Annotated in this window: 54 protein-coding genes and 1 pseudogene (1 of these 55 only partly in view); 29 read left to right on the top strand and 26 right to left on the bottom strand. The window is 66.5% G+C overall.

Annotated features, from left to right (window positions below; all coding sequences use genetic code 11):
• A protein-coding gene (ligD, locus tag AC07NC_RS12610) for a DNA ligase D (protein ID WP_494569756.1) crosses the window boundary here: on the top strand, positions 1–2,180 show its 3' portion. The gene continues 376 nt to the left of window position 1, outside the view; 2,180 of the gene's 2,556 nt are visible here — the last part of the coding sequence; its start codon lies off the left edge, out of view; its stop codon occupies positions 2,178–2,180.
• Positions 2,181–2,189: 9 nt separating this feature from the next.
• On the opposite strand, the gene ku is transcribed toward ligD, so the two are convergent.
• The 5 genes from ku to AC07NC_RS12585 form a co-directional block, all read right to left on the bottom strand.
• Positions 2,190–3,047: a non-homologous end joining protein Ku gene (gene ku, locus AC07NC_RS12605; protein ID WP_008261522.1), complete on the bottom strand. Its 858-nt coding sequence runs from the start codon at positions 3,045–3,047 to the stop codon at positions 2,190–2,192.
• Between the two features lie 85 nt (positions 3,048–3,132).
• Complete coding sequence (locus tag AC07NC_RS12600) at positions 3,133–3,504, bottom strand: hypothetical protein (protein WP_154725736.1); 372 nt, start codon at positions 3,502–3,504, stop codon at positions 3,133–3,135.
• 3 nt (positions 3,505–3,507) lie between these two features.
• Entirely contained in the window at positions 3,508–4,335 is an 828-nt protein-coding gene (locus AC07NC_RS12595; protein WP_492072688.1) for a TIGR02587 family membrane protein, read from the bottom strand.
• A gap of 7 nt (positions 4,336–4,342) precedes the next feature.
• Entirely contained in the window at positions 4,343–6,490 is a 2,148-nt protein-coding gene (locus AC07NC_RS12590; RefSeq protein WP_494569755.1) for an amylo-alpha-1,6-glucosidase, read from the bottom strand.
• A gap of 149 nt (positions 6,491–6,639) precedes the next feature.
• Positions 6,640–7,755, bottom strand: a complete 1,116-nt coding sequence (locus AC07NC_RS12585; RefSeq protein WP_494569754.1) for a glycosyltransferase family 4 protein — start codon at positions 7,753–7,755, stop codon at positions 6,640–6,642.
• 349 nt (positions 7,756–8,104) lie between these two features.
• On the opposite strand from AC07NC_RS12585, the gene AC07NC_RS12580 reads away from it, so the two are divergent.
• Positions 8,105–10,735, top strand: a complete 2,631-nt coding sequence (locus AC07NC_RS12580; RefSeq protein ID WP_494569753.1) for a PAS domain-containing protein — start codon at positions 8,105–8,107, stop codon at positions 10,733–10,735.
• Between the two features lie 30 nt (positions 10,736–10,765).
• On the opposite strand, the gene AC07NC_RS12575 is transcribed toward AC07NC_RS12580, so the two are convergent.
• The 3 genes from AC07NC_RS12575 to AC07NC_RS12565 form a co-directional block, all read right to left on the bottom strand.
• Positions 10,766–12,361 (bottom strand): methyl-accepting chemotaxis protein, encoded by a 1,596-nt coding sequence (locus AC07NC_RS12575; RefSeq protein ID WP_494569752.1) that lies wholly within the window; start codon positions 12,359–12,361, stop codon positions 10,766–10,768.
• A 110-nt stretch (positions 12,362–12,471) separates the two neighbouring features.
• Positions 12,472–12,960: a MarR family winged helix-turn-helix transcriptional regulator gene (locus tag AC07NC_RS12570; RefSeq protein ID WP_494569751.1), complete on the bottom strand. Its 489-nt coding sequence runs from the start codon at positions 12,958–12,960 to the stop codon at positions 12,472–12,474.
• Between the two features lie 162 nt (positions 12,961–13,122).
• The gene (locus AC07NC_RS12565) at positions 13,123–14,325 is read right to left on the bottom strand and encodes a sensor histidine kinase (protein WP_494569750.1); all 1,203 of its coding nucleotides are present in this window, start codon (positions 14,323–14,325) and stop codon (positions 13,123–13,125) included.
• Positions 14,326–14,728: 403 nt separating this feature from the next.
• Here AC07NC_RS12565 and AC07NC_RS12560 point away from each other — a divergent pair, with 403 nt between their 5' ends.
• From AC07NC_RS12560 to AC07NC_RS12525, 8 genes are all read left to right on the top strand, one after another.
• On the top strand, positions 14,729–16,234 hold the full coding sequence (locus AC07NC_RS12560) for a CoA-acylating methylmalonate-semialdehyde dehydrogenase (RefSeq protein ID WP_494569749.1): 1,506 nt from the start codon (positions 14,729–14,731) through the stop codon (positions 16,232–16,234).
• A 142-nt stretch (positions 16,235–16,376) separates the two neighbouring features.
• Positions 16,377–17,516, top strand: coding sequence for an isobutyryl-CoA dehydrogenase (locus AC07NC_RS12555; RefSeq protein WP_494569748.1), 1,140 nt, complete (start codon positions 16,377–16,379; stop codon positions 17,514–17,516).
• A gap of 57 nt (positions 17,517–17,573) precedes the next feature.
• Positions 17,574–17,843, top strand: a complete 270-nt coding sequence (locus AC07NC_RS12550; RefSeq protein ID WP_035306346.1) for a type II toxin-antitoxin system Phd/YefM family antitoxin — start codon at positions 17,574–17,576, stop codon at positions 17,841–17,843.
• Positions 17,824–18,252, top strand: coding sequence for a PIN domain-containing protein (locus AC07NC_RS12545; protein ID WP_426026531.1), 429 nt, complete (start codon positions 17,824–17,826; stop codon positions 18,250–18,252). The genes AC07NC_RS12550 and AC07NC_RS12545 overlap by 20 nt, the downstream gene beginning before the upstream one ends.
• Positions 18,249–19,307 carry an enoyl-CoA hydratase/isomerase family protein gene (locus AC07NC_RS12540; protein ID WP_494569747.1) on the top strand — a complete coding sequence of 353 codons (1,059 nt, stop codon included), beginning with the start codon at positions 18,249–18,251 and terminating at the stop codon, positions 19,305–19,307. The genes AC07NC_RS12545 and AC07NC_RS12540 overlap by 4 nt, the downstream gene beginning before the upstream one ends.
• A 25-nt stretch (positions 19,308–19,332) precedes the next feature.
• Positions 19,333–20,235, top strand: coding sequence for a 3-hydroxyisobutyrate dehydrogenase (gene mmsB / locus AC07NC_RS12535; protein WP_494569746.1), 903 nt, complete (start codon positions 19,333–19,335; stop codon positions 20,233–20,235).
• Between the two features lie 94 nt (positions 20,236–20,329).
• A complete protein-coding gene (locus tag AC07NC_RS12530; protein ID WP_008264121.1) occupies positions 20,330–21,286 on the top strand; it encodes a flavin reductase family protein in 957 nt (318 codons plus the stop codon).
• A 74-nt stretch (positions 21,287–21,360) separates the two neighbouring features.
• A complete protein-coding gene (locus tag AC07NC_RS12525) occupies positions 21,361–22,545 on the top strand; it encodes an acetyl-CoA C-acyltransferase (protein ID WP_494569745.1) in 1,185 nt (394 codons plus the stop codon).
• Positions 22,546–22,725: 180 nt separating this feature from the next.
• Here the strand turns inward: AC07NC_RS12525 and AC07NC_RS12520 are convergent, their stop codons facing one another.
• From AC07NC_RS12520 to AC07NC_RS12510, 3 genes are all read right to left on the bottom strand, one after another.
• Complete coding sequence (locus tag AC07NC_RS12520; protein WP_008261883.1) at positions 22,726–23,313, bottom strand: hypothetical protein; 588 nt, start codon at positions 23,311–23,313, stop codon at positions 22,726–22,728.
• A gap of 66 nt (positions 23,314–23,379) precedes the next feature.
• Complete coding sequence (locus AC07NC_RS12515) at positions 23,380–23,787, bottom strand: CBS domain-containing protein (RefSeq protein ID WP_494569744.1); 408 nt, start codon at positions 23,785–23,787, stop codon at positions 23,380–23,382.
• 89 nt (positions 23,788–23,876) lie between these two features.
• On the bottom strand, positions 23,877–25,703 hold the full coding sequence (locus AC07NC_RS12510) for a vWA domain-containing protein (protein ID WP_494569743.1): 1,827 nt from the start codon (positions 25,701–25,703) through the stop codon (positions 23,877–23,879).
• A gap of 138 nt (positions 25,704–25,841) precedes the next feature.
• Here AC07NC_RS12510 and AC07NC_RS12505 point away from each other — a divergent pair, with 138 nt between their 5' ends.
• Both AC07NC_RS12505 and AC07NC_RS12500 read left to right on the top strand, forming a co-directional pair.
• Positions 25,842–26,654: an isocitrate lyase/PEP mutase family protein gene (locus AC07NC_RS12505; protein WP_494569742.1), complete on the top strand. Its 813-nt coding sequence runs from the start codon at positions 25,842–25,844 to the stop codon at positions 26,652–26,654.
• Positions 26,655–26,713: 59 nt separating this feature from the next.
• Positions 26,714–28,576, top strand: coding sequence for a monovalent cation:proton antiporter-2 (CPA2) family protein (locus AC07NC_RS12500; RefSeq protein WP_035310636.1), 1,863 nt, complete (start codon positions 26,714–26,716; stop codon positions 28,574–28,576).
• 4 nt (positions 28,577–28,580) lie between these two features.
• Here AC07NC_RS12500 and AC07NC_RS12495 read toward each other — a convergent pair whose 3' ends face one another.
• Complete coding sequence (locus tag AC07NC_RS12495) at positions 28,581–29,195, bottom strand: DUF4168 domain-containing protein (RefSeq protein ID WP_494569741.1); 615 nt, start codon at positions 29,193–29,195, stop codon at positions 28,581–28,583.
• 218 nt (positions 29,196–29,413) lie between these two features.
• Here AC07NC_RS12495 and AC07NC_RS12490 point away from each other — a divergent pair, with 218 nt between their 5' ends.
• From AC07NC_RS12490 to AC07NC_RS12480, 3 genes are read left to right on the top strand one after another with little or no spacing between them, the layout of a single operon-like run.
• Complete coding sequence (locus AC07NC_RS12490; protein ID WP_494569740.1) at positions 29,414–30,430, top strand: phospholipase C/P1 nuclease family protein; 1,017 nt, start codon at positions 29,414–29,416, stop codon at positions 30,428–30,430.
• Positions 30,430–31,899, top strand: a complete 1,470-nt coding sequence (locus tag AC07NC_RS12485) for a tetratricopeptide repeat-containing sulfotransferase family protein (RefSeq protein ID WP_494569739.1) — start codon at positions 30,430–30,432, stop codon at positions 31,897–31,899. The genes AC07NC_RS12490 and AC07NC_RS12485 overlap by 1 nt, the downstream gene beginning before the upstream one ends.
• A gap of 10 nt (positions 31,900–31,909) precedes the next feature.
• Positions 31,910–32,734: an RNA methyltransferase gene (locus tag AC07NC_RS12480; protein ID WP_494569738.1), complete on the top strand. Its 825-nt coding sequence runs from the start codon at positions 31,910–31,912 to the stop codon at positions 32,732–32,734.
• A 59-nt stretch (positions 32,735–32,793) separates the two neighbouring features.
• On the opposite strand, the gene AC07NC_RS12475 is transcribed toward AC07NC_RS12480, so the two are convergent.
• On the bottom strand, positions 32,794–33,630 hold the full coding sequence (locus AC07NC_RS12475; RefSeq protein WP_494569737.1) for a hypothetical protein: 837 nt from the start codon (positions 33,628–33,630) through the stop codon (positions 32,794–32,796).
• 377 nt (positions 33,631–34,007) lie between these two features.
• On the opposite strand from AC07NC_RS12475, the gene AC07NC_RS12470 reads away from it, so the two are divergent.
• The gene (locus AC07NC_RS12470) at positions 34,008–34,559 is read left to right on the top strand and encodes an OmpA family protein (RefSeq protein WP_008263328.1); all 552 of its coding nucleotides are present in this window, start codon (positions 34,008–34,010) and stop codon (positions 34,557–34,559) included.
• Positions 34,560–34,619: 60 nt separating this feature from the next.
• On the opposite strand, the gene AC07NC_RS12465 is transcribed toward AC07NC_RS12470, so the two are convergent.
• Positions 34,620–35,321: an NAD-dependent deacylase gene (locus AC07NC_RS12465; RefSeq protein WP_494569736.1), complete on the bottom strand. Its 702-nt coding sequence runs from the start codon at positions 35,319–35,321 to the stop codon at positions 34,620–34,622.
• Between the two features lie 195 nt (positions 35,322–35,516).
• Complete coding sequence (locus AC07NC_RS12460; RefSeq protein ID WP_494569735.1) at positions 35,517–36,392, bottom strand: LysR family transcriptional regulator; 876 nt, start codon at positions 36,390–36,392, stop codon at positions 35,517–35,519.
• 165 nt (positions 36,393–36,557) lie between these two features.
• Here AC07NC_RS12460 and AC07NC_RS12455 point away from each other — a divergent pair, with 165 nt between their 5' ends.
• The 8 genes from AC07NC_RS12455 (at position 36,558) to AC07NC_RS12420 (ending at position 42,317) form a co-directional block, all read left to right on the top strand.
• The gene (locus AC07NC_RS12455) at positions 36,558–37,664 is read left to right on the top strand and encodes an S-(hydroxymethyl)glutathione dehydrogenase/class III alcohol dehydrogenase (protein ID WP_494569734.1); all 1,107 of its coding nucleotides are present in this window, start codon (positions 36,558–36,560) and stop codon (positions 37,662–37,664) included.
• Between the two features lie 10 nt (positions 37,665–37,674).
• Positions 37,675–38,091: a fosfomycin resistance glutathione transferase gene (locus AC07NC_RS12450; RefSeq protein WP_494569733.1), complete on the top strand. Its 417-nt coding sequence runs from the start codon at positions 37,675–37,677 to the stop codon at positions 38,089–38,091.
• A 53-nt stretch (positions 38,092–38,144) separates the two neighbouring features.
• Positions 38,145–38,531: a VOC family protein gene (locus AC07NC_RS12445; RefSeq protein ID WP_494569732.1), complete on the top strand. Its 387-nt coding sequence runs from the start codon at positions 38,145–38,147 to the stop codon at positions 38,529–38,531.
• The gene (gene fghA, locus AC07NC_RS12440; protein ID WP_494569731.1) at positions 38,531–39,364 is read left to right on the top strand and encodes an S-formylglutathione hydrolase; all 834 of its coding nucleotides are present in this window, start codon (positions 38,531–38,533) and stop codon (positions 39,362–39,364) included. Before AC07NC_RS12445 ends, fghA begins: the two co-directional genes overlap by 1 nt.
• Positions 39,365–39,366: 2 nt before the next feature.
• Complete coding sequence (locus AC07NC_RS12435; protein ID WP_494569730.1) at positions 39,367–40,341, top strand: DUF4350 domain-containing protein; 975 nt, start codon at positions 39,367–39,369, stop codon at positions 40,339–40,341.
• Positions 40,342–40,356: 15 nt separating this feature from the next.
• Complete coding sequence (locus AC07NC_RS12430; RefSeq protein WP_287930381.1) at positions 40,357–40,581, top strand: hypothetical protein; 225 nt, start codon at positions 40,357–40,359, stop codon at positions 40,579–40,581.
• Positions 40,582–40,688: 107 nt separating this feature from the next.
• A complete protein-coding gene (locus AC07NC_RS12425) occupies positions 40,689–41,300 on the top strand; it encodes a superoxide dismutase (RefSeq protein ID WP_008263343.1) in 612 nt (203 codons plus the stop codon).
• Positions 41,301–41,381: 81 nt separating this feature from the next.
• A complete protein-coding gene (locus tag AC07NC_RS12420; protein WP_494569729.1) occupies positions 41,382–42,317 on the top strand; it encodes an MBL fold metallo-hydrolase in 936 nt (311 codons plus the stop codon).
• Between the two features lie 21 nt (positions 42,318–42,338).
• Here AC07NC_RS12420 and AC07NC_RS12415 read toward each other — a convergent pair whose 3' ends face one another.
• Positions 42,339–42,545 (bottom strand): hypothetical protein, encoded by a 207-nt coding sequence (locus AC07NC_RS12415; RefSeq protein ID WP_494569728.1) that lies wholly within the window; start codon positions 42,543–42,545, stop codon positions 42,339–42,341.
• Positions 42,546–42,797: 252 nt separating this feature from the next.
• Here AC07NC_RS12415 and rpsD point away from each other — a divergent pair, with 252 nt between their 5' ends.
• Positions 42,798–43,415: a 30S ribosomal protein S4 gene (gene rpsD, locus AC07NC_RS12410; RefSeq protein WP_008260153.1), complete on the top strand. Its 618-nt coding sequence runs from the start codon at positions 42,798–42,800 to the stop codon at positions 43,413–43,415.
• 182 nt (positions 43,416–43,597) lie between these two features.
• Positions 43,598–43,972 carry a hypothetical protein gene (locus tag AC07NC_RS12405; RefSeq protein ID WP_008262318.1) on the top strand — a complete coding sequence of 125 codons (375 nt, stop codon included), beginning with the start codon at positions 43,598–43,600 and terminating at the stop codon, positions 43,970–43,972.
• A gap of 7 nt (positions 43,973–43,979) precedes the next feature.
• Here AC07NC_RS12405 and AC07NC_RS12400 read toward each other — a convergent pair whose 3' ends face one another.
• A complete protein-coding gene (locus tag AC07NC_RS12400) occupies positions 43,980–45,077 on the bottom strand; it encodes an NADH:flavin oxidoreductase/NADH oxidase (RefSeq protein ID WP_494569727.1) in 1,098 nt (365 codons plus the stop codon).
• Between the two features lie 275 nt (positions 45,078–45,352).
• Between AC07NC_RS12400 and AC07NC_RS12395 the strand changes: the two genes are divergently transcribed.
• Entirely contained in the window at positions 45,353–45,733 is a 381-nt protein-coding gene (locus tag AC07NC_RS12395) for a hypothetical protein (RefSeq protein ID WP_154726371.1), read from the top strand.
• On the opposite strand, the gene AC07NC_RS12390 is transcribed toward AC07NC_RS12395, so the two are convergent.
• The 6 genes and pseudogenes from AC07NC_RS12390 to AC07NC_RS12365 form a co-directional block, all read right to left on the bottom strand.
• A complete protein-coding gene (locus AC07NC_RS12390) occupies positions 45,717–46,154 on the bottom strand; it encodes an acyl-CoA thioesterase (protein WP_008258943.1) in 438 nt (145 codons plus the stop codon). The genes AC07NC_RS12395 and AC07NC_RS12390 overlap by 17 nt on opposite strands.
• Positions 46,154–46,507 (bottom strand): Grx4 family monothiol glutaredoxin, encoded by a 354-nt coding sequence (gene grxD / locus AC07NC_RS12385; RefSeq protein ID WP_008264037.1) that lies wholly within the window; start codon positions 46,505–46,507, stop codon positions 46,154–46,156. The genes AC07NC_RS12390 and grxD overlap by 1 nt, the downstream gene beginning before the upstream one ends.
• Positions 46,508–46,588: 81 nt before the next feature.
• Complete coding sequence (locus AC07NC_RS12380; protein WP_008261640.1) at positions 46,589–47,497, bottom strand: aldo-keto reductase family protein; 909 nt, start codon at positions 47,495–47,497, stop codon at positions 46,589–46,591.
• 4 nt (positions 47,498–47,501) lie between these two features.
• A complete protein-coding gene (locus AC07NC_RS12375) occupies positions 47,502–47,744 on the bottom strand; it encodes a BolA family protein (RefSeq protein WP_035308550.1) in 243 nt (80 codons plus the stop codon).
• Positions 47,745–47,800: 56 nt separating this feature from the next.
• On the bottom strand, positions 47,801–48,325 hold the full coding sequence (locus AC07NC_RS12370; protein WP_494569726.1) for a GNAT family N-acetyltransferase: 525 nt from the start codon (positions 48,323–48,325) through the stop codon (positions 47,801–47,803).
• A pseudogene (locus AC07NC_RS12365) lies at positions 48,322–48,612 on the bottom strand (JAB domain-containing protein); the annotation flags it as partial. The pseudogene AC07NC_RS12365 and the gene AC07NC_RS12370, both read right to left, overlap by 4 nt.
• A gap of 36 nt (positions 48,613–48,648) precedes the next feature.
• Here AC07NC_RS12365 and AC07NC_RS12360 point away from each other — a divergent pair.
• On the top strand, positions 48,649–50,340 hold the full coding sequence (locus AC07NC_RS12360) for a recombinase family protein (protein ID WP_494569725.1): 1,692 nt from the start codon (positions 48,649–48,651) through the stop codon (positions 50,338–50,340).
• A gap of 19 nt (positions 50,341–50,359) precedes the next feature.
• Here AC07NC_RS12360 and AC07NC_RS12355 read toward each other — a convergent pair whose 3' ends face one another.
• The 3 genes from AC07NC_RS12355 to AC07NC_RS12345 form a co-directional block, all read right to left on the bottom strand.
• Positions 50,360–51,004: a recombinase family protein gene (locus tag AC07NC_RS12355; protein WP_494569724.1), complete on the bottom strand. Its 645-nt coding sequence runs from the start codon at positions 51,002–51,004 to the stop codon at positions 50,360–50,362.
• A gap of 10 nt (positions 51,005–51,014) precedes the next feature.
• Positions 51,015–51,422, bottom strand: a complete 408-nt coding sequence (locus AC07NC_RS12350) for a hypothetical protein (RefSeq protein ID WP_494569723.1) — start codon at positions 51,420–51,422, stop codon at positions 51,015–51,017.
• Between the two features lie 435 nt (positions 51,423–51,857).
• Positions 51,858–52,640: a hypothetical protein gene (locus AC07NC_RS12345; protein WP_494569722.1), complete on the bottom strand. Its 783-nt coding sequence runs from the start codon at positions 52,638–52,640 to the stop codon at positions 51,858–51,860.
• Between the two features lie 202 nt (positions 52,641–52,842).
• Between AC07NC_RS12345 and dcm the strand changes: the two genes are divergently transcribed.
• Positions 52,843–55,317, top strand: coding sequence for a DNA (cytosine-5-)-methyltransferase (gene dcm, locus AC07NC_RS12340; RefSeq protein WP_494569721.1), 2,475 nt, complete (start codon positions 52,843–52,845; stop codon positions 55,315–55,317).
• The last annotated feature ends 45 nt before the right edge of the window (positions 55,318–55,362 follow it).

Raw genomic sequence — 55,362 nt, 5'->3', positions numbered from 1 at the left:
TGAAGATGACCCTGCACGGCGAACGTCTGAGGGGCGGCTGGGCCCTGGTGCGGCTGAAGTCGGATCGCGGCAAGCCGTCCAAACGCAACAACTGGCTGCTGATCAAGGAGAAGGACGAGGCGGCCGTGCCGGGCGAGGGCGACGCCAATATGGAGATCGACGCCTCCATCGCCACGGGCCGCAGCCTGGCGGAGATATCCGAGGGGAAGAAGGAATGGACCGCCTCTCGTCCCGTCGCGCGCAAGGGACCGGCCAAACCCAAGGCCAGATCAAGCGAGGCGACGCTGTCGAAACCGCCGGCCTTCGTGCCGATCCAGCTGTGCAAGGTCGCCGACCATCCGCCGGGCGGCGCCGGCTGGGTGCACGAGATCAAGTTCGACGGCTACCGCATCCAGGTGGCGACCGGGGGCGGGGAGGCGCGGCTCTACACCCGTCGCGGCCATGACTGGACCGACCGTTTCCCGGAACTGGCGGCGGATGCGGCGACCTGGCCCGACGGGGTGATTGACGGTGAATTGTGCGCCCTGAGCGAGGATCACACCCCCGACTTCTCCGCCCTTCAGGCGGCCATATCGGACGGCAAGACCGCCGACCTGGTCTATTTCGCCTTCGACCTGCTGCGCGAGGGTGAGGACGATCTGCGGGACCTGCCGCTGTCGCACCGCAAGGCGCGGCTGCAGGCCCATATCGACCGCGTTCCGGCTAAGGCGCGAAAGCGGCTGCGCTATGTCGATCACTTCGCCTCGACCGGGCAGGCGGTGCTGGACAGCGCCTGCCGCATGGACCTGGAAGGCGTGATCTCCAAGAAGCTGGACGCCCCCTATCGGGCGGGTCGGTCCACGACCTGGGTCAAGTCCAAATGCCGGGGCCGCGACGAGGTGGTGATCGGCGGTTGGTCGTCCGAAGGCGGGACGCGCTTCCGTTCCCTGCTGGTCGGCGTGGCGGGCGAAGGCGGGCTGCGCTACCTCGGCCGGGTCGGCACGGGCTACGCCGCCCCCTTGCTGAAGACCCTGCTGCCGGCCCTGAAGGATGCGGCGGCCGACGTCTCTCCGTTCGCGGGCAGGGGCGCACCGCGCGGCGGCAAGGAGATTCACTGGGTCCGGCCGATCCTGGTCGCCGAACTGGAACATGGCGGGATGACCGAAGGCGGTTCGTTGCGCCACGCGGCCTTCAAGGGGCTGCGCGAGGACAAGTCGGCGCGTGACGTCACGGACGATCCGCAACCGCCTGCGCCCGCCAATCCGGCCGGTCGCAAGACGACCGGCTCAGGCAGCGCGTCGGGCAAGGTGGTCGTCGCCGGCGTCACCCTGTCCCATCCCGACAAGATCCTGTGGCCGGCGCTGGATGGTCGCCCCGCCATCACCAAGGCGGATCTGGCGCGCTATTACGAAGCGGCGGCCGAGCGGATATTGCCCCATATCGCCGACCGCCCCGTCTCGATCATCCGCGCTCCGGACGGCATCGGCGGCGAGACCTTCTTTCAGCGCCACGCGATGGCGGGGTCCAATCCGCGCCTCAAGCTGATCGATGTGAAGGCGCGCCATCCCTATGTGGCCGTGACCGATGTCGGCGGCCTGGTCGCCGTGGCCCAGTCGGGCGGACTGGAACTGCACCCCTGGGGCTGTCGACCGGGCGATCCCGAGACGCCGGAGCAGGTCACCTTCGACCTCGATCCCGACGAGGGTCTGGATTTCGCGGCCGTCATCGCTGCGGCCAAGACCGTCAAGGCCCAGCTGGAAAAACGAGGCCTGCATGCCTTCGTCAAGACGACCGGGGGCAAGGGGCTGCATGTCGTCGTGCCGATCCGTTCCGACGGCCGCAGCCGCATCGAATGGGACCAGTGCAAGGCCTTCGCCAAGGCGATCGCGGAAGAGGTGCGCCGCGCCGAGCCCGACCGGTTCACCACCACCCTGGCCAAGAAGGCGCGGGGCGGGAAGATCTTCATCGACTATCTGCGCAACGGCCGCATGGCCACGGCGGTGGCCCCCTGGTCCGTGCGCGCCCGGCCCGGCGCGGGGATCGCCTTTCCCCTGTCCTGGGGCCAGGTCCGGGCGGGGCTGGACCCCAAGGCCTTCACCCTGCACGACGCGCCCGCCCTGCTGAAGAAGCCCGACCCGTGGAAGGATTTCCGCGCCGGCGAGGTCAGCCTGCGCCCGGTGCTGAAGGCGATGGGGCTGTAGGCGGCCCCGTCAGGCGGCCTTCTTGCGCGAGGCCGGCTTCTTCTTCGCCGGCGCCTTGGCGGTCTTCTTCGCCGCCGGCTTGGTCCCACCCGCAGCGCCCTTCAGGCTGTTGCGCAGGGCCTCCATCAGGTCGATCACATTGGTGTCGTCGGGCTCGGGCGCCTCGATCACGTCCTTGCCGCCCTTCTGCTTGGCCTGGATCATCTCGCGCAGGGCGTCGTCGTAGCGGTCCTTGAAGGTGGTCGGATCGAAGTCGGTCTGTTTCTGGGCGATGATCCGGCTGGCGATATCGACCATGTCCTTGTCGGGCTTCACCGCCGGGATGTCGTCGAAATAGTCGTCGGCGTCGCGCACCTCGTCATGCGCCCGCAGCGAATAGGCCACCAGTCCCTTGCCCCGCACCTCAAGCGCCAGCTGGCGCTCACGACCCCGCAGAACCAGGGTTCCGATGGCGATCTTGCCGGCGGCCTTCATGGCGTCGCGGATGACGGCGAAGGCCTCGGCCCCGACGCCCTTCTCGGGCACCACATAGAAGGGATCGTCCCAGTACAGACGATCGATCTCGTCCTCGTCCACGAAGCTGTCGATGCAGATGGTTCGGGTCGTCTCCAGCTTGACCTTGTCGAAGTCGGCGTCGTCGAACAGGACATATTCGTCCTTGGACACCTCATAGCCCTTGACCAGGTCCGAGCGTTCGATGGGGCCGGTGTCCGGGTCGGTGGCGACCATGCGGATGCGGTTGTTGGTGTCCGGATTGATCAGGTGGAAACTGACATGGGCGCTGGACGAGGTGGCGGTGTAGAGGGCGACCGGGCAGGTCACCAGCGACAGTTTCAGATGTCCCTGCCAGGTGGGGCGTGCGGCCATGGTCGTCTCCCTGCGTCGTTTCGTTGGGCCTAACGCCGCACGGTCGCTACAGTTTCCCGGCCAGGGCGGCCCGGACGCGATCTTGCTAGGGGGCGGACCAGCCCTGGACCCTGACGACGGCCGTGCGGGGGTTCGCGTCGAAACGAAAATAGGCCTTGGCCTCGCCGTGGCCGGGCACATAGTCCAACGTCGCCGTGGCGGTCTGATCGCCCAGCACCGCCTCGATTTTCACGGCTGCGGCGGTCTCGTCTCCGTCGTTCGTCACCTGGACCATGGCGACATGGCCCGCCGCCGTGGCCTCGATCTCGACGATGCGAGCCCTGAGCATGGGCGGCGCGCTGGGCTGCAAACCCTCCCAGACCATGACGCTGATGGCCGCAACCGTCACGGCTCCGCCCAGGGCGGCCATGCTCCACTGCAACACGGGTCGCTTCGGGTGGGTCGAATTCGTGTTCATGGCTCAGACCAACAGGCGGGCCGCAGCCGCGCCGATGGAGGCTGGAAAGCCCAGGACGATCATGATGTGCAGAACCCCGCCGAGCGCGTGTCCGTCCGTTCGGCCAAAGACGAACAGGACAAACAGACTGACCCCCAGGGCGACGGCGTAGCCGGGCAGGGTGAAATACAGGAAGGCCTCGACGGGGCGATCCGCTTCTTCCTGTCCCGCGAAACCGGCCTTGAAGACGATCAGGTGCAGCAGCAGGACGGACAGGGCGATCAGGCCCAGCGCATGGACGGTGGTGGTCTTGTAGGCGATCAGGATCATCTCTTCGGTCGGCGCGACATTGAGGGCGAAGAACAGGGCCCCTGCCGCCATCAGGAACAGTTCGCCGACATAGGAGGCCTGCGCCTCCTTCGTATCGCCCTTTCCGTCGCCACTGAGTTGCTTGCGGGCCAGGAGGGCGCCCATGGCGCCCGGCAGAGCCTGGAGCGTGACCATGCCCAGGGCTTCGCGCGGCGATGCGTTCCAGTCCGCCACGCCGAACAGGATCAACAGCACCGAGGCGGTGATGAAACCGACCGCCAGGGCGACGGCCGTGTCCAGCAGGTCGTTGCGCAGCCCCCGCCGGTCTGAAAATCCGGCGTAGTGGGCCAGGCCGTAAAGCAGCGGCAGTCCGGCGCCGACGAACAGCAGCAGTCGCCACCGGTCCATCGCTGTCCCCGCCTCCCACATCTCCATCGTCATCAGCAGGGGAATGCTGAACACGAGGGCCCCGGCGAACGCCCGTCCGAGGTCCCGGAGGTAGTGGCGCTCGAGACCTGGATTGATGAGGGCGGCGAGGATCATCGGACGGTCAACGCAGGGTCCGGACGGCGAGCCGGCCCTGGCGGTGGTTGGGGATGACCACGGCGCGGCCGTCGACATGTCGGATCGAAAGATCGACCAGGGCGTCGCCGACCTTCAACCCGGTGATCTTCAACCGTTCAAGCCCGGTGGGCAGGAAGGGGTCCGCAATGTCTATGGTTCCGGTCCAGGCGTCGATGGACAGGCCCAGCGAGGCCTGAAGCATCAGGAAGACTGACCCCGCCGCCCAAGCCTGGGGCAGGCAGGCGACCGGATAGGCGATGGGCGGTTCGCCCGGCTCGCGCGGGAAGCCGCAGAACAGTTCCGGCAGGCGCAGATGGAAATGGGCGGCGGCGGCGTAGATTTCGGCCAGGATCTGGGCGACCGCCTCGCGCTCTCCGTAATTGGCCATGCCGGCGGCGGCCATGGCTGTGTCGTGCGGCCAGACCGAACCGTTGTGATAGCTCATCGGATTGAACCGGGCCTGGCCCAGCTCGAGCGTGCGGATGCCCCAGCCGGTGCGGAACTCGGCCGACAACAGGCGTTTCGTCACCCGCCGCGCCCGCTCGACCGACGGCAGGCCGGTGAACAGCAGATGGCCGGCGTTCGAGGCGATGGCGCGGCACTGTTCCCCGTCGCCGTCCAGGGCGACGGCGTAGAAGCCCTCGTCCTCCATCCAGTACTTGTCCTCGACCAGGGCGCGGACCTGTTCGGCCCGGTCACGCCATCCGGGGGCGCGATCGTCGCCCAGCCGTTCGCCCAGATCGCCCAGGGCGCGCCAGGCGGCGAAGGCGTAACCCTGGACCTCCAGCAGGGCGATGGGGCCCTTGGGGAAACGGCCGTCGGCGTGGAAGATGGCGTCCTCGGAATCCTTCCAGCCCTGGTTCGACAGGCCGGTCTCGGCCCCGCGCTGATAGTCGATCAGCCCGTCGTCATTGCTGTCGCCATAGTCGCGCATCCAGTCGGCGGCGGCGATCAGGTTCGGCCACAGCGCGCGGATCAGATCCAGGTCGCCGGTGCGGCTGGCGTAGGCGCCGGCCAGGGCGATGAACAGGCAGGTCGTATCGACGCCGCCGTAATAGAGGCCGAACGGCACCTCGTGCAGGGCGCTCATCTCGCCGCCTCGCGTCTCGTGCATTATCTTGCCGGGTTGGCTGTCCTGGAACAGCGAGGTCTCGGTCGCCTGGCGCGAGGCCAGATAGGTCAGGACGCCCTTGGCCAGGGACGGGTCCAGCCACAGCATCTGCCAGGCGGCGATGATGCCGTCGCGGCCGAACGGGGTCGAGAACCAGGGCGTGCCGGCATAGGGATAGGGGCCGGTCGGCAGGTCGGTGGTCAGCAGGGCCATGTCCGCGCGCGACTGATCCAGCCAGTCATTGAACCGCGGGCTGCGCGGCCCCCGCACCGAGGCGCCGCGGCGGCGTTTGGCGCGCATGGCCAGACGGGCCTGGACGGCGTTCTCGCGCCAGCGCCGCGCGTCCGGGGTCTCGCAGGAATCGACGCCGCATTCGATGAACAGGTCCATGGACCGGCCCTTGGGCAGGCTGAACATGAACTCGGCGCGCTGATGGGTCAGGCGGGCCGGCGGCTCGGAAAAGGCCAGGCAGCTGGAGCGTTCGACCTTGTCCAGGCCGACATAGCGGAAGGTGACGCGACGCCCGTCGGTGGTCGGGGTGTGGACGGTCCCGCGTTTGGCCCGGTGCGTGCCGCGCACCTGGAAGATGTCGTGGAAATCCGCGCTGAAGTCGAAGGCCAGCGGCAGCAGGATGTCTTCGATCCCGTGATTGACCATCCGGATGCGTTCGAACATTCGCCGCCCCCACAGGAAGCGGCGCCGTTCGATGTGCAGCACCCCGGCCGGCGCCGAACGCCCGCCCATCGGGGGCAGGGGGCGGTTGGTGGTGTGGCAGGAGAAGAAGACATTGTCCTGGCTGACGCCGGAAGACAGTCGCGACGGCTTCAGCAGCCCGACCGTCATGGTCCAGCGCGACAGGACGCGGGTGTCTCCTGCGAACAGGCCGTCGGCTCCGCCCCTCATGTCGCCCCACCCGTCGGCGACCAGGAAGGTGTCGCCCTCCTTGAGCGCCATCAGCTGTTCGAGACCGGAAGCCTCGACGGAATCGCCCGCCGTCAGCTGGGTGGTGTAGGCGTCGTCCATACAGTCTCTTCCCCGTCCGTTCGTGAGGCTTGTCCCGAACCTATCCTGCCCGAATGCGGCCTTGAGGAGCCGCTTGCAGGATCAAATGGCGCAGACGGCGGAGGGTTCACCTCCGCCGCCCTGTTTCCTCGGAAATCAGTGGAGCGCTTTCAGGCGAGGGCGGCGAAGCTGCGATCTTCTCCAAGCGGCCGCAGCGGCTTCATCACGTCGTTGGAGGCGGCCTCGGCGAAGGGACGGCGCGCCAGGAGATCGCCGTAGACGTCCAGATAGCGGCGCGCCATGGCCGTGGCCGAGAAGCGCAGGTCGAACCGCGCCCGCACGGTTTCGCGGTCCAGCAGATGCGCCCGGCCGGCGGCGGCGACGGCCTGTTCCAGGGAGTCCACCAGGAAGCCGGTCGCCCCGTCCTCGATGATCTCGGGCGTCGAGCCGCAGCGGAAGGCGACGACAGGCGTACCGCAGGCCATGGCCTCGATCATCACCAGGCCGAAGGGTTCGGGCCAGTCGATGGGGAACAGAAGCGCGTCGGCTCCGCCCAGGAAGGCGGACTTCTGATGGTCGCCGATCTCGCCGATGAATTCGATCAGGGGATTGCCCTCGATCAGCGGGCGGATGGTCTCTTCCCAATACCGTTTGTCCGCGGCGTCCACCTTGGCGGCCATCTTCAGGCGTTTGCCCAGTCGGGTCGCGATCTCGATGGCGCGATCCGGCCGCTTCTCGGGCGATATGCGGCCCAGGAAGGCCAGATAGCCCTCGGACTTCGGCGAGAACAGATACTGCTCACCCGGCATGCCGTGGTGGACTGTGGCCGTCCAGTTGGCGAACTGGAGCGGTTTGCGCTGGTCGTCCGATATCGAAATCAGGCCGAACTCGTTCCACCGCGCATAGACGCCGGGCAGATCCTTCATGTCCAGACGCCCGTGCAGTGTGGTCACGGTCTTGTCTGCATAGGGCCGGAACAGCGGAAAATGGATCATGTCGGTGTGGAAGTGGATGACGTCGAACTCGTCCACCCGGTCCAGCACTTCGCCCAGCATGGACAGGTGGGCGGCGAGGTCGGATTTCAGGGACGCCGGGTCCAGGCGGATGGCCTGGTCGCGCACCGGCACCAGTCGCGCCTTGGTCTGGGCGTCGGCGCTGGCGAACAGGGTGACGTCGTGGCCCAGGTCCATCAGGGCGTCGGTCAGATGCGCCACGACGCGCTCGGTTCCGCCGTAGAGCTTCGGAGGAACGGCCTCGTAAAGCGGGGTGACCTGCGCGATCTTCATGATGTTTGCTCCGACCCGTTCAGCCGGGCCGAACACATCAATGTTCCGAGAAGGTTCCAGTTCCTTTCCTGGATGGAAATTCTTTAGAGGTTCCGGTGGCTTATGATCAGGAGGCGGTCCTGGTTATGTACGAATTCGCTCAGTTGCGCCGCCTGTCCGCGCGGCCATCCAGATCCAATCCCCATCTGCGGGTTTCGTCACCGGCAGCGCGCCTTTATAGCGGGGACGCGACGGCCTTGCGTGTCGCTGACGGGGGGCTCTGCGAAGCGTCCCCTCGGCGATGAACCGTAAAGCGGCTCGCGTGTTGATTACGCCGCCCCCAAGGTCGGGAGGCAGGAAAGGTAAGCGATTGACTGGATCAGGATCCGACGGCGCGCATCGCCCTGATCGGGGCCCTGATCGGGTCAGCCTGGACGCCGAGCGGATCGAGGCGGAGGTGCTGGGGCTCGACGACAGCACCGATCCCTTCGTCAATGCGGTCCGCGCGACCCGCATGCCCATGGTCATCACCAATCCGCGCCGGCCCGACAATCCGGTCGTGTTTGCGAACGAGGCCTTCTGCCGGCTGACCGGCTACGCCCGCGAGGAGATCCTCGGACGCAACTGCCGCTTCCTGCAGGGGCCGGAGACCGATCCCGAAGCGGTCAGCCGCATTCGCGCCGCCGTCGATGCGGCCCGGCCGATCGAGATCGACATCCGCAATCACCGCAAGGACGGCGTCCCGTTCTGGAATCGCCTCCTTATGGCGCCGGTGTTCGACGGGAACGGCGTGCTGGCCTATTTCTTCGCCAGCCAGGTCGATGTCACGATCGAGCGCGAGCGGCTCGCAGGACTTCAGACGGACAAGGCCGTGCTGAAGGCCGAACTGGATGCGCGCGAGCGCGTGGACCACGAACGCGACCGGGAACTGGATCTGGCCATGCGGGCCGGCGGGTTGGGGGCCTGGAGCGTCGATGTCCGAACCCGGACCCTGATGGCCTCCGACGCCTACAAGACCCTGATGGGCTGGCCGGTCGAGACGCCCTTCACCTACGAAGACCGCCAGAAGATGATCCATCCCGACGACCGGGAGGCGGTGCGCGCGCAGAGCGATGCGACGATCCAGGACGGCGCGGACTATCATATCACCCACCGCGTCATCACGCCCCTGGGCGGCGTGCGCTGGATGGAGGCCCGGGGGATACTGGTGTCGGACGCCGAGGGCGCTCCGCTGCGCATCTCGGGGGTCACGACCGACATCACCGATCGGGTGCGGTCCGAACGCCTGAGTTCGGCCATGGTGGAGCTGTCGGACGTCCTGCGCGATCTCGAGGATCCCGAGGACATCACCTATGCCGCCGCCGAGATTCTGGGCCGGACGCTCGAGGTCAGCCGCGCCGGCTTCGGCATCGTGGACCAGGACGACGAAACCATCACCATCGCCCGCGAATGGACCGCGCCGGGGGTCGAAACCATCGCGGGCGTCCTGAACTTCCGGGACTATGGTTCCTATGTCGAGGATCTGAAGCGCGGCGAAACCGTCGCCTTCGCCGATGCGCGTGAGGATCCGCGCACATGCGAAAACGCCGCCATGCTGGAGGGCCTCACGGCGCGCGCCGTGGTCAACATGCCCCTGACGGAACAGGGAGGCATGGTCGCCCTGGCCTATCTGAGCCACGCCTCCGTGCGCATTTGGCAGGAGGACGAGATCCGGTTCCTCCGGGACGTCGGCGAACGCACCCTGGCGGCGCGGGAGCGTCGTCGGGCCGAGCGGCATCTCGCCAGGCTGGCGGCGTCGCTGGAGCGGACGGTGGAGCAGCGCACCGCCGAACTGATGGCCAGCGAGGCCGCGCTTCGCCAGTCGCAGAAGATGGAGGCCGTCGGCCAGCTGACCGGCGGCATAGCACACGACTTCAACAACCTGCTGACCGGCGTCAGCGGCAGTCTGGAAATCGTGGCCAAGCGTCTGGCCGAGGGGCGCGGCTCCGAGGTGGGACGGTTCATCGCGGCGGCCCAGGCGGCCGCCCAGCGGGCGACGGCCCTGACCCATCGCCTCCTGGCCTTTTCACGGCGTCAGACGCTGGAGCCCAAGGCCACGGACGTCGAGACCCTGGCGCGCGGCATGGAGGATCTGATCCGACAGACCATTGGCCCGGCCATTCGGCTGGAAACCCGATATCAGGCCGGGACATGGCCGGTGCTGGTCGATCCGGGACAGCTGGAGAATGCGCTTCTCAACCTGTGCATCAACGCCCGCGACGCCATGCCCGACGGAGGGCGGCTGACCATCGAGACGGACAATTTCGTGCTGGATCGCGCGCAGGCGGGGGACTTCGGCCTGCCCAGCGGAGACTATGTCCGCCTCAGCGTCACCGATACCGGCGTCGGCATGAACGAGGAGGTCATCGCCCGGGCCTTCGATCCCTTCTTCACCACCAAGCCGATCGGTCAGGGCACGGGCCTGGGGCTGTCGATGATCTATGGCTTCGTCCAGCAGTCGGGCGGCCAGGTCCGGATTCGGTCCGCGCCGGGGCAGGGCGCCGCCATCGGCCTCTATCTGCCGCGCCACCATGGCCAGGTCGAGCTCGGTCAGACGGTCGACGAACCCGCGCCGTCGGGCGCGCCACGACGGCGCTATACCGTGCTGATCGTCGACGACGAGGCCACGATCCGCATGCTGGTGTCGGAAGGCCTGTCCGAACTCGGCTATGACTTCATCGAAGCCGAGGACGCGCGGGCGGGACTGGCGGTCCTGGGTTCGGGGCGGGTGATCGATCTCCTGATCACCGACGTCGGCTTGCCGGGCGGGATGAACGGCCGCCAGCTCGCGGACGCCGCGCGGGCGCGGCAGCCGGGGCTCAAGGTGTTGTTCATCACCGGCTATGCCGAGACGTCGGTCCTCAGCGGAGGCGATCTGGAGGCCGGCATGCGGATCCTGACCAAGCCGTTCGAACTGAAGCAACTGGCGCAGCGCGTGGAGACGATCCTCTCGGAGGACTGACCCGTGCGGGACGCGGCATGGTCGCCTGCGTCAGAATTCTTCCCATTCGTTCGCCGGGGCCGAAGTCGCCAGGGCGGCTGAACCGACCTGACGGAAGGCGCGTGCCAGAGCGCGGGGTGCGGGACGTTCCACCCGGCTTTCCGTCTGCTCCGTTCTCCGGCCGCCGTCCTGCGTGACCCGGAACCGGGTGACCAAAGACGCCAGCCTTTGCCCTTCCTGGGTCAGATTGTGGCTGGCGGCCGTCGACTCCTCGACCATGGCCGCATTCTGTTGCGTGACCTGATCCATCTGATTCACCGCCGTATTGACCTGGTGAAGGGCGGTCGACTGCTCCTGGGTGGAGGCCGTGATCTCGACCATCAGTTGGTCGATCTCCATCACGCGGCTGACGATGGAAGACAGGGCGTCGCCCGTCTCGCCGACCAGATCGACCCCGGACTTCACCTGGACCGAGGAGGCGGTGATCAGGGACTTGATCTCCTTGGCCGCGTCCGCAGAACGCTGGGCCAGGGCGCGTACTTCCGAAGCGACGACCGCAAAGCCGCGTCCGGCCTCCCCGGCGCGGGCGGCCTCGACGCCGGCGTTCAGGGCCAGAAGATTGGTCTGGAAGGCGATCTCGTCGATCACGCCGATGATCAGGCTGATCTTTTCGGCGGAGGTTTCGATCGCGCTCATGGCTTTGACGGCGCGTTCGACGATGTCCTTCGACTTTTCCGCGGCGACCCGCGAGGTCTCGACGACGGTCGCCGCCTGGGTCGCGCCCTCGGCGGTCTTCTTCACCGTGGCGGTTATCTGATCCAGGGCGGCGGCGGTTTCTTCCAGAGTGGCCGCCTGCTGCTCGGTGCGGCGAGACAGGTCGTCGGCGGCCTCGCTGATCTCTCCGGCGCCGGCCTGCATGGCTTCGGTATTGCCGGAAATTTCCGCCATGGCTGCGTCCAGTTGCGTCATGGCCGTATTGAAGTCGGCCTTCAGCCGGGCGTAGCTGCCGGGGAAATCCGCATGGATGCGTGTCGTCAGATCCCCCTCGGCCAGGGCGGTCAGGGCCTCGGCGGTGGCCTGAACGACCCGGGTCTGTTCGGCCTCGGCCAGGGCGCGTTTCTCGTCCGCCTCCCGCCGTCCGTCCTCGGCGGCCTCGAGGTAAAGCGAGATGACGAAATCCATGTCCAGCAGGGCCGCCTTGACCACGCTGGCCAGGGCGGCGCCCAGGGCGTCGCCTTTGTCCTTGCGGCCGAACAGGCTGCGCTTGCCGTCGTCCGCCTTGACGATGGCCTTGATCAGCCCCTCCAGCACCAGGGCGTAGCCGCCGATGTACCAGCGCGGCTCCAGGCCGATCCGGGCGTGGGTCCGGCCGATTCGTCGGACGCCCTCGACATAGTCAGGGGTGAAGTCCCCCGATGCGATCAGGGACCAGTGTTTGGCCTGGGCGCTCTTGGCCCCGGAGATATGGGTCTCGCTGTTGAAGAAATGCGCGACATCGGGCGTCGCGCGCACCTGATCGTAGAAGGCGTCGAGGGTCTGGGACAGGGCGGCCTCAACGACCGGACGCGTGTCGGCCAAAGCGGCGCGCGCCTCATCATCCAGCTTCAGGAACGCAAGCCGTTCCTGAAGATCCATATTTTCCGACATCTTGGTACTCCAGACCTGGGAGCACAGTCTTGCATTAACCCTAAGCCATGGTTGAACATTGTTGGGGGTTGGAACAGTTCCGCGCTGCAACAACAACCCCTGCGGGACGCTCAGGCAGCCTTTGATTTTGCGGATCGGGCGAGGGTTTCAGCTATGACTTCGAGAAGCGGGTTTACGACCCGCAGGGCTTCGGCGGCCTGGGGCGTGAGGGCTTCGGCGAGCCGGCCGTAATCCGCCCGCCGACGGTCCAGTCGTCGGCCGCCCGCCGCCGTGAGCGCCAGCATTGTCACGCGCCGATCGGTCGGGTGCGGCCTCCGGCTGACCAGATCGCCTTTGACGAGTGTGTCGACCAGGCGCGAGACCGTGCCCGCCGGCAGGCTGACCGACTCGGCCAGAGCGCATTGCCGCAACCCTCGACGTCCGGCGGCCTCGACGATCTGCAGCGCCTGAACAGCCGGTCCGGCCAGGTCGTCGTCGCTCAGAAGACGATCAAGCATCTGGTCCATCTGCTGGATCCGGGCGTCCAGACCGATCAGTGCGACTGCGTTCTCATCGACCGTAGTCAAACGTTCCGCTGTGATGATTCCACGATGGCCCATGGATTTGTTCTAATCCTGCTGATCCAACTTTCAATAGGACTGAAAGTCCCTATTGCGGCGCACGCTCTGAGATTGAATGGCGCTCCCACGAATACCGAAGATTTCTGAAAATCTGAGCGTCGGATCGTCGTGTGATCAAGCCTTGCACGGGGTTTGATACGATCAACCGCGATGTCGATTGGCCTCTAGACTGTCGCATCCGTATTCATCCGCGTTGACGAACTGAGCGCGGACTCTGTCCCAGTCGTCAGTTTCGGCGACGCCCGGGTTCAACTTGGGGCGTTTACGCCCCCCGGACGCGTCGCCTTGCGTGGAAAGATCGTGGACATTGGCGTTCAGTGTGAACGCGAAGCCCGCGCCCCCAAGCGCGCTCGGGACAAGTTCTATGACGCCGCCATGCGCCTCTACGATCGTGCGGCAGATCGAGAGGCCCAGTCCCATTCCGCCGGACTTGCTGCTGACGAGGGGGTCGAAAAGCTTGCCGGCCATGTCCGCCGGCACGCCGGGACCGTTGTCGCTGACGAGAATCTGATAGCCCTGCGACGTCTGCCGTCCTGAGATCTCCACCCTGCGCGGGACGTCGTTCGGGGGCGCCTCCATGGCGTTTCGGGCCAGATTGAGGATGACTTGCTGAAGCTGAACGCGGTCGCAGTAGGTATAGGCGGCCGGGTCGATCCGGCTGGAGATTTCCGCCTTCGTTTCGCGGGCATGGCTGACGAGAATGGGCATGATCTCTTCGATCACCTCGGCGACCTGCTCGCGCGCCTGATAGCGCTTCTCGTGGATCATCAACGCGCGAAGACGCAGGATGATGTCGGCCGCGCGTTTCACCTGGGCTCGCGCCGCCGCCATGAGTTCGGGGGCGTTCGCCGTGTTCGGACCCGGCTTTTTCACGGCCGTCTCCGCGGCGGCCAGATAGTTGATGGCCGCAGACAGGGGCTGATTGACCTCGTGCGCCACCATGGAGGCCATTTCCCCCAACGAACTCAGTCGCCAGTTGTGAATGATCTGGAGTTTCACTTCCAGAAGTGCGGTTTCCGCAGTGACGGCGGTGGTCATGTCTTGAATGAAGAGAGTCACGAACTTGCCGTTGCGGGCTGAGAACCGCGCGGCCTGGACGTCGACGAAGGCGTGAACGCCGTCATGCCGCCGCGCCCGCCACAGAGGATCCTCCCCGGCGTTTCGGGCGCGCGCATTGAGGTCTTCGACCCATGTCGGGGACTGCAGATCCGCCCTGTCGAAACCCTCGATCAGATCGCTGATGGCCGCCGCGTTCGGCGGGGTCAGAGGGCGGCCGAAGAACCGATCCGCCGTCGCGTTCGCGCAACAGACGAAACCCGCCTCATCCAGCGCGATGATCGCCATGGGCGCATCCGACAATATGCTCTCAGCAAAGGCCTCCACTGGTCGTCTCCCACCCCGTTCGCCGTTGACGCCTCGCCTCTGTGGGGAGTTTCACGTCTCTTGTGGCGAATTTGACATAATTAAGTCTACTCAAATTGACCGGGGAAAGCAAAAATAAGACCTTAGTATTAGCCTGGGCTGGTGACTTGACAGTCAATAGCACTGCGGCGGACGTGGTTGTTATTATGTACAACCTGATTTCGATTATTAATGACTGTGTCCGGATTCGAACATTTCGGGTCCCGCAGCGGTGAGGCTGGGGTGGCTCCGTCAAGGGCTTTCATTTCGTCTTTGGGGCTGCAAGAGGCCGATCCTGCCTGCTATGACGGGGGCAATAGCAATAAGCACATAGGGAATCTCAGGTATGGTGCGCGACATTCGCCACTTCATCGACGGCATGGCCTTCGATGGGGCCTCCGGCCGTTTCGGCGACGTCTTCGACCCCAATACGGGTCAGGTTCAGGCCCGCGTCCAACTGGCCACGACGGCCGAGGTCGATCGCGCCGTCCAGGCCGCTCAGAACGCCTTCGACGGCTGGGCCAGCACCAATCCCCAGCGCCGCGCCCGCGTCATGTTCGACTTCAAACGCCTGGTCGAGGCGCGGATGGACGAACTGGCCGAACTGCTCAGCAGCGAGCACGGCAAGGTCATCGCGGACTCCAGGGGCGACATCCAGCGCGGGCTGGAAGTGATCGAGTTCGCCTGCGGCATCCCTCACGCGCTGAAGGGCGAATACACCCAAGGGGCCGGCCCCGGCATCGACGTCTATTCGATGCGCCAGCCGCTGGGCGTGGTGGCGGGCATCACGCCGTTCAACTTCCCCGGCATGATCCCGATGTGGATGTTCGGGGTGGCCATCGCGGTCGGCAACACCTTCGTGCTGAAGCCGTCGGAACGGGATCCGTCCCTGCCGGTGCGTCTGGCCGAACTGATGCTGGAGGCCGGGGCGCCCAACGGCGTGCTGAACGTGGTGCATGGCGACAAGACGGCGGTCGACGCCATCCTGACCCATCCGCTGGTCCACGCCGTCAGCTTCGTCGGCTCGTCCGACATCGCCCACTATGTCTATCAGACCGGCGCCGCCAACCATAAGCGGGTCCAGGCCATGGGCGGGGCCAAGAACCACGGCATCGTCCTGCCCGACGCCGACATGGCCCAGGTGGTCAAGGACCTGACCGGCGCCGCCTTCGGCTCGGCCGGCGAACGGTGCATGGCCCTGCCGGTGGTCGTGCCGGTCGGCAAGAAGACCGCTGACGAACTGCGCGAGCGACTGGTCGCCGAAATCCCCAGCCTGAAGGTCGGCGTCTCCACCGATAGCGAGGCCCACTACGGTCCCGTCGTCACCCAGACCCACAAGGACCGCGTTCTGGGCTGGATCGAAAAAGGCGTGCAGGAAGGCGCCGAACTGGTCGTCGATGGCCGCGACTTCAGCCTGCAGGGGCACGAGAAGGGCTATTTCATCGGCCCGTCGCTGTTCGACCATGTGAAGCCCGAGATGTCGTCCTATCAGGAGGAGATCTTCGGGCCCGTGCTGCAGATCGTCCGCGCCGAGACCTTCGAGGAGGCGCTGGCCCTGCCGTCGAACCACCAGTACGGCAACGGCGTCGCCATCTTCACCCAGAACGGCCGTGCGGCCCGCGACTTCGCCGCCCGGGTCAATGTCGGCATGGTCGGCATCAATGTGCCGATCCCGGTGCCGGTCGCCTATCACACCTTCGGCGGCTGGAAGCGCTCGGCCTTCGGCGACATCAACCAGCACGGCATGGAGGGCGTCCGCTTCTGGACCAAGACCAAGACCGTGACGGCGCGGTGGCCCGACAGTGCGCTGGAGCATTCGGACAGTTCGTTCGTCATCCCGACGATGCGCTGACCTCAACTGCCGTCACCCTCGGGCTTGACCCGAGGGTCGGATTGTCCGCGGCTTGTGCGATGACGCGGACGCACAGACGCCTCCGCCTCCGATCCTCGGGTCAAGCCCGAGGATGACGGGGAGGGGCGGGGAGTGACAAGATATGGACTTCGCCCTTACCGACGACCAGCGCGCCATTCAGGACGCGGCGCGCGCCTTCGCCGACGCCGAGCTGGCGCCCCACTCCGCCCGTTGGGACGAGGAGAAACACTTCCCCGTCGATGTGATGAAACAGGCGGCCGAGATGGGCTTCTGCGGCATCTATACGGCTGAGGAACACGGCGGCATGGCGCTGGGCCGGGTCGAGGCGGCCGTGATCTTCGAGGAGCTGTCGCGCGGCGACGTGGCGACGGCGGCCTTCATCTCGATCCACAATATGGCGACCTGGATGATCGACCGGTTCGGATCGGACGCTCTGCGCGCCCGGTTCGTGCCCGATCTGGTCGGCATGGAAAAGATCGCCTCCTACTGCCTGACCGAGCCGGGCTCCGGCTCCGACGCGGCGGCGCTGCGGACCACGGCGGTGCGCGACGGCGACCACTATGTGCTGAACGGATCCAAGGCCTTCATCTCGGGTGCGGGAACCAGCGACCTCTATGTCGTCATGGTCCGCACGGGCGGGGAGGGGGCCAAGGGGATCAGCGCCCTGGTGGTCGAGGCCGGGACGTCCGGCCTGTCGTTCGGGGCCCAGGAGCGGAAAATGGGCTGGAACGCCCAGCCGACCGCCATCGTCCAGTTCGACGACTGCCGCGTGCCGGCCGCCAATCTGCTGGGCGAGGAGGGGGCGGGCTTCCGCTACGCCATGGCGGGCCTGGACGGCGGGCGGCTGAACATCGCCGCCTGTTCTCTGGGCGGCGCGCGTCTGGCGCTGGAAACGGCCCAGGATTACGTCGCCACCCGCAAACAGTTCGGTCGTCCGATCGGCGAATTCCAGGCCCTTCAGTTCCGCCTGGCGGACATGGCGACGGATCTGGAGGCGGCGCGCCTGATGGTGCTGCGCGGGGCCTGGGCCATCGACACCGACCATCCGGAAAAGACGAAGTGGTGCGCCATGGCCAAGCGGCTGGCTACCGACGCCTGTTTCCAGATCGCCGACGAGGCGCTGCAGTTGCACGGCGGCTACGGCTATCTGAAGGACTATCCGCTGGAACGGATCGTGCGCGACCTGCGGGTCCACCGCATCCTGGAGGGGACCAACGAGATCATGCGGGTGATCATCGCGCGGGAGATGGCGCGGGGATGATGGCGGTCGGCGCCACGATCTGTTATTCTGACCAGAATTCTGATCAGGATTTCGGCCATGCGTTCCATCGGGGTTCTCGAAGCCAAGACGTCGCTGTCGTCCTTGCTGGACGAGGTCCAGACCTCGGGCGAGACCATCGTCATCACCCGGCACGGGCGACCGGTGGCGCGTCTGACGCCCGAGCCGCGTCGTCGCCGACTGTCCGGCGCCGAACTGGCCGCACGGTCTCAGGCCTTTATGGCCGGGCAGGCGGCGGATGCCGATTGGGCGCGAATGAGCTGGGACGAACTGAAGGCGATCGCGCGCGATGAAGACCCTGGTCGTTGACGCCTCGGCGGCGGCGTCCTGGCTGCTGGCCAGCCAATCCACGGCTCCCGCGCGTCGTCTGTTGGCGGCGCTCGACGACTATGAACTGATCGCGCCCGATGTCTTCCAGTGGGAGGTGGCCAATCTGTTGGTGCGCCAGGCGCGACGCGACGCGGGGTTCGACCTGTCTGAAGCTTTTGTGCGGTTGGACGAGTACGAGATCGGTCTGGCGCCGGCCCTGTCCGCTCGCGAGGTGCGTCGGATCGCCCTTCTGGCCCAGGGGCGGGGTTTGAGCCTGTTCGACGCGGCCTATCTGTGGCTGACGCTCGAAAGGGACGCCGGCCTGGCGTCGCGCGACGCCGATCTGCTGAAGGCTGCAGCAGCCGCCGGGCAGGATGTTGTTGATCTCAGGGAGAAGGACCTTTCATGACCGAACCCGAAATCATCGCCCGCGTCGAAAACGGCGTCGGCCGTATCAGCCTGAACCGGCCCAAGGCGATACACGCCCTGAACCGGGCGATGTGCGAGGCGATGACCGAGGCCCTGCTGGCCTGGCGTGAGGACGCTGCGGTGCAGTCGGTGTTGATCGACCATGCCGGCGAGCGCGGCTTCTGCGCCGGGGGCGACATCCGCATGATCGCCGAGAGCGGGGCGGGGGATGCGTCCGAGGCCAAGGCCTTCTTCCTGGCGGAATACCGGCTGAACCACCTGATGTTCGACTATCCCAAGCCGATCACGGCCATTGTGGATGGGATTGTCATGGGCGGCGGCGTCGGGATTTCGGAGCCGGCGGACATCCGCATCGCCACCGACAGGACCACCTACGCCATGCCGGAGACGGGCATCGGCCTGTTCCCTGATGTCGGGGGCGGCTGGTTCCTGCCGCGCCTGCCGGGACAGACGGGGGCCTGGCTGGCGCTGACGGGCGCGCGGCTGAAGGCGGCGGATACGGTGGAGCTTGGGATCCACACCCACTTTGTGCCGGCTATCGACATCGACGGCTTCAAGGCGGCGCTGCTGGCGAACCCGGGGGACCCGCTGGAGGAGGCGAACCGCTGGGTCTGCCCGACCGAGCCGGAAGAGGCGCCCCTGAACCCCCATCGCGAGGCCATCGACCGGCTGTTCGCCTTCGACACGGTCGAGGAAATCTTCTCGGCGCTGGACGCCGAAGGCTCCGACTGGGCGTCGGCCCAGCTGGCGATCCTGAAGACCAAGTCGCCGCAGTCGCTGAAGGTCACGCTGCGCCAGTTGCGCGCCGGCGCCGCCCTGACATCCTTCACCGACAATATGGCCATGGAATACGCGCTGGGCGGTCGGGTGGTGCGGACCCATGACTTCCAAGAAGGGGTGCGGGCCGTGATCGTCGACAAGGATAATGCGCCCCAGTGGTCCCCGGCGGACCTGTCGGGCGTTACCGATGCGACGCTGGACGCGCTGTTCGCGCCGCTGCCGGACAATGAAAAATGGACGCCCCTCGACAGATAGGGACGCCGACACAGGGAGAGAGACCATGACCAAGATCGCCTTCATCGGCCTGGGCAATATGGGCGGCGGCATGGCCGCGAACCAGGCGAAGGCCGGCCATTCGGTCGCCGCCTTCGATCTGGGCGCGGCGGCGCTGGAGCGGGCGTCGGCGGCGGGCTGCGCGCCTGCGGCCTCGGTCGCCGAGGCTGTGTGCGACGCCGAGGTGGTCATCACCATGCTGCCCGCCGGCCCCCATGTGCACAAGGTCTATGCCGAGCAGATCATCGGCGCGGCGCCGTCCAGCGCCCTGCTGCTGGACTGTTCGACCATCGATGTGGAGACGGCGCGCAAGGTGGCGGGGCTGGCGCGGGACGCCGGCTACGCCTTCGCTGACGCGCCGGTGTCAGGGGGAACGGCGGCAGCCGATGCCGGAACCCTGGCCTTCATGGTCGGTTGCGACGAAGGCGATTTCGCCCGTGTCGAGGCCGCGCTGGAACCCATGAGCCGCATCACCATCCGGGCCGGCGACCACGGGGCGGGGCAGGCGGCCAAGATCTGCAACAACATGCTGCTGGGCGTCTCCATGCTGGGCACGTGCGAGGCGATCGCCCTGGCCGAGAAACTGGGTCTGGAGCCGGAGCGGTTCTTCGAGATCGCGTCCAAATCCTCGGGCCAGTGCTGGAGCGTGACCAGCTATTATCCCTGGCCCGGCCCGGTGCCGACTGCGCCGTCGAACCGCGACTATCAGGGCGGGTTCGCCACGGCCATGATGCTGAAGGATCTGAAACTGGCCCAGGAGGCGGCGGCCAAATCGGGCGCCTCCACCCCTCTGGGGGCCCAGGCCGAGGCGATGTACGCGCTGTTCGACGGTCTGGGCCACGGGGGCCGGGACTTTTCCGCCATGCTCCAGATGCTGCGCGGACGGCTGGCGGATCTGGACGCCGGATGATCCGACGCAGCCCCGAGATCGTAAGCCATGGTCTCAAGGGGCGGACTTCCTCTATGAGACGCCTCTTCCCCTCCGCACTGGACCGTCCCGCCTCATGATCGCATCGCCGCCCCGGATCGGAGGTCTGGACGTCCAGAGCTGGGGCGATCCCCAGGATCCGGTCGTCCTGCTGATCGGCGCGCCCCAGGGTCTCTCGCCCGATTGGCGGCGGTGGGTGCGGGCCCTGGTCGAGGCCGGGCGGCACGTCCTGCTGGCCGACGCTCTGGAAGCGGGCGACGAAGCGGCCGGCCTGCGCCGCCTGCTGACCGACATCTCGTCGCGGCCCGCCATCCTGTGTTCGGCCCAGACCCTGGCCGCCGTCGTCCCGGCCCTGGTCGTCACCGGCCCGGCCCTGGCCAGTTGCCTGATCGTGGCGGGCGAGGCGCCGGTCGAGGCGACCGCGCCGCTGGACGGCCTGCCGATCCTGACGCTGGATCCCGACGCCCCCGCCGATCCGGGCGAGACGGCCGACGCCGTCATCCTGGCCTTCCTGGAACGCCAGGCCCCGCGCGAGGCCCTGTATTACCAGGCCGGTTCCGATCCCCGCACCCTGCGCGACGCCCTGGGCTGTTTCGCCACCGGGGTGACGGTGGTGACGACCCTGGATGAGGCGGGGCAGCCGGTGGGCCTGACGGCCAACTCCTTCTCCTCGGTGTCGCTGGATCCGCCGCTGATCCTGTTCTGCCTGGCCCGCAGTTCGTCCAATCTGGAGCGGTTCCAGCGGGCGGCGCATTTCGCCATCAATGTGCTGCACATCGGCCAGCAGCCGATGTCGGGCGCCTTCGCCCGGTCCTCGGCGGAACGGTTCGACGGCGTCGCCTGGGAGACCTGGGACACCGGCGCGCCGATCCTGTCCGGCTCGCTGGCCAGTTTCGAATGCGCGACCCATCAGGTGGTCGAGGCCGGGGACCATCTGGTCTTCATCGGCCGGGTCACGCGCGCCCGGTTCGAGCCGCGCCGCGACCCGCTGCTCTATTTCCGGGGCCGCTACCGTCGACTTCACTTCGCCTGATTGCAGCAGGGCGCCCGGTTCACATCGGGCGGTCGGATCGCTATCTCAGAGCCCAAAGCAAGAGGAAACCCGCCATGTCCGCCGATCCCGTCGTCATCGTCTCCTACGCCCGCACGCCCATGGGCGGTTTCCAGGGCGCGCTGTCCGACGCCAAGTCCACCGACCTGGGCGCGACGGCGGTGAAGGCGGCGCTCGAGCGAGCCGGCCTGGACCCGAACAAGGTCGAGCAGATCATCATGGGCTGCGTCTTGCCCGCCGGCCTGGGCCAGGCGCCGGCGCGTCAGGCCGGGATGGGCGCGGGCCTGCCGATCTCGACCGAGGCGACCACGATCAACAAGATGTGCGGCTCGGGCATGCAGGCCGCGATGATGGCGCACGACGCCCTGCTGGCCGGATCCGCAGAGGTGATCGTGGCGGGGGGCATGGAGTCGATGACCAATGCGCCCTATCTGATGCAGAAGCACCGGGGCGGCGCCCGGATCGGCCACGACGTCATCTCCGACAGCATGTATCTGGACGGGCTGGAAGACGCCTATGAACCGGGCAAGCTGATGGGCCAGTTCGCCGAGGACACGGCCAAGGCCTATCAGTTCACCCGCGAACAGCAGGACGCCTATGCGACCGAAAGCGCCGGTCGCGCCAAACGCGCCCAGGACAGCGGCGATTTCGACGCCGAGATCACGCCGGTCGAGGTGAAGACCCGCAAGGGCGTGGTTGTGGTCGATCGCGATGAACAGCCGACCAAGTCCGACCCGTCCAAGATCCCCAATCTGAAGCCCGCCTTCGGCAAGGACGGCACGATCACCGCCGCCTCGGCCGCCTCGATCTCGGACGGCGCCGCAGCCCTGGTCATGATGCGCCAATCGACGGCCCAGGCCCTGGGCCTGACGCCGATCGCCCGCGTCGTCGCCCAGGCCGCGCACGCCCATGAACCCAGCCTGTTCACCACCGCGCCGGTCTTCGCCCTGAAGAAGGCGCTGGCGAAGGCGGGCTGGACGGCCGACGACGTCGATCTATGGGAGGTCAACGAGGCCTTCGCCATCGTGCCGATGATCGCCATGCAGGAGCTGGGCGTCCCGCATGACAAGATCAACGTCAACGGCGGCGCCTGCGCCCTGGGACACCCGCTGGGCGCCTCGGGCGCGCGGGTCCTGACGACCCTGCTGTCGGCGCTCAAGGCGCGCGGCAAGACCAGGGGCATGGCCGCCCTGTGCATCGGCGGTGGCGAGGCCACCGCCATGGGCGTCGAACTGATCTGAGGCGAAACCTGTTTTTCGATCTCGGTCACGCGCGTCAGAAGTCATCGACGTGGACGGACGACGACAGCGACAGCCGCCCTCACTCCACGCTCGGCTGCCCTACCCCTGAGCCTGTGCCGCGAGCCTGACCGCAGCAGGCCGACCCGCTGCGCGACTTGAAAGCTGCGCGGCTCCGCCTGTTCAGCGTTCAGCCAGGCTGGCGTCCGCACCCGGCATGACGCCGCTCGCCCGGGCCGGCGCCGCTTCCAGAATTTCCGTCACAGGTTGAAGCGTGTCGCGGGCCTGGCGCGCCAGGGCCAGAACGGCGGGCGGCGCGTCGTCGGGGCTCTCGGCCACGAGGTCCATCAGGCTTTCAGCCAACTGCATCAGACGCGGCGCGGCGGCGATCAGCCGGGACTGGAATTCAATGCGCTGGGGGTCGCGGTCATATTCGGCGCCGGGCACGCGCCAGCCGCCCCAGTCGGCCGTGTCAGTGACGACGACGGGATAGGTGCCGGGCTGGGGGTGGTGCAGGCAGTCCTCTTCCGCCTGCCACTTGTTGCGGGCCCGCAGCACGCGCCAGTCGCCGACCTCGGCCCCGGCGGCGTCCGCGGCGGCCATCATCAGTTCGGCGGCGGCGAACTCACGTCCCAGGCCGACGTCGTAGGTGACGCGCACCGGCTCGTCGAAACCCTTGGCCCAGACCGGCTGAACCTTCTCGATGGTGGCCCAGGCGCCCACGCACTCGACCCAGACCTTCTGACCCTTCTGGAACTGCGCGCGCGCCATTCTGATCTCCCACCGTTCAGGGTGCAGAATGGCAGGCGCCGGTTAGCGCGTGGTGAGGGGGGAGGGTTAACGCGAGATGCTCTCCAGCGTCTCGCCGGCGTATTTCTCCTTCACCCGGGTCGACAGGTCGCCCAACGAGATGACCCCGACGACGCGGCCATGCTTGTCCACCACAGGCGCGCGGCGAATCTGGCGCGACCCCATCAGGTCCAGCACGGATTTCAGGTCGTCGGTGTCCAGCACCGTCTGCGGGTCGCGGGTGATGTATTCGACCACAGGCGCGGACGGGGCGGCGCCGGCCGCCAGGGCGCGCACGACGATGTCGCGGTCGGTGATGGCGCCGATCAACTGGTCGCCGTCGGCCACGGGCACGAAGCCGAAATCCCCCTTGGCCATCCGGGCGGCGACCTCCTGAAGCGTGTCGCCGGGGCGGGCGAGGTGGACATCCTTGGTCATGACGTCGCGGATCTTCATGGCGGTCTCCTGTGGTGTAGCGTCGCCGTGAAAACCCGCCGCGCACGGCGGGGTTCCGCCGCCGTGCGCCCGCTCGGCGCCGCTCGGCCTTAAGGCGTGCGGCGTTCAGGCAGGTCCTTGGCCGCGCGCACCAACTGGACGAACTCGGCCCGGTCGCCCCAGGGATCCTCGCCGCGCGCGCCCTGGGCCTGGGCCAGCACCTGATCCCAGCCGTAGTCAGCGCTCATCCACGGGTCGTTGCGGAGCTTCTGGCCGAACGCGGCGACGGCCAGGGCCCAGCGTGTGGCCTCGGGCGGCTGGGCGCCGACGGCGCGGCTGGTCAGAGGCTGCTGGATCAGTTCCGACCGGCTGCCGCCCGGCTGTTTGTAGCGGACCTGGATGAAGCCGATCTCGCCGTTCGGATCGCCGCCGCCGACACCGATCCGGTTGTCGGGATAGCGGCGCTCGGGAACCTGGGTCGGGCCGCCGACGGGGGTGATCTCGTACAGGGCCGTGACGCTGGCCCCCGATCCGACCTCGCCTGCGTCGATGCGGTCGTTGGCGAAGTCCGCCTCGTTCAGAAGGCGGGTCTCGTAGCCGATCAGCCGCCATTCGGCGACGCGGGCGGGATTGAACTCGACCTGGATCTTGACGTCGTCGGCGATGGGGAAGGCGCCCTTGTCGAACATCGGGCCGAACAGGCGCCGCGCGTCGCGCAGATCCCCGACATAGGCCGCAACCCCATTGCCCGCCTGGGCGATGGTCTGCATCCGGGCGTCCTGGTAGTTGCCGCGTCCGAAGCCATAGACCGACAGATAGACGCCGGTTCCGCGCTTTTCGGCGACATAGTCTTCCAGCCGCTTGTTGTCGGTGACGCCGACGTTGAAGTCGCCGTCGGTGAACATCAGGATGCGGTTGACCTTGTCACGGGCGAAACTGGCCTGGGCCTGGTCATAGGCGTTGGTCATGCCGGTCGCGCCGGCCGTGCCGCCCGAGGCGCGAAGGCTGGCGACGGCGCAGCGCATTTTCAGCTTCTGGTCGCCGGGCGTGGGCTGCAGGGTCGTGCCCGCACCCTCGGCGTAATAGGTGACCGACAGGGTGTCCTGTGGCCGCAACCGGTCGATGGCCAGGTTCATCGCCTGTTTGGCCAGGTCCAGCTTGTCCGGGCTGCGCATCGAGCCCGAGACATCAACCAGGAAGGTCAGGTTCAGCGGCCGCTGCTCGCCCTGCGGGAGCTCATAACCCTGCAAGCCGATGTGGACGATCTGGCGGCCGTCTGCCCAGGGCGAAGCGGCGACCGCGGTGGTGATGGCAAAAGGCTGAGCCTGGGAGGTCGGGCGGGCGTAGCCATAGTCGAAGGCGTTGATCAGCTCCTCGACCCGCACCGCGTCCGCCGGAGGGCTGCGGCCCTCGTCGATGAAGCGGCGGACATTGGAATAGGCGGCCGTGTCCACGTCGATCGAGAAGGTGGAGACCGGCTGGTCCGCCGTCCGCTTGACCGGATTGGGCGTGGCGTCGGGATAGGTTTCGGTGTCGGACGGGGCTGGGGCGCCGGGCATGATGCGCGATCCGGTCACGACCACGGCGTTGAGCGGAGCCTGCCCCGGTGCGGCGGCGACCACCGCCGGACGCATGGGTGCTGGCGGGGCCGGCGGCGGGGGAGGAGGAGGAGGTGGCGGTGGCGGAGGCACGCCCTCGATGCGGCTCTGCGTCGGGGCCGGGATCGGCGTCGGCCGGACGGGGCTGGTCAGATGTTGCATCGGTTCGCCCGGCGGGGACAGGACGAAGCCCAAGGGCGCACAGGCGGCCGGCGTGGCCTCGCCGTCCAATGACGGGCGTTGGGGCTGGGCCAGGGCGAAGGTGGGAACCGCGAAGGGCGGCGCCGCGACGGACAGGCCCAGGGTGGCGGCGACGGCGATCCTGACGAGACGCGGCATGGCTTCCTCCGGTTGTTCTGGGCGCTACTCCGCTTGTCGCCTGAGGCGAAACTGTGGCGCCGCATTTTGACGGCGTCCGAAAATCGCCAGAACGGGCGCGGCTTCCGTGTCAGATCGCAAATCAGACAGGAGTTGCTCATGATGGATCAGACACGTCTCGCTCAGGCCTTCCGGGAACGGCACCGTTCAGGCGGATTGATCTTGCCGAACTGCTGGGACGCAGCCAGCGCGCGCATCTTCCAGGCCGCCGGATTTGACGCGGTCGCAACGACCAGCGCGGGGGTCGCCTGGTCGCGGGGCGTTCGTGACGGCGAGGGGCTGGGGCGGGAGGATATGATGCGGGAGGTCGCCGCCATCGCCCGCGCCACAACTCTACCGCTCAACGCCGATGTCGAGGCGGGCTACGGTCCGAGCCAGGCGGATGCGGCGGAGACGGCCCGTGCGACCTGGGCGGCCGGAGCGGTGGGACTCAATTTCGAAGACGTCGACTACGCCGCCCCCCGCGTCTTGATGACGATCCCGGATCAGCAAACGCGGATCGCGGCCATCCGCGCTGCAGCGCCTGAAGTGGTGATCAACGCTCGCACGGACGTCTTCCTGTTGGGGCTTGGCGACAGCGAGGCAGAGCGGATCGATATGGCGGTCGAACGGGGACGAGCCTGGCTGGCGGCGGGAGCGGACGTGGTCTTTCTGCCCGGCGCAATCGACCCCGTCGTCGTGGCCCGTCTAGCGCAAGGCATCGGCGGGCCGATCAGTCTGATGGCGGGGCCTGACGCGCCCCCGGCCTCGATCCTCTTCGCGGCGGGGGCCTGCCGGATCAGCACAGGCCCCTATCCGATGCTTGCGGTTCTGGAACGACTGAAGACCTTGGCCGATGGGCTCGCAAAGGATTGGAAGGTCATGTCGCCGGCGGGCGACGGTCTGGCGAGTATCGGCGCCGTCTTCGGCTGATCGGGCTCGCAAAATCAGCCCAGCTTCCCCACTATCAGCTTTCACCAACAGGGGATGTGATGGCCGAGGCGACGACGGGACTGGATCTGGGCGCGGCTGCGGCCCTGCTAGCGGCGGGCGTCATCGCCGTGCCGGTGTTCAAGCGGGTCGGTCTGGGCTCGGTGCTCGGTTATCTGGCGGCGGGTCTGGCTATCGGGCCGTTCGGCCTGAAACTGTTTCAGGAGCCCGAGACCATTCTTCATGTCGCCGAGTTCGGCGTGGTCATCTTCCTGTTCATCATCGGGCTGGAGATGCGGCCCAAACGCCTGTGGGGGCTGAGGAAAGAGATCTTTGGCCTGGGCGCGGCCCAGGTGCTGTTCTGCGGCCTGATCCTGACCCTGACCGCCATGCTGGCCGGCTTCTCGGCGCCGGTCGCCTTTGTCGGCGCCATGGGCTTCGTCCTGTCATCGACGGCCGTCATCATGCAGATGCTGGAGGAGCGGGGCGAGATCGCGGGTGGGCCCGGACAGCGGTCCGTCTCCATCCTGCTGCTGGAAGACCTGGCCATCGTGCCGCTTCTGGCCATCGTCGCCGTCCTTGCCTCGGTGCTGGGCGTCGCGAACGAACAGGCGCCCCCCCTGTGGCAGACCATCGGCTTCGCGGTCGCGGCGGTCGGCGGCGTGCTGCTGGCGGGCAAGTATCTGGTCAATCCGATCTTCCGCCTGTTGGCCCGCTACGGCGGTCGCGAGGTGATGACGGCGGCGGCCCTGCTGGTCGTGGTCGGCGCCGCCTGGGCCATGTCGCTGGGCGGACTGTCGATGGCCATGGGCGCCTTCCTGGCCGGAGTCCTGCTGTCCGAATCCACCTTCCGCCATCAGCTGGAAGCCGATGTGGAGCCCTTCCGCGCCATCCTGCTGGGTCTGTTCTTCCTCAGCGTCGGCATGTCCCTGGATCTGTCGGTGGTGGTCGCCGACTGGCGTCTGGTGGTCGGCGGCGTGATCGCCTTCATGGCGGTCAAGGCGCTGGGCATCTATGCCGTCGCCCGCCTGTTCAAGGCCTCGCACCACGAGGCGGTCGAGCGTGCGGCCCTGTTCGCGCAAGGCGGCGAGTTCGCCTTCGTCCTGTATGGCGCGGCGGTGACGGCCGGCCTGTTCGACGCCCAGGTCGGGGCCATGCTGTCGGCCATCGTCATCCTGTCCATGGCCCTGACGCCGCTGACCAGCCTGCTGACCCAGCGCCTGCTGCCCAAGCCGACCCTGTCGGCCGAGGACGCCGAGGGCGTGGACTTCGCCAAGGACCTGCGCGGCCAGGTTCTGATCATCGGCTTCGGCCGGTTCGCCCAGGTCGTGTCCCAACCCCTGCTGGCGCGGGACGTGGACGTCTCGATCATCGAGAACGACGTCGAGATGATCCAGGCCGCCTCCCAGTTCGGGTTCAAGGTCTACTATGGCGACGGCGCCCAGCTGCACACGCTGCGGGCCTCGGGTGCGGACGAGGCCGAGATCGTCCTGGTCTGCGTCGACAAGCCCGAGGTCGCCGATCGCATCGTCGAACTGGTCAAGTCCGAGTTCCCAACGACCAAGATCATGGCCCGGGCCTTCGACCGGGGGCATTCCATGCGGCTGATCCAGGCCGGGGTCGACTATCAGATCCGCGAGACCTTCGAGTCCGCATTGAAGTTCGGCGAGCGCGCCTTGATCGAACTGGGCATGGACGAGGGCCAGGCGGCCGAGGCCATCGGCGACGTTCGCCGCCGCGACGAGGCGCGTCTGGACCTGCAGCTGACCGGCGGCATCAAGGCCGGGCGCCAACTGATGCGCGGCAATATGCCGACGCCGCAACCCGCTCCCTATGTGAAGCCGCGTCGCGAAGGCCGACTGCTGAACGAGGACGAGGCGGGTCCGGCCGCACCGGACACACGGCGAGAACCCGCCGAGACCTGACGCCCTATTGGGCGCCGGCCTCCTGTTGTCGCGCGCCGATCAACTCGGCCCGGGCCCGCAGACCGGCGTCCTGGGACACGGCGGTGGCGACGGCGTTGAAACGGTCCACCGCGAGGCCGGACCCCTCGACCGCCGCCGTCAGCTGGGCGCTCTGTTCCGGGGTGGCCTGGCCGTTCTGGACATTGGCGGTGACGGCGCGAATCTTGGTCATGGCTTCGACGAACTGGCGCAGTTCCGCATCGCTGACGCCGGCCGCGATCGATCCGGGAGCAGGCTTCGGCGCCTTCATGGCGTTGATGCGGGCGTTGATCACCGGGCTTTCGGCGGCGGCGTTGGAGATGGCGTTGAAGCGCACGACCTCGAGGCCGGACTCCTGAACCGCAGCCGCCATTTCGGCCTGTTGTTCGGGCGTCGGCTGGGCGCCGTTCAGGGTGTCGCTGACCGCGCGGACGCGGGTGATGGCGACATCGTACTTGCGCAATTCTTCGTCGGTGAAGTCGGCTGCGCCCGGGGCAGGCGCCGCGGTCGGGGCGGTTTCATAAGGGGTTTGGGCGTGTGCGCCGGCGGCGGTCAGCAGAGCGGCGGCGGAAGCAAAAAGAGCGAGGCGGGGCGCGCGCATGGTGCGTGGTCCTTTCGATCTGGCGTCCACTTATGCCGTGCAAGGACGGCGACGACGCAATCACGTCATCGCTCCCCGATGGCTGTGGCGCCTGTAAGGATAAAGGAGCGGGGAGCCCGCTTAATCTAGGCGTTCGCGGCGTGATCGCCACCCCGGCGGGCTGGAGAGCCGATCAAGGATACGTTAGACGGGCGTGATCTCACTGAGGTTTGTCCGTCATGAAACGTCTCGTCATCGCCGCCCTGGCCCTCGTCGCCGTCGCCACCCCCGCCGTGGTCGACGCCTGGGGCAACACCGGCCACCGGCTGATCGGGATCGCCGCAATGCGCGCCCTGCCGGCCGACATGCCGGGCTTTCTGAAGACGCCCGGCGCCATCGCCGACGTCGGCGAGCTGGCGCGCGAACCCGACCGCTGGAAGGGCGCGGGCCAGCCGCATGACCGCGAACGCGACACCGCCCATTTCATCGACCTGGACGACGCCGGCCACGTTTTCGACCTGCGTGGCATGCCCCTGGCCGAGCTGCCCCGTCTGAAGTCGGAATACGACGCCGCCCTGACCAAGGCCGGCCTGGACGTCGATGACGCCGGCTATCTGCCCTACGCCATGATCGACGCCTGGCAGAATCTGGGCCGCGATTTCGCCTACTGGCGCGTGCTGAACGCCGCCGAAAGACGTGAGACCAATATGGAGCGCCAGGCCTGGTACCGGGCCGACCGCCTGCGCCGCGAGGCCCTGATCCTGCGCGACATCGGGGTCATGGGCCATTATGTCGGCGACGGGTCGCAACCCCATCACACGACGATCCACTACAACGGCTGGGGCGAGTTCCCGAACCCCGAAGGCTTCACCAATTCGCGCCAGACCCACGCCCTGTTCGAAGGCGCCTTCACCAACCGCGTCGCCCGCCTGGACGCGGTCGAGGCCGCCATGCCGGCCGCCGATCTGGACGGTTTCGACGTCAAGGCGCGCACCGTCTCCTATCTGACCACCACCCTGGGCACGGTCATCCCCTTCTACCGGCTGGAGAAAGCCGGGGCTTTCCGCGACAGCGATCCGCGCGGCGCCGCCTTCGTCAATGAGCGTCTGGCGGCTGGCGCCGCCGAACTGCGCGACTTCATCGCCACCGCCTGGACCGCCTCGGGCAGCGCCTCCATCGGCTGGCCCGCCGTCAAGGTCGCCGAGGTCGAGGCCGGAACCGTCGATCCGTGGCTCGCCATGGTCGGTGAAGACTGATGTCCGACGCACGCCAAGTCCGCTTGGCGCAAGGCGCCGCCCTCGAGCGCCTGGGGCGTATCCCTGAGGCCGTGACTCTCTACCAATCCGTCGTGGCCGAGCAACCGGACCTGGGCGACGTCTGGTACGATCTGGGGCGGCTTCTGAGGCGTATGCGTCGCCTTGACGACGCCCTGACCGCCTATGACCAGGCCCTGGCCCAGGGCGCGCGCGATCCGCAGGAAATCCACCTGAACCGCGCCGTGATCTTCGCGGAGGATCTGAACCGGCCAGATGCGGCCGAGACCGAACTAAGGACCGCCCTCGCCATTGCGCCCGCCTATGCGCCCGCCTGGCTCAACCTGGGCAATCTGCACGAGGACGCCGGGCGACGCGACGAGGCGCGGCAGGCCTATGAGTCCGTTCTGGCCATCGACCCCGGCCATGGAACCGCCCTGGCGCGGCTGGCGGGCTTGCAGACGGCGACGACGCCGGACGATCCCCTGATCGGTCGGCTACGATCCGCCCTGGCCGCCACGCCCGAGGGGCTGGAACAGGCGGACCTGGGTTTCGCCCTGGGACGAATCCTGGATGTGGCGGGCGACTACGACGCCGCCTTCGACGCCTATGTCGCCGCCAACCAGGCGAGCGCGGCCCTGGCTCGGGCCAAGGGCGTCGTCTATGATCCCGCCAAGGCCGAGGCCTTTGTCGATCGTCTGATCGCCGCGACGCCGGCGCCGGCGACTGGGCTGGACGACGACGATCCCTCGGCCGCGCCGATCTTCATCTGCGGCATGTTCCGCTCCGGTTCGACTCTGGTCGAGCGCATCCTGGGCGGACACAGCGGCGTGCGCGCCGGTGGAGAGCTGGACTTGCTGCCGACCCTGGCCGCCAACGTCTTCAATCCCTTCCCCGAGGCCCTGGGCGTGTTCGATGACGCCAGCCGGCGCAAGATCCGCGACGTCTATCTGAACGCCGTGCGCGAGCGCGTGCCCGGCGTCGGCGTCGTCACGGACAAGCGGCCGGACAACATCCTCTATATCGGCCTGGCCAAGACCCTGTTCCCCAAGGCCCGTATCATCCACACCGTCCGCAATCCGATCGACAACGCCCTGTCGGTCTTCTTCCTGCACCTGTCCTACGACATGGCCTATGCGCTGGACCTGGAGCACGCGGCCCATTGGACGGCCCAGGAACGACGGCTGGCGGCGCACTGGAAGTCGGTCTGGCCGGACGACGTGCATGAGGTCGACTACGACGACCTGGTGGCGCGGGGCGAGCCGGCCGTGCGCGATCTGGTGGCGGCCTGCGGCCTGGCGTGGGAGCCGTCGGTGATGGACTTCCATCAGCGCCAGGGGCCGGTCCGCACCGCCAGCGTCTGGCAGGTGCGCGAGCCCCTGTACGCCCGTGCCTCAGGGCGGTGGAAGAACTATGCGCCGCGCCTGGACGATCTGCGCGCAGCTCTGGCCCGTTACGGTCTGGACGGGTAGGGAGGCGGCCATGTCCGCTTCTTCCGAATTCGCCCCCCCCGACCTTACGCCCCCCGATCTCACGCCCCCCGCCGTCATCCTCGACAAGTCCCAGATGGCCGAGAACATCGGCGCCGTGGCGCGGGTGATGGCGAACTTCGGCCTGTCGGATCTTCGTCTCGTCACGCCGCGCGACGGCTGGCCCCAGGAACGGGCCTGGGCCACGGCCTCGGGCGCCGACTGGGTGCTGGAGGGGGTGCGGGTGTTCGACAGCGTCGCCGAGGCCGTCGCCGACCTGAACACCGTCTTCGCCACCACGGCCCGCCCGCGCGAGACGCGCCAGCCGGTCCGCACCCCGCGCGAGGCCGGCCGCATCCTGTATGACGACACGGCCTCGGGCCTGAAGACCGGCCTGTTGTTCGGCGGCGAGCGGGCGGGGCTGGAGACGACCGACATCGCCCTGTGCGCCGGCATCGTCACCATTCCCATCGACCCGAAACACCATTCGCTGAACCTGGCCCAGGCGGTGGCGATCAACGCCTATGAGTGGCGGACCCTGATCCTGGACGCCCCGCCGCCGCGCTTCCGCGACAGTGAGCCGCCGGCGTCGAACGACCTGCTGGTCGGCATGTACGAACATCTGGAGGCGGAGCTGGAGAACGGCGGCTTCTTCTATCCGCCCGAGAAGAAACGTTCGATGAGCCAGAACCTGCGGGTCATGCTGGGCCGCGCCGCCTTTTCCGAACAGGAGGTCGCCACCATGCGCGGCGCCATCCACGCCCTGGCCAAGGGCCGGGGGCGTGTGCTGGCCAAGCTGGCGGCCGAGCGGGCGGCGAAGGGGAATACGAGCGAATAAGGAGTCGCTCCTTCTCCCCGTCATCCTCGGGTTAAGCCCGAGGATGACGCAAGAGGTCGTCATCCCGCCCCCAGCAGATCCGACCAGCGCCAGCTGCCCTTGCCCAGGGCGATGCGCGCGCCGTCGGCGCCGTCCTCAAGCTTCAGCACGGCCAGGCCTGTCATCCGCTGGGTCCTGCACTCGGCCGGGGCGAAGGCGACCTCCAGGGCGATGGCCTGGCGCACCCCGGCCAGGCCCTTGCCGGACTGGTTGCGGCTTTGCAGCCAGTCGCCGTTCCAGACCAGGATGGCCCGGCCCGAGGCGTCCATCTCCTCGCTGGCGGCGATGACGGCGCGGCGCACGGCGGCGTCGTCACGCACGGCGTCCTGAACCCAGCGGACCATGTCGCAAGTCCCGCCGCCCGAGCCTGATCCGGCGCCGGATCCGCCCGTCCCGCCGGCCCCGCCCACGCCGTTTCCAGCGCCGCCGCCCGGACCCGATCCAACCGTGGCGGCGCCGGCCAGCTGAGTCGCGCCCAGCAGGGGCAGGGGCGGTCCCGGCGGCGCGGGGGCGGCGGGCAGGGGCTCGACATCCGGCGGCGGCTTGGCGACGACTTTTCGGGGACGCGCTGCGGCCACGGCGGGCGGTCGAAGCTGGGGCGCGGGTTTGGGCGGCGCCGGGGTCTGAGCCGCTGCGGCCGGCGCGTCGGGCGTCGGCGCCGGATCGGGCGCGGGGATGGGAGTGGGCGGAGGCGGCGGATCGACCAGTTCGACCATCACCGGCGCCGCTTCATGGGGCGCCGCGAGCGGTTCCGGCCGCGCCGCTGTCATGACCAGCACCAGACCCGCATGGGCGGCGACGACGCAGGCTGCCGCCAGGAGCCACCGCCGGGTCGGGTCGGTGCGCGTGGCGCTCAATCGTCGATCCATGATGAGTCGAAGATGATCGGTCGCATGGTCATCGGCCGCCAATCCCTGTAAAAAATCACGACGCCCTGTTGAAAGCATTCGGTCGCGGCAGGAAGGTGGCGTGGTTGCGAATACAACCGACCGCTGTTCAAGATCAGCGATAGATCAGTTCATCCGCCACAGGGCGTAGCCTGTTGGCGGGCTAACGTACCGGCTCGCGCTCCGGTTCCGATCTGATGCAATAATCATGCGAATTCGGTGCGGATTATATGGCTAAGCTGACATTTTCCGGCCTAAAGCACGTCATTACTCCGCCTTGTCGCCTACGCCATTTTCATCTGGCGCATGAACTGGGTGTGGCGCCCCCGGCAAGAAGGAGACAGAACTTGAGCAGATCGAAACTCAGGACGGCGGTCGTCGGCGGCGCCCTCATCGCCCTCGGCTTTGCGGCCAGCGGCTGCGCCAGCCATCGTTTCGTGCGTGATCAGGTCGAGGTGGTGGACACCCGCGTCACCGGGGTCGAAGGCACGGCGGGCCAGGCCCTGCAACGCGCCAACGACGCCCACAAACTGGCCGAGGGCAAGTTCCTCTATCAGGTCGTCCTGTCGGACGATTCCGTGAAGTTCCCGACCGACGCCTCGGCCCTGTCGCCCGAGGCCGAGCAGCGCCTGGCCCAGTTCGCCCAACGTCTGCGCGACGAGAACAAGAACGTCTATCTGGAAATCCAGGGCTATACCGACGCCACCGGCCCGGTCGAACACAACAACCAGCTGGGCGAGCAGCGCGCCGAGGCCGTGCGTCGCTTCCTGAACCGCCAGGGCGTCGCCTTGAACCGGATGTCGACCATCTCCTACGGTCCGGAAGAGCCGGTCGCCTCCAACGACACCCCCGAGGGCCGGTCGCAGAACCGCCGCGTGACCATCGTGGTCCTCGCCTAAGCGCTTTCAGCCCTCAAGGCCTGAACGGCGGCCGCATCGCAGCGGCCGCCGTTTTCGCATCTACAGGGCGTCGAAGAAGGGGGGCAGGACTTGCGTCGCGGGGCCATAGACGCCTTCGTCGAACAGGTGCGCCCCTTGCGTCGGCGCCAGATTGATCTCCACGGTCCGCGCTCCGGCATGGCGCGCCGCCTGGACGAAGCCCGCCGCCGGATAGACCGCGCCCGAGGTGCCGATGGAGACGAACAGGTCACAGGTCTCCAGCGCCGTCTCGATCCGCTCCATGGCCAGCGGCGTCTCCCCGAACCAGACGATGTGCGGCCGCATCCGCCCCTGCGGATGATGCGGCGAGGCTTCGTCGGCCGCCATGTCGCCGGCCCAGTCCATCACCACCCCCGACCGGGTGCAGCGGGCCTTCAGCAGTTCGCCGTGCATATGGATCAGTTCGAACCCGGCGCCCGGCGGGGCCTCGGCGTGCGCCCGGTCGTGCAGATCATCCACGTTCTGCGTCACCAGCAGGAAATCCCCCTCCCACCGCGCCGCCAGCTCGGCCAGGGCGCAATGGGCGGCGTTCGGCTGAACCTGCGCCAACTGCCGCCGCCGCTGGTTATAGAAGTCCTGCACCAGGGCGGGATCCGCCGCATAGCCCTCCGGCGTCGCTACAGCCTCGACCCTGTGGCCGCACCACAGACCATCCTCGGCTCGAAATGTGGGCACGCCGCTTTCGGCCGATATGCCGGCGCCGGTCAGGACGACGAGGTTCATGATGTGATTGTTTGCCTGACCTGCGGCTCGGTCAGCAAGCGCCAAAATTCGCCAGATAGGCGGCGTAGTCGGGCCGGCCAAGAATCCATCGGCGCGCGATGTTGTTCCAGCCGTTCCGGGTCCTCTGTCGGCGCAGGGACCCCCGCGGCTGGATCAGACGATCGTTGCGCGTGGACGATGCAGACCCGTGATGTGTCAAGCCGCCAGGCTGGCGCGCAGATGGTCGATCATCAGCCGCACCTTGGGGGGGGCATGGCGGCGGTGCGGATGGACGGCCCAGACGCCTTCATCGGGCGGACGGTGCTCGGTCAGCAGGGCGGTCAGGGCGCCGGCGCGTAGCGGCTCGGTGACATAGAAGTCCGGCAACTGGCACAGGCCCAGCCCCTGGATCGCAGCATCCAGCACGGCGGCGCCCGAGTTGCAGCGCCATCGGCCCTGGGGGCGGAAACTGGTCTCGCGCCCCGCCTCGCTGAAGCGCCAGTGTTCCGATGATCCGGTCAGCAGATCGTGGGCCGGCAGTTCGGACAGGTCCCGCGGCGCGCCCCGCCGGGCCAGATAGGCAGGCGCGGCGCACAGGATCAGTCGCCGTGACGCCAGTCGTCGGGCGATCAGCCGCGAGTCCGTCAGATGCCCGAACCGGATCGCCAGATCATAGCCGTCGCCGACAAGGTCGCGCAGCCGGTTGTCCAGGTCCAGCTCGATCGACAGCTCGGCATGATCGCGCGCGAAGCGGTTGACCGCCGGGGCCACGAAGCGCTCGCCATAGGAGACGGAACAGGTCATCCGCAGCAGGCCGCGCGGGGCGCTGTCATCCGGCTGAACGGCCGCCAGGGCCTCGTCCCTTTCGTCGATCAGTCGGCGACAACGCGCCAGGAAATCGCGGCCTGCGTCGGTCAGTTCGACCCGGCGGGTCGTCCGGTTCAGCAGCCGGGTCTGCAGTCGGTCCTCCAATCGCGCGATCTCTCGGCTGACCGCAGAGGTGGAAAGGCCCAGCCGCTTCGCCGCCGTCGAGAAACTGGCCTGTTCAGCCACCGCCGTGAATTCGTCGATCCCGTCCCAACGACTGCTCATACGGAAGATGCAACACGATTGTCCCTGTCAGGCAATAATGTTTTGCGTTTATCGCCGTTTCATCGATGCCGGGGGCGGCCTAGAACAGGCTCACATCATCCAGCCTGTTCCTCATGTAGCAAGCCGCGCGCGGCGAGCGGTAGGGACGTCCGAAGGACCAAAATTATGAAAACCCGCGCCGCCGTCGCCTTTGAGGCCAAACGTCCGCTCGAGATCGTCGAGGTCGATCTGGAGGGGCCGCGCGCCGGCGAGGTGCTGATCGAGATCAAGGCCACTGGCATCTGCCACACCGACGCCTATACGCTGGACGGCTTGGACTCCGAGGGCATCTTCCCCAGCATTCTTGGCCATGAGGGCGCCGGCGTGGTGGTCGAGGTGGGGCCGGGCGTGACCTCGGTCGCGGTCGGGGACCATGTCATTCCGCTGTACACGCCCGAATGCCGCCAGTGTAAGTCGTGCCTGTCGCGCAAGACCAACCTCTGCACCTCGATCCGCGCCACCCAGGGCAAGGGTCTGATGCCCGACGGCACCTCGCGCTTCAGCTACAAGGGCCAGGCCATCGCCCACTACATGGGCTGCTCGACCTTCTCCAACTACACTGTTCTGCCCGAGATCGCGGTCGCCAAGATCCGCAAGGACGCGCCCTTCGACAAGGCCTGCTACGTCGGTTGCGGCGTGACGACGGGCGTCGGCGCCGTGGTCAACACCGCCAAGGTCGAGCCGGGCGCCAACGCCGTGGTCTTCGGCCTGGGCGGCATCGGCCTGAACGTCATCCAGGGGCTGAAGATGGTCGGCGCCGACATGATCGTCGGCGTCGATCTGAACCCGGACAAGGAAGAGTGGGGCCGTCGCTTCGGCATGACCCATTTCGTCAATCCGAAGGACGTCTCCGACGTGGTGGCCCATCTGGTCGAACTGACCGGCGGCGGCGCCGACTACACCTTCGACTGCACCGGCAACACGGTGGTCATGCGCCAGGCGCTGGAGGCCTGTCATCGCGGCTGGGGCGAGAGCATCGTCATCGGCGTGGCCGAGGCGGGCAAGGAGATCGCCACCCGCCCGTTCCAGCTGGTCACGGGCCGGGTGTGGCGGGGGAGCGCCTTCGGCGGCGCGCGCGGCCGCACCGATACGCCGAAGATCGTCGACTGGTACATGGACGGCAAGATCGAGATCGACCCGATGATCACCCACACCTTCCCGCTGGAAGAGATCAACAAGGCCTTCGACCTGATGCACGCCGGAGAGAGCATCCGATCGGTGGTGGTGTTCTAGGATTGCAGGGATGACGGCGGCGAGGGTCATTGGGCTGAACCATCTGACGTTCTCCGTCAGCGATCTGGACCGCTCCATCATCTTCTATCGCGACCTGCTGGGTTTCGAACTGAGGGCGGTCTGGGCGACGGGCGCCTATCTGGAAGCGGGAAGTCTGTGGCTGTGCCTTTCTCTTGATGAGGCTGCGCGACGGGAGCCGCATCCGGACTACACTCACGCCGCCTTCAGTGTGGACGCCGCCGCGTTTGAGGCCCTGTCGGCGCGGGTGCGCGCGGCGGCGGCGATCTGGAAGGACAATCGCAGCGAAGGCGCGTCCCTGTACTTCCTCGATCCGGATGGTCATCGGCTCGAGCTGCATGTCGGCGATCTCGAGAGCCGTCTGGCGGATTATCGTAAGCGGCCCGAGATCGGCGTGACGCTCAGTTAGTGCAAGACAAGGCGCTCCCGCCTAAGGATGGGGCGAAACAGAGGGAGGGAACCATGTTCACCCACGTCACCGTCGGCGCCAACGATATCGAGGCGTCGCGCCGCTTCTATGACGCCGCTCTCGGCGCTCTCGGCATCGACTCCGCTCAGGGGCCGGATCCCAAGGGCCGCTACTGGTGGCGCACGGCGCACGGCGCCTTCGCCGTGGGCAAGCCGATCGACGGCGAGCCGGCCTGTCACGCCAACGGCGGCACCATCGGTTTTGCGGCCAAGGATCCGGCGGCGGTCGACGCCTTCCACGCGGCGGGCGTCGCGGCCGGCGGAGCCACGATCGAAGATCCGCCCGGCCTGCGCCAAGGCGCGTTCGGGAAACTGTATCTCGCCTATCTGCGCGATCCCTCGGGCAACAAGATCTGCGCCATGCACCGGGTCGTCGACTGATGCAGACCACCAAGACCCACATCGTCCACGGCGGAACCCTGCGCTATCTGAAGCAGGACAGTGCGACCACGGGCACGCCCATGACCCTGTCGGTCTTCGTTCCGGGCGGGGAGGGGCCGTTCCCGGTCCTGATCTGGCTGTCGGGCCTGACCTGCACCGAGGACAATTTCACCACCAAGGCCGGCGCCTACCGCGCCGCCGCCGAGCACGGCGTCATCATCGTCGCGCCCGACACCTCGCCGCGCGGCGAGGGTGTGGCCGACGATCCGGCCTATGACCTGGGCCAGGGCGCGGGCTTCTATGTCGATGCGACCCAGACGCCCTGGGCTCCGCACTTCCGCATGGAGTCCTATGTCACGGACGAACTGATCGCCCTGATCGACGCCCAGTTCCCGACCACGGGCGCGCGGTCGATCAGCGGCCATTCCATGGGCGGCCACGGCGCCCTGACCCTGGCGCTGCGCCATCCCGACCTGTTCCGCTCGGTCTCGGCCTTCGCCCCCATCTGCTCGCCGACCCGCTGCCCCTGGGGCGAAAAGGCCTTCACCGCCTATCTGGGCGAGGACCGGGCCGAATGGGACCGCCACGACGCCGCCAGACTGATCGAGGTCGGCGCCGCCAAGTCTGTCTACGACGACATCCTGATCGACCAGGGCGACGCCGACAGCTTCCTGACCGACCAGCTCAAGCCCGAACTGCTCCAGGCCGCCGCCGACGCCGCCGGTCAGAAGGTCACCATCCGGCTGCAGCCCGGCTACGATCACTCCTACTTCTTCATGACCAGCTTCATCGCCGACCACATCGCCTTCCACGCTGAACGGCTGAAGGCCTGAGGATGATGCGCCTCGGCTCGGTCCTGATGCTGGGGCTGCTCGTGGCCTTAAACGCCTCTTTGGCCGCAGCGCAGGAACAGGTGGGCGATCTCGACTGGCGTCCGCAGGTCGCCGTTCCAGCCTATACGGCTGATGGCCCCCTGATCCGTGTCGATCAGGGGCATGGAAGCCTTCAGACTATCGACGGCCGATATGCCGGGTTTGCCGCCCTCATGCGGGCCGACGGCTATGGGGTTGACGCGGGGCGCGGGCGACTGGATGCGCCGGGCGCGCTGGATGGGGTCGCGGTGCTGGTGATCGCCAACGCCGCCAGCCCCGAGAACGGCTCTCGCGTTTCGGCCTTTGACGAGGCCGAGATCGAGGCCATGGCGCGGTGGGTCGCACTTGGCGGTTCCCTGCTGCTTGCCGTCGATCACGCGCCGCATGGAACGGCGGCCGAAGCGCTGGGCGCTCGGTTCGGCGTGACGATGGGCAAGGGGTGCGCCTTTCAATCTGTTCGCAACGACGTCACGGCCAATCTGGTCTTTCCGCGACAGGCGCTGGGGGATCACCCGATCATCGCCGGTCGTGGGGGCGGCGAGGGCGTGCAGATCGTCAAGACCTTCACCGGCCAGTCCCTCAAGGGGCCCGACGGATCGACCGTGTTGCTGGCGATGAGCGACGACGCGTTCGAAGCGCCGGATCTCGCCACCCTTCAGGCCATTCGGCAGCGCCTGCGCGCGGGCGAGGATGTGGATGTGGATGTCGTGACGGCGGAGCTGGCGCGGCCCGCCCTGCCGGCCCAGGGGCTCGCCTTCCCGTTCGGCGAGGGCAGGGTCGTGGTGCTGGGTGAAGCCGGCATGCTGACCGCGCAGATCGTGCGTTTCCCCGACCAGCCGGACCGCACACCCTATCGTTTCGGCCTGAACACCGAGGGGCATGACGACCGGCAGTTCGCACTGAACCTGATGCACTGGCTGTCGCGTCTCATCCCCTGATGCTAGAGGGGCGCAATGAGCGCCACCGATCCCTATGAGCCGATGTTTTCCGCCCTGTGCCGCGAGGTGGGCTTCTGTCTGCATGAAAAGGGGCAAAAGCGCGTGATCGCCGCACTGCCGGCCGGGCTGGACGCCGCCGTGCGCGCCGTCTTCGCCGCCGAGGGCGTGGACGAGCCCAATGCGCCGGGCGACGTCAAGCGCGCCGTGCGCGAATGCCTGAAGGCGAACTTGCCAGCTTAACCGTGCCAAGGCGATAAATCGTAACGAAACCCAGCGATGATGCTTGGGTTCTAAGAAAGGGCGCCTAGATGAGGGGCGTCGGAAATCTGTCGCGAGAGGAAACTCCAATGGCCTTCACCCTGCCCCCGCTGCCCTACGCCTATGACGCGCTGGAGCCGGCCATCGACAAGGAGACGATGACCTTCCACCACGACAAGCACCACCAGACCTATGTCGACAACCTGAACAAGGCCATCGATGCGGCTGCGGATCTGCAGGGCAAGTCGCTGGAAGAAATCTTCACCAGCATCTCGACCGCCCCCAAGGCCGTGCGCAACAACGGCGGCGGTCACTGGAACCACAGCCTGTTCTGGGAACTGCTGGCCCCCGCCGATCAGACCGGCGAACCCTCGGCCGAGCTGAAGGCCGCCATCGACAGCGACCTGGGCGGCATGGACAAGTTCAAGGAAGACTTCAACGCCGCCGGCGCGGCACAGTTCGGCTCGGGCTGGGCCTGGCTGATCGTCCAGAACGGCAAGCTGAAGATCACCTCCACGCCGAACCAGGACAATCCGCTGATGGATGTCGTGGAAGAGCGCGGCGAGGTCGTCCTGGGCGCCGACGTCTGGGAACACGCCTATTATCTGAAATACCAGAACCGCCGCGCCGACTACCTGAAGTCCTTCTGGTCGGTGGTGAACTGGAACAAGGTCAACGAACTGTACGCCGCCGCCGTCTAGGCCTGGCCTAAGCGACAAGACGACGCCCGCCGGAACCTCCGGCGGGCGTTTTCGATTCAGCCTGCACACAGGAGTGAAACGATGCGGATTCTTATGGCGACGGCGGCCGTGACGGCCCTGACCCTGGCGGCCTGCTCCCCGGCGGCGAACGATCAGAAATCCGGCGAGCCTGCGCCGCCGAACCCCACCCAGACAGTCGCCGCCCCGGCGGAGAAGCCTGTCTATCGGTTCAAGATCGGCGCCCTGGACGCTATCGCCCTGTTCGACGGCCAGAACCCCGTGCCGAACGACAACAAGGTCTTCGGCGTGGGCCTGACGCCCCAGGCGGTCGCCGCCCCCCTGACCGCCGCCGGACAACCGGCCGACCCCATCATGCTGGAGATTCATCCGCTGCTGGTGCGGAACGGCGCCCGGACCATGTTGTTCGACGCCGGTCTGGGCGCGGGCAAGGGTCAGTTGATGCAGAGCCTGCAGACCGCCGGCGTCGATCCGGCCAGCATCACCGACGTGATGATCTCGCACGGCCACCCCGACCATGTGGGCGGTCTGGTCGCCGACGGCGCCCCGGCCTTCCCCAACGCCGCGATCCGGATGTCGGAGGCCGAATGGGCGTCGATCCGCGCCAATCCGGAAATGGCGGACCTGGTCCGCGTGATCACGCCCAAGGTCCAGGCCTTCCGTCCCGGGGATGAAATCGCGCCGGGCGTAGAGGCCCAGGACACGGCCGGGCATACGCCGGGCCATGTCGCCTATCTGATCACCGACGGCCAGAACCAGCTGTTGTATACGGGCGACCTGATGCACCACTGGGTCCTGTCGGTCGAACATCCGGACTGGACCGTCGGCTATGACGACGATGCGACGGCGGGCAAGAAGGCGCGTCTGGATGAAATCACGGCCCTGCGGGCGTCGGGCGCACACATCTACGCCTATCACTTCCCCTTCCCTGGCCTGGGGAAGATCCAGACCCGGGAGGGCCGGGCGACGTTCATCAGCGAGGCGCAGCCGGCCGCCTGATCGTGGCCTGGCGTCGCGGGCTCAGCTCAGCGACGCCAGGCGCGCGCGTTCCGTCATGCGTTCGGCATGGTGCTGCCGCAGGGTGCGTCGCTGACGCAGCAACTCGTGGATCCCGTCGGCGAGATCCAGCAACTGGCTGTCGGACAGCGGTTCGACCAGGTCGATCAGCTTTTGCTTCAGCCTGTCAAAGGCCTCGTCGGTCAGGCCGGTCGTCGTCGAATGCGCCATTTCGCCCTCCGCGAGGGGATCAGGAGATGTGCCTCCGACGACAAAAAGATCGGCCGAGGTCGTGGGGTTCCTGTCCATCGTGCTTAACGCTCACCACGGCTTGACTCCGGGGGGCTGTGTGGCGATAAGCGCCGCCTTCCACGTTTCCGGTTCGCCGGAAGCGGGATTGATGACGGAAGATGCGTGGACCGCCGTTGAGATCGCATTCCCAATCGAGGGGATGCCGGGCCGTATCGTCGAAAAGAGAATAGAATGTCCAAGCGCCACAGCGCCAAATACAAGATCGACCGGGCCATGGGTGAGAACCTGTGGGGCCGCGCCAAGTCGCCGGTCAACAAGCGTTCTTACGGTCCCGGCCAGCACGGTCAGCGTCGCAAGTCGAAGGTTTCGGACTTCGGTCTGCAACTGAAGGCCAAGCAGAAGCTGAAGGGCTACTACGGCAACATCACCGAGAAGCAGTTCGCCAAGACCTATGACGAGGCGGCTCGTCGCAAGGGCAACACCTCGGAAAACCTGATCGGCCTGCTGGAATCGCGTCTGGACGCCATCGTCTACCGCGCCAAGTTCGTCCCCACCGTCTGGGCCGCCCGCCAGTTCGTCAGCCACGGCCACGTCCTGGTCAACGGCAAGAAGGTCGATATCTCTTCCTACCGCGTGAAGCCGGAAGACGTCGTCACGGTGAAGGAAAAGTCGCGCAACATGGCGCTGGTCATCGAAGCCCAGCAGTCGTCGGAACGTGACGTGCCGGATTATCTGGAACTGTCCGACCGTTCGTTCTCGGTCCGTTACGTCCGCGTGCCGGAACTGACGGACGTGCCGTATCCGGTGAAGATGGAACCGAACCTGGTCGTCGAATACTACGCTTCGTAATCGAAGCCTTCTCTGGCGCGGCGATCGTCCCTCGGACGACCTGAGCGGCAGCAGAAAATTGAGTTGGAAGGGCCCCGGATCCGTCCGGGGCCCTTCGTTTATCGGCCTGTTCCCTTCCGGGGCGAACAGGCGCATTCTCGGGCTGTTCAGGGTTCGACGGAGCAGGGGAGGCCGCCTAAGCGATGCGCGCCGTCTTCAAATCTATGGCGTTTATCGCCGCTGTGTCGGGCGTATCCGCCTGCGCGGGGGTGGATGCGCCCAGTGTTTCGACCGTGGGCATGCCCGGCGCGCTTGAACCGATCCACGCCGCCGCCTTCACCAAGGACGCGGCCGTCTTCTGGGTCAGTTCCAACGGCTGCACCCGCAAGGAAGACCTGATCCCCATCGTCAGCATCAAGGGCGCCGACGCGGTCATAACCCTGCGTCGCCTCGACGAGGACACCTGCAAGGAGCCCCTGGTCGACGGGGTCGAGCTGAAGTGGTCGTTCGAGGAGCTGGGCCTGGCGCCCGGCTCGCCCGTCAGCGTCAACAACCCCTATCAACTGCCCCAGACCTGAGACGGTCTTAGCGGCCGTAACCCGGCCAGTGCGCCTTGCCCGCCCGCTCGTACTGGGGCGGCAGGCCCTCGTCCTGGCCCAGGGCCACGGCGGCATGGTGCGGCCAGTTGGGATCGTCCAGCGCCGCGCGGGCGATGGCGATGATGTCGGCCTGACCCGAGGCGACGATGTCCTCGGCCTGTTGCGGATCGAAGATCATGCCCACGGCCATGACGGCGGCCTCCGGCACGGCCTGTTTGACCGCCTCGGCGAAGCGAACCTGATAGCCCGGCTCGGCGCCCGGAATCTCGGCGCGGGCGACATTGCCGCCCGAGGTCAGGTGCAGATAGTCGTAGCCCATCTGATGCAGGGCGCGACCGAAGGCGATCACCTCGTCCAGGGCCACGCCGCCCTCGACCCAGTCGGACCCGTTGAAACGCACGCCCAGGGCCTTGGTCCTGGGCCAGGCCTCGCGCAGGGCCTGGGCCACCCGTAGCGGGAAGCGCGCCCGCGCCTCGGCTGAACCGCCGTACTGGTCCGCGCGGTGGTTCGACAGGGGCGACAGGAATTCGGTGAGCAGATAGCCGTGGGCGGCGTGCAGTTCCACCAGGTCGAACCCGGCGCGGTCGGCGCGGCGAGCCGCGTCCTCAAAGGCGGCGACCACCCGGTCCATGTCCGCCTCGGTCATTTCGGCGGGGGTATGCCAGTCGTCGCGGAAGGGCAGGGCCGATGGGCCGTAGGTCTGCCAGGCGCCTTCGTCCAGGCCCAGGGCGCGGCCGCCCTTCCACGGGGCCGAGGTCGAGGCCTTGCGACCCGCATGGCCCAACTGCACGCCGATGGGGGTGTGGGAATAGGTCCGGATGCCTTTCAGGATTTTCGCGAAGGCGGCTTCCTGTTCGTTGTTCCACAGGCCGGTGTCGTCGGGCGTGATCCGGCCGGCGGCCTCCACCCCGGTGGCCTCGATGATGACCAGGCCCGCGCCCGACACCGCCAGACGGCCGATATGCTGGACGTGCCAGGGCTGGGGCACGCCGTCGATCGCGGAATACTGACACATCGGCGCGATGACGATGCGGTTCTTCAGCGTCAGGGGGCCGATGCTGCGCGGCGAAAAGAGCTGGCTCATGGGGGCGTCCGGGGAGGGGAGAGGGACGGTAGCTATGCCGGTTGCAGTCGCGATCAAGGCCCGACCTTTCCGATTGTTCACCTGGCTTGCCGAAAATTCACGTGCCTGGCGCGTCGACGCGCGCCACAAAAGCGTCAAGCTCATTAGGGGATCACACCAATGCTTCGTCTCGCTCTCGCCATCGCCATCGCCGCCCCGCTGCTGTCGGGCTGCATCATCGTCTCGACCGAAAAGCCGACCACGCGGGTCATCACCGCCCCGGCGTCGGACCAATGATGCGCGGCCTGCTGAAGGGTCTGGCGGTCGCAGCGTGCGTCGCGCCGCTGCTGTCGGCCTGCGTCATCTATGACAGCGATGCGGGCGAGAACGTCTCGGTCAACGTGACCCGCAACGACGCCCCGCCGGCCGAAGCCATTCGCGAGGCGCGCTTTGCGGACGGCGCCCTGGTCGTCCGGGTCGATTCCAACGGCTGCACCCAGGCTTCGGACTTCGAAGTGTCCGTGGCCGAGAATTCGCCGACCGAGATCACCCTGCGCCGCACCAAGCCGGACCTGTGCAAGGCCCTGCTGCCCGATGGCGTGGAACTGCGCTGGACCTATGCCGACCTGGGCCTGGAGCCCGGCGCGCCGGCGCGGATCCTCAATCCGCTGAAGTAGTCTCGAACACCTTCAGCATCGACGACGGTATGCGCTGCGGCCTCAGGGTCGCAGCGTCCACCAGACACCATTCCGAGACGCCCTGGGCGCAGACCCGGCCCTCGGCGTCCTCGATGCGGACATAGCGGTTGAAGCGCGGCCCCTGCGGATCGCCCACCCAGGTCCGGGCCACAATCCCGGTCGCGCCGGGCGCGATGGCGCGAAGATAATCGATCTCGTGCCGCAGGGCGACCCAGGAGCATCGCGCCCGGGTCTCCGCGTCGAAGCGGGCGTTCCAATGGGCCGTGCCGACGTCCTGAAGCCAGCCGACATAGACGACATTGTTGACGTGGCCGTTGGCGTCGATGTGTTCGGGGCGGACCTCCAGCGGCACGACGAAGACCTCGCGATCCTCGCGTGGCGTCAGGACCGGGCGAGCCATCAGGCTTCGCCGAGCGGCACGCCCTTCTCGGCCATCAGGGCCTGAAGTTCGCCGGCCTGGAACATTTCGCGGATGATGTCCGACCCGCCGACGAATTCGCCCTTCACATACAGCTGGGGAATGGTGGGCCAGTCGGTGAAGCTCTTGACGCCCTCGCGCAGGGCTTCGTCCTGCAGCACGTCGACGCCGACGAAGGAGGCCCCGACATGGTCCAGGATCTGGACAGCCAGTGAGGAGAAGCCGCAGCGGGGCTGGTCCGGCGTGCCCTTCATGAACAGCACGACGTCATGCTGGGCGACAGTGTCGCCGATGAAGGCGTGGACGGGATCGGCGGCAGGAACGGTGTCGGTCACGGGAGAGGGCCTTTCGTGAAGGTCGTCAGCTAGGGAGAGGCGACGGCCGGGTCAAGGCGTGGTCGCGTCTATGCTTCGAGATCAGGCTGCAGCCGAGGCCGTGACCCGGCCCATTTCGATCTGGGCCGCCAGGCCCGGGGGCAGGTCGCGTTCCGGCGTCGAGGCCAGCATGCTCAGCCGTTCCACGTCATTGGCGCGTATGATCACGCTGGAGATGGTCGGATCGGTCAGGACATAGCTGAGGCAGATCGCCTCGGCCGGCCAGTTGGGCGTGCGATACAGGAAGCCGAAGGCGTCGCTTTGCCGCGATTGGGGCGGGCGTTTGGGCGCGCCGCCCAGGCCGAAGAAGCCCTTTTTCGCAACAGGCTCGGTTCCACGCGGTTTGGCGCGGCGATCCGTGAAATAGTCGTAGGCGAAGACCGACATGTCCTGTTCGCGGGCGGCGCGGACACGATTGCGCAGCCTCCAGTCGGCGTTGATGTCGAACGGGGTCACCAGGGCGTCGAAGGCGCCGGTGGAGACATAGGTGTCCATGACCTCGCCGCCGCCCGCCACGCCCAGCAGCTTGATGCGCCCGGTGGCGCGCAGGGCCTTGAGCGCGTTCAGCGACGACTGCGGCAGTTCGTGTTCGCCCGGCTCGTGCAGCACCGCGACATCGATCCAGCCCAGGCCCGAGAAATGCAGCACCCGGTCGATGGCGCCGGTCATGCCTTCGGCCGAGAAATCGCGCGCCGCCTCGCGGCCTGCGCCGACGCCCAGGGTCAGGCTGACACAGACCAGCTTGCGATCCACATGGGCCAGGGCTTCGCCCAGCACCTCGGCCGCAACCGGATCGGCGGTCTCGAGCCGATAGGAATTCACCCCGGCTTCCAGGGCGGAATAAAGCAGGTTCAGCGCGCCCTCACGACCGCGCGCCAGATTGTCCAGCCCGAAGCTGAGGGTCAGGTTGGAAATGGCGGCGCCGGACACGCCGAAGGGGCGATAGCGCATGGGATCAAGCCTCCTTGGGCGGGGCGGCGGTTTCGAGCGCCAGGGCGTGCAGTTCGCCGCCCATCTGTCCCTTCAACGCGGCATAGACCAACTGGTGCTGGCGCACGCGCGGCATGCCGGCGAAGGCGCTGGAGACGATGCGGGCGCGATAGTGGTCGCCGTCTCCGGCCAGGTCGTCGATGGCGATCTCGGCGTCGGGAAAGGCCTCGACCAGATGCTGGCGCAGGGTTTCGACGGACATGGGCATGGGCGGGGCTCTTGGATCGTTCTCCTTCAGCATGCCCGATAAACCTTAATGCCGGGCTACGCCTGTTTCGGCCGCTCAAAGAGCTGAACCGGACCGTCCTTGTAGGTCGTCGTCGCATAGGGGCGGTAGCCGACCCGTTCCGCCAGCCGAACGGAGGCGAGGTTCTCAGGCGCGATCATGCAGACAGTGCGTGAGGCCGGCAGGCGGACGTCCGCCCAGTCCAAAACCGCTTGCACGGCTTCAGAAGCGAAGCCCTGGCCTTGGAAGGCCGGCGAAAGGCCCCAGCCCAGTTCGGGGTCGGCCAGAGGCGGATCGATCAGTCGTCGGTGGTCCAGTATCGAGACGCTGCCCAGATAGGAGCCGTTGTTCGCCAGGCGGACGGTCCAGGCGCCGTAGCCGGCGACGCTCCACTGTCCCAGGTCGCGTAGCAGCCGAAACCAGACCTCCTCGCTCGTCAGGGGCCGACCCGTGATGTGGCGGGTGAATTCTTCGTCGGCCCAAAGCGCGATCAGGGAGCTTAGGTCGTTCACCTCGACCGGTGTCAGAACCAGCCTCTCAGTCTTGAGAATTTCAGAGTTCACATCAGGCCCAGTTGCTTGAAGCTGGCCACCCCGTCGCGGCCGACGACCAGATGGTCGTGAACCTCGACGTTAAGGGCTCGGCCGGCCTGCACAACCTGTTTCGTGATCTCGATGTCGGCGCGGCTGGGGGTGGGGTCGCCGGACGGATGATTGTGGACCAGGATCAGGGCGCTGGCCGACAGCTCCAAGGCGCGTCGCACGACCTCGCGGGGATAGACGGGGGCGTGATCGACCGTGCCCCGGTTCTGCACCTCGTCCAGGATCAGCTGGTTCTTCTTGTCGAGGTAGTGTTCCATTCGCAAACTCCCGATAGAACCTCTGCCATGACCGCTCAAGCTTACATCTACAGACGTTTCAGCGCGGACGAACAGGAGAAGGGCGCGGGCGACACGCTGAACCGCCAGAAGGAACGGTGCGAAGCCTATGCCGCCGAGAATGGGTGGCAAGTCACTGAAGTCATGACCGACAAGGGCCGCTCGGCCTTCAAGGGCGAACACCTTTATCCCGAGGCTGAACTCGGCCAGTTCGTGGAGCGTGTCACTCGCGGCGAGATATCGTCTGGGTCGGTGCTGATCGCGGAACGTCTGGACCGCCTTTCGCGTCGTCCAGTCAATGAAGCTATGGCGTGGATTCACGCCATGACAAGCGCCGGGATTAAGATCGCCATCGCTGATAGCCGGAACGTCTTCGGTGTCAATCAAGACATGGGTTCCTTCCTCGCGACCGCGATCCAAGCCGCGACCGGTCATGAAGAGAGCCGAAAAAAGTCGGAACAGACAACGCTCTCCAAACAGAAGCTTTGGAAATTGGCAGAAGTCCGTGAGGGCAAGTGGGCGAACCTAGCAAACAAAATCCCAAGCTGGCTTAAGCGGAAGCCCGGCTGCGATGGTTTCGAGGTCATCGAAGAGCGTGCCGACGTAGTGCGACTGATTTACCAGATGTCAGCAGATGGCGTCGGCGTGAACACCATCACCCGGCAACTGAACGAGGGCATCAATGGGAAAGTCATTCCGCCTTTCGCCAAGGCCATCAAACACAAGGGCGTTCCTCATAAATGGGGCCGCTCTGGCGTCCGCCAGCTTTTGAAAAGCCCGACTGTCGAAGGCGACTTCCGCCCCGCCACTGGAGCGCACAAGGGCCGGGTGATCCATGGGTTCTATCCGCGTATAGTGGACGCCGACATCGTGTCCCTCGCACGGGCGGACCTGACGGCGCGGCGGAAAGTGGCTGGCAAGAGCGCGGCGTCGGGATCGTCGAACATCTTCGCGGGCATTACCTCATGCGGTCATTGTGGTCGTCGGGCTTTCCTGACCACCAGCACCCAGAAAGGGAAGCCTTACCCTTATCTTCGGTGTGAAGCCGCTGGGGAGCGTCGATGCGAAAACGTCGGTGGGTATTCTTACAGGGCGTTCGAAAACACGGTCCTCGACCTGATGTTGGATATGGCATTGGATGACCGCTTCTTTGCCGTAACCGGCGAGTTGCGCGCCGGTCGGATCAGAAAGGCCGAGATCGAGAAAGCTCTCGCTGACAAGCGCGCTTTCCGCGCCCGGCTTCTCATGAACTTCGGTCAGGGTGACGATCAGGCGGCGGAAATGATCGCGGTCACCAAAACCGAGATCGACACGCTGTCCGCTCGATTGGTGGAAATTGAATCAGCAATTCTACGTGCCAGCGGCGCGGTCGGAAATATCGAGCATCTTCGCCGCGTCGGTGACATTCGCGAGGCTTCGAATTCTGCCGACGAGGCAGTCCGCGTTCAGGCTCGATCCAAGCTTCGTCTAGCCATGTCTAGCATCATCATGTCAGTGGACATCGAGCGCGATGAAACCGGCGAGCGGGTCTTCACCGTCATCCTCAAGGGCGGGATCATGGCGGTCAGGATCGACATGAAGGGCCGTGTGAAGAAGTCGATTTCCGATGCGACAGGTAAACCGTTGTGGTCTTACTTGCCTGACGATCAGAAATTGATGCTTGCGCCGCTTATCGACCGCATCGAGAAGATGGCTGTCTGACGATGCGCCAACTCCGACACTAGGCCGCGACGCTCTCTCCACGGTTTTCCTCGACCGTCTTCATGGTGCGCTTGATGCGTTGGACGCTGGCCGTGGAGACGCCGGTAGCTTTGGCTACCGCACGGATGGATAGACCGTCTCCCAGCGCCTTTTGGACTTTTCGGCGAACTTCCAGCGACAGGTTCGGGCGGCCGAACTGGACGCCCTTGGCGCGGGCGCGGGCGAGACCTGCGTTGATCCGACTGGTGATGATTGCGCGCTCGAACTCGGCGAACACGGCCAACATCTGGAAGAGCATGCGCCCAGACGGCGTGCTCGTATCGACCGCTTGCTGATGGAGGTAGAGGTCGCAGCCGCTGGCTTGGATGTCGGAGAGGAAACTCACCAGATCGGGCAGGGAGCGTCCCAGACGGTCCACGGCGAACGCCGCCACCATGTCGATCTCTCGCCGGTGAACTGCCTTGAGCAGGGCGTCGAAGGCGGGCCGCTTGTCCCGGCCCTTGGCGCCGGAGAAGCCAGCGTCCTCGAACACTTCCACGACGGTCCAGCCTGACCGTTCGGCCACCTCCATGAGGATGCGCCGCTGGTTCTCGGTCGTTTGCGAGTCCTGCGACACGCGGAGATACAGGGCTGCTCTTTTCATCTCCGATACGATCTCATGCATCGTCGGGGCGTCAATCAGAACGGGCGATCCGGCCTAGTGCGCTTAAGCGACGGGCAATCTCGTCGGTCGAGAGCGGCTCCTTCGACGCCGATGGTGACGCGACAGGTTTCCGCGCTGCCTCTGGTTTCATTGCCGCTTTCCGACTTCGGCGCCGCTCGAAGAGGAAGTCGAGCAGGAACCACGCAAGCTGGCTGGTCCACAGTTCGCCGCAAGCCGTCCTGATCCCCTGCTTGTTGAGCAGACGCGCCACATCGGCTGGCTTGCGAAAGCCGTTCTCGGCCAACTTCCAGACGACAGGTTCAAGGTCGTCCAGAACGCGATCCTTGGAACGCCCCCCGAAGCTGAAATGGACGAGTTCCTGCTTGGAGATTGGTGTCTTCTTTCGTGGCACCTTATTCGCTGAAGCAGGTCGTGACACGGGAGCCGGTCCCGGCGGCGGCATGTGCTCTGATCTCTGCGGCCGCTGGTGCGCTCCAATTACTCTGGCGAGTAGGCCCGGTCCGCCGCTCCTGCGTCTGGCCGACGAGCCTTGCGCTCCAGACCATCCGACTATGGTGCTGCCGCCGTGATATGATCCCCGCTTCGCCACGCTCACCTCCGTTCATCGGAGAATGCACGACAGAGGGCGTCAATGAAAATGCCTCGGCTATTTTCTGCAGATCGTGCGGTGAATAGCGACCCTAATCACCGCACAGGTCTTCCCGCGCCTGTCTCCAACCAACTGATTTTGATGGTGGTGAAATCTGGCCCCTGAAAACCCCTCAAAACCGAGGCCGAATTCACAGGGGATATTGTCACGGCCCTTTTCGGGCAATCTTCTATGCGACAACATCGTGATCAGTCAGGCAGACGGTCATCGCTTCAAAGATACGGCGATGCTGACATGGTTGATCGTCAGCGGCCGGTGATCCGGCATCCCTGTGTAGTCGAGGTTGCGCCAGCGCGTTTCGGCTTCCAGCACATCGCCCCAAGCCTTCTCGAACATCGCCGTCAGAACGGAGAAGGACGGATGAGTGGAAGATATCGAAAGGCCGCGCGAAGCCGCCAGTGCGAGGAGGTGCGTTTCGACGGCGTTCGTCTGATCGTCGAGGCTCTCGAAGATCGCTTTCCGCCGCGCCGCTGCGTCGTCTGCCGTGGCGATGGAGGCGAAAGCTTCGATCCGCCCCCCTTTTTCGGCTACGCCGAATAATCGGCATTCTTCCTCATATCGCGCTCGACCGCTGTCTTGATATGGATCGTGGAGAATGGCCTGTGCTCGACGGTAGAGTTCGCTCTCTTTCCATTCCTTGATCATCGTCACGACCATGTGAACGGGTAGCCGCTCGGCATCATCCTGTAGTGATGTCCATTCCTGACGCCCCAATCTACCTCTGTAAGTCGATTTGATCGGGGATTCGCGGTGAGCAGCGAATGCATCGACCTCGGCTCTGGGATACCAAACTTCTCCTGCAGTCGAACCGGTCGTGGAGCAGTAGTAGGCGGGGCCAGACTTCGCGATGTTTCCGAGAGTGCGCTCGCCAAGGCCAATGGCCTCGGCGGCCTCGCCGCGTGTCAACAAATCTTTCTCGGCAAGACCGAGCAGCTTCGCTAACGCACGTTTTGATATCGAGCGATGTTTTGAGGGAGCTTCCGACATTCACTCAATGACATCATCTGGAACCTTCCGAACCGTTTACGAGCGGTCAGGATCAGCAAATATGTGGGAACTACCCCGCGTTCGTGACAAGTTCGAAGCTCGTGTGAAAACTACCGTGATAGGGCAATTTTATTATGATTTTCAAATAGATGTCGGCGTGTTTTGATCGCTTCATCGACAACCGATGAGGCCATCAGAACGCATGAAAATCCGCCGCCAGAAGCTCGCTGAAGTTCAGAACGCCACCGCCGACAACGACAATCTTCCGACCATCACGCCGCCGCCCTCGGCACCTTCGGCCCGCCTGTTGAAGGGCGAGTGCGTCGCCGCCATGAATGCAATCACGGCAGGGTCTATCGATCTGGTCGTGACGTCGCCGCCCTACCTGAACTATGACATGCCCTATGGCGACGCCTTCGACAGCATCGAAGATTACGTCGAGTTCTCTCGCCAATGGATCACGGCGGCGGCTCGTGTTCTGAAGCCGGGCGGCGCGATGTGGGTCAACGTCGGTATGCTCAAGGCAGGGCCGAACAGCCGCGTGCCGCTGACCTACTATCTTTTCCCCCTGATCGCCGGGACGGGTCTGACGTTCGTTCAGGAGATCGTCTGGGATCGCCGCGCCCAGCAGAACACCATCAACCGTTTCGCAACCCGGTCGGAGCGTTGGCTCTATCTGGTGAAGCCCGGCGTGCTGAAGGGCGGGCGCGGTCGTCCCAAGAACATCGCGCCGACGTTCAATCTCGATGCCGTGCGTCGCGCTCCGAACGCCGTGGACAAGCGCAATAATCCCGCTGGAGCCAACCCCGCCGACATCTGGGAATTCACGCAGGTTCACGGCACTGCGAAGGAGCGCACCGAGCATCCGTGCCCGTTCCCGCAAGCCATGATCGAGCGCATCGTGCTGGCCTGTTCCAATCCCGGCGATGTCGTCATGGACCCGTTCGGCGGATCGGGGACGACGGGTGCGGCGGCGATGGCGCACGGTCGTTCCGCCGTGATGATCGAACGCGAGCCGACCTACTGGCCGATTATCGAAAAGCGTCTGGGACTGGTGGTTCGCGTCGTCGTCGGCGCGACGGAGGCTGGCGCCGAATTGTTCGCCGACTTCCACCATGGCGACGCCATCGAGAAGATGAAGCTGATCCCGTCGAAGTCGGTGAATCTGATCCTGTGCGATCCTCCTTTTGCGACGACGAATTGCTCGTGGGACCAGTTGCTCCCGGCGGCTGACATGTGGCGCGAATATGAGCGCATCCTCGCGCCGAACGGCATGGTCGTGCTTCACGCCGCGCAGCCGTTCACGACGGACCTCATCATGTCGAACCGCTCGTGGTTCAGCCAGCACCTGATCTGGGAGAAGACGCGCGCTGTTGGATTCCTTCATGCCAAGCGTCGCCACATGGCGGCGCACGAAGACGTCCTTGTCTTCAAACGTCCGGGCGGAAAAGCCACCTACAACCCGCAGGGCGTGGTGAAGAAAAACGCCAAGACGACGCGACGTGGATCGGTCGGCGAAGTCTATCGCGACAGCTACACGAAGAATGAGTGGGTCAACGATAGCGGCAACTACCCCCGCTCGGTGCTGAAATTCAAAAGCGAGCGCAACCACGGCCACCCCACCCAGAAGCCGCAAGCGTTGGCGGAATATCTGATCCGCACCTTCTCCAATCCCGGCGATGTGGTGCTGGACCACTGCTATGGCAGCGGGACGACCGGCGCCGCTGCCATGGGCACGGGCCGCAGCTTCATCGGCGTCGAACGCGACAATGAGTGGTTCGCGAAAGGTCGTGCCCGCATTCTCGCGGCGGCTGGAACGGGTGAACTGCCGTCGCTGACGACGCCTGTTGCCGCGAATGATGTTCTGCCAAAGATCGAACAGGTTCCCGTCGCCCTCGATGGTCTCATGGTAACGGAGGGCCTCCGGTTGCCCGCCGTGCCTGCCCAGCGATTGGTGAACAAGTGCGATGCGCGGGTGGAGGAAGTTGGCGCCCTAAAAGTAGTCGATTTGTTCTGCGGCGCTGGCGGCTTGTCGCTCGGTTTCGAACTCGCCAGTCACGAGGTGGTCGCTGCGTTCGATTTCTGGAATCGGGCCGTAGAAACCTATCGCTTGAACTTTGATCATCCGGTCTTTGAACTCGACCTCACCGATGTGGCTTCGGCAGTCAAGGCAATCCGACCCTATGCGCCTGACCTGATTGTGGGCGGCCCGCCTTGCCAAGAATTCTCATCGGCGGGGAGTCGTTCAGAGGGTGGCAAAGCGAATCTGACTCGCGCGTTCGCCGAGATCGTCTCTGCGATCCGGCCTCGCATGTTCGTTATGGAGAATGTTGGACGCGCATCTTCGAGCGTCGCCTACCGCGCTGCGCGCGAAATCTTCAAGTCGGCGGGCTACGGCCTCACCGAGCGTGTTTTGGATGCGAGCCTTTGCGGCGTTCCGCAGAAGCGAAAGCGCTTTTTCTGTATCGGTATTCTGAAAGGAGAAGATGGAGTTCTGAACGCTTTCCTTGATGAAAGCTTCGCCAGTCAGGCGATGACCGTGCGAGATTATATGGGATCAGAAATCGATTTCGATCACTACTACCGGCACCCAAGAAACTATGCGCGCAGGGCCGTGTTTTCAGTTGATGAACCGTCGCCGACGATGTGGATCGGCGTGGAAAAGGGACCCCGTTAGCGGTGTGATCGGCGTCGAATAAGGACCCCTCATTCCTGAGGTCTA

The organism is Brevundimonas sp. GW821-FHT10A07 (assembly GCF_059415785.1).
This window is presented reverse-complemented; position numbering and strand designations above follow the sequence as displayed.

Excerpts from the sequence above, each read along its gene's own strand:
- ku (WP_008261522.1), bottom strand. The coding sequence starts at position 3,047 with ATGGCCGCACGCCCCACCTGGCAGGGACATCTGAAACTGTCGCTGGTG.
- AC07NC_RS12600 (WP_154725736.1), bottom strand. The coding sequence starts at position 3,504 with ATGAACACGAATTCGACCCACCCGAAGCGACCCGTGTTGCAGTGGAGC.
- AC07NC_RS12595 (WP_492072688.1), bottom strand. The coding sequence starts at position 4,335 with ATGATCCTCGCCGCCCTCATCAATCCAGGTCTCGAGCGCCACTACCTC.
- AC07NC_RS12590 (WP_494569755.1), bottom strand. The coding sequence starts at position 6,490 with ATGGACGACGCCTACACCACCCAGCTGACGGCGGGCGATTCCGTCGAG.
- AC07NC_RS12585 (WP_494569754.1), bottom strand. The coding sequence starts at position 7,755 with ATGAAGATCGCGCAGGTCACCCCGCTTTACGAGGCCGTTCCTCCGAAG.
- AC07NC_RS12575 (WP_494569752.1), bottom strand. The coding sequence starts at position 12,361 with ATGTCGGAAAATATGGATCTTCAGGAACGGCTTGCGTTCCTGAAGCTG.
- AC07NC_RS12570 (WP_494569751.1), bottom strand. The coding sequence starts at position 12,960 with ATGGGCCATCGTGGAATCATCACAGCGGAACGTTTGACTACGGTCGAT.
- AC07NC_RS12565 (WP_494569750.1), bottom strand. The coding sequence starts at position 14,325 with ATGGCGATCATCGCGCTGGATGAGGCGGGTTTCGTCTGTTGCGCGAAC.
- AC07NC_RS12560 (WP_494569749.1), top strand. The coding sequence starts at position 14,729 with ATGGTGCGCGACATTCGCCACTTCATCGACGGCATGGCCTTCGATGGG.
- AC07NC_RS12555 (WP_494569748.1), top strand. The coding sequence starts at position 16,377 with ATGGACTTCGCCCTTACCGACGACCAGCGCGCCATTCAGGACGCGGCG.
- AC07NC_RS12550 (WP_035306346.1), top strand. The coding sequence starts at position 17,574 with ATGCGTTCCATCGGGGTTCTCGAAGCCAAGACGTCGCTGTCGTCCTTG.
- AC07NC_RS12545 (WP_426026531.1), top strand. The coding sequence starts at position 17,824 with ATGAAGACCCTGGTCGTTGACGCCTCGGCGGCGGCGTCCTGGCTGCTG.
- AC07NC_RS12540 (WP_494569747.1), top strand. The coding sequence starts at position 18,249 with ATGACCGAACCCGAAATCATCGCCCGCGTCGAAAACGGCGTCGGCCGT.
- mmsB (WP_494569746.1), top strand. The coding sequence starts at position 19,333 with ATGACCAAGATCGCCTTCATCGGCCTGGGCAATATGGGCGGCGGCATG.
- AC07NC_RS12530 (WP_008264121.1), top strand. The coding sequence starts at position 20,330 with ATGATCGCATCGCCGCCCCGGATCGGAGGTCTGGACGTCCAGAGCTGG.
- AC07NC_RS12525 (WP_494569745.1), top strand. The coding sequence starts at position 21,361 with ATGTCCGCCGATCCCGTCGTCATCGTCTCCTACGCCCGCACGCCCATG.
- AC07NC_RS12520 (WP_008261883.1), bottom strand. The coding sequence starts at position 23,313 with ATGGCGCGCGCGCAGTTCCAGAAGGGTCAGAAGGTCTGGGTCGAGTGC.
- AC07NC_RS12515 (WP_494569744.1), bottom strand. The coding sequence starts at position 23,787 with ATGAAGATCCGCGACGTCATGACCAAGGATGTCCACCTCGCCCGCCCC.
- AC07NC_RS12510 (WP_494569743.1), bottom strand. The coding sequence starts at position 25,703 with ATGCCGCGTCTCGTCAGGATCGCCGTCGCCGCCACCCTGGGCCTGTCC.
- AC07NC_RS12505 (WP_494569742.1), top strand. The coding sequence starts at position 25,842 with ATGATGGATCAGACACGTCTCGCTCAGGCCTTCCGGGAACGGCACCGT.
- AC07NC_RS12500 (WP_035310636.1), top strand. The coding sequence starts at position 26,714 with ATGGCCGAGGCGACGACGGGACTGGATCTGGGCGCGGCTGCGGCCCTG.
- AC07NC_RS12495 (WP_494569741.1), bottom strand. The coding sequence starts at position 29,195 with ATGCGCGCGCCCCGCCTCGCTCTTTTTGCTTCCGCCGCCGCTCTGCTG.
- AC07NC_RS12490 (WP_494569740.1), top strand. The coding sequence starts at position 29,414 with ATGAAACGTCTCGTCATCGCCGCCCTGGCCCTCGTCGCCGTCGCCACC.
- AC07NC_RS12485 (WP_494569739.1), top strand. The coding sequence starts at position 30,430 with ATGTCCGACGCACGCCAAGTCCGCTTGGCGCAAGGCGCCGCCCTCGAG.
- AC07NC_RS12480 (WP_494569738.1), top strand. The coding sequence starts at position 31,910 with ATGTCCGCTTCTTCCGAATTCGCCCCCCCCGACCTTACGCCCCCCGAT.
- AC07NC_RS12465 (WP_494569736.1), bottom strand. The coding sequence starts at position 35,321 with ATGAACCTCGTCGTCCTGACCGGCGCCGGCATATCGGCCGAAAGCGGC.
- AC07NC_RS12460 (WP_494569735.1), bottom strand. The coding sequence starts at position 36,392 with ATGAGCAGTCGTTGGGACGGGATCGACGAATTCACGGCGGTGGCTGAA.
- AC07NC_RS12455 (WP_494569734.1), top strand. The coding sequence starts at position 36,558 with ATGAAAACCCGCGCCGCCGTCGCCTTTGAGGCCAAACGTCCGCTCGAG.
- AC07NC_RS12450 (WP_494569733.1), top strand. The coding sequence starts at position 37,675 with ATGACGGCGGCGAGGGTCATTGGGCTGAACCATCTGACGTTCTCCGTC.
- AC07NC_RS12445 (WP_494569732.1), top strand. The coding sequence starts at position 38,145 with ATGTTCACCCACGTCACCGTCGGCGCCAACGATATCGAGGCGTCGCGC.
- fghA (WP_494569731.1), top strand. The coding sequence starts at position 38,531 with ATGCAGACCACCAAGACCCACATCGTCCACGGCGGAACCCTGCGCTAT.
- AC07NC_RS12435 (WP_494569730.1), top strand. The coding sequence starts at position 39,367 with ATGATGCGCCTCGGCTCGGTCCTGATGCTGGGGCTGCTCGTGGCCTTA.
- AC07NC_RS12430 (WP_287930381.1), top strand. The coding sequence starts at position 40,357 with ATGAGCGCCACCGATCCCTATGAGCCGATGTTTTCCGCCCTGTGCCGC.
- AC07NC_RS12425 (WP_008263343.1), top strand. The coding sequence starts at position 40,689 with ATGGCCTTCACCCTGCCCCCGCTGCCCTACGCCTATGACGCGCTGGAG.
- AC07NC_RS12420 (WP_494569729.1), top strand. The coding sequence starts at position 41,382 with ATGCGGATTCTTATGGCGACGGCGGCCGTGACGGCCCTGACCCTGGCG.
- AC07NC_RS12415 (WP_494569728.1), bottom strand. The coding sequence starts at position 42,545 with ATGGCGCATTCGACGACGACCGGCCTGACCGACGAGGCCTTTGACAGG.
- rpsD (WP_008260153.1), top strand. The coding sequence starts at position 42,798 with ATGTCCAAGCGCCACAGCGCCAAATACAAGATCGACCGGGCCATGGGT.
- AC07NC_RS12405 (WP_008262318.1), top strand. The coding sequence starts at position 43,598 with ATGCGCGCCGTCTTCAAATCTATGGCGTTTATCGCCGCTGTGTCGGGC.
- AC07NC_RS12400 (WP_494569727.1), bottom strand. The coding sequence starts at position 45,077 with ATGAGCCAGCTCTTTTCGCCGCGCAGCATCGGCCCCCTGACGCTGAAG.
- AC07NC_RS12395 (WP_154726371.1), top strand. The coding sequence starts at position 45,353 with ATGCGCGGCCTGCTGAAGGGTCTGGCGGTCGCAGCGTGCGTCGCGCCG.
- AC07NC_RS12390 (WP_008258943.1), bottom strand. The coding sequence starts at position 46,154 with ATGGCTCGCCCGGTCCTGACGCCACGCGAGGATCGCGAGGTCTTCGTC.
- AC07NC_RS12380 (WP_008261640.1), bottom strand. The coding sequence starts at position 47,497 with ATGCGCTATCGCCCCTTCGGCGTGTCCGGCGCCGCCATTTCCAACCTG.
- AC07NC_RS12375 (WP_035308550.1), bottom strand. The coding sequence starts at position 47,744 with ATGCCCATGTCCGTCGAAACCCTGCGCCAGCATCTGGTCGAGGCCTTT.
- AC07NC_RS12360 (WP_494569725.1), top strand. The coding sequence starts at position 48,649 with ATGACCGCTCAAGCTTACATCTACAGACGTTTCAGCGCGGACGAACAG.
- AC07NC_RS12355 (WP_494569724.1), bottom strand. The coding sequence starts at position 51,004 with ATGCATGAGATCGTATCGGAGATGAAAAGAGCAGCCCTGTATCTCCGC.
- AC07NC_RS12345 (WP_494569722.1), bottom strand. The coding sequence starts at position 52,640 with ATGTCGGAAGCTCCCTCAAAACATCGCTCGATATCAAAACGTGCGTTA.
- dcm (WP_494569721.1), top strand. The coding sequence starts at position 52,843 with ATGAAAATCCGCCGCCAGAAGCTCGCTGAAGTTCAGAACGCCACCGCC.